The organism is Kocuria aegyptia (assembly GCF_039530085.1).
Taxonomy (GTDB): domain Bacteria; phylum Actinomycetota; class Actinomycetes; order Actinomycetales; family Micrococcaceae; genus Kocuria; species Kocuria aegyptia.
The window spans coordinates 330,293-387,963 of the sequence record NZ_BAAAOA010000046.1; the positions used below are offsets into that span (position 1 = coordinate 330,293).

Here is a 57,671-nt window from a genome sequence, read left to right on the forward strand (position 1 = left end):
GCCGAGGCGGTCAAGCGCGACGTCGGCTCCCTGCTGCTCTACACCCCTGTGGTGCACCCCGCCGAGTTCGACGTGGCCATCGCCTACCTGATCCGCCGGCTGGAGGAGGGGGCGAGCCAGGAGAACTTCATGTCCGCGGTCTTCGAGCTCTCCGCCAACGAGGAGCTCTTCGAGCGGGAGAAGAACCGCTTCCTCGCCTCGCTCGCCGCGCTCGACGACACCGTGCCGCTGCCGAACCGGGTCCAGGACCGCCGTCTGCCGGAGCTGCCGGCCCCGACCGACGGCTTCGCGAACACTCCGGACACCGATCCGGCCGTGGCCGCCAACCGCGACTGGGGCCGGGCGATCCTCGACCGGGTCCCCGGCTCCCGGGCCGGCGTGGAGACCGTCGCCGCCGCGGCGCTGCAGACCGAGGAGCAGCTCGACGGCGTCATCGGCGCGGCCCTCGAGGCCGGCCGCGGCTGGGCCGCGCTGACCGGCGCCCAGCGCGCCGAGGTGCTCCACCGCGCCGGGGAGGCCCTGGCCGCCCGCCGTGCCGAGCTGCTCGAGGTCGCGGCCGCCGAGGCCGGCAAGACCCTCGACCAGTCCGACCCGGAGATCAGCGAGGCGATCGACTTCGCCCACTACTACGCAGAACGCGCCCGTGAGCTGGACGAGGTCGACGGCGCGTCCTTCGTGCCGTCCCGGCTGACCGTGGTCACCCCGCCATGGAACTTCCCGGTGGCCATCCCGGCCGGTTCGGTGCTGGCCGCCCTCGCCGCCGGGTCCCCGGTGGTGTTCAAGCCGGCCGGCCCCACCAAGCGCTGCGGCGCCGTGGTCGCCGAGGCCGTCTGGGAGGCCCTGGACGCGTCCGGGATCTCCCGTGACGTGCTCGCCCTCGTGGACCTCGAGGAGCGTGCCCTCGGCCGTCAGCTGATCTCCCACCCGTCCGTTGACCGGCTCATCCTCACCGGCGCCTACGAGACGGCGGAGCTGTTCCGCTCCTTCCGCTCCGACCTGCCGCTGCTGGCGGAGACCTCGGGGAAGAACGCCCTGATCGTCACGCCCAGCGCCGACTTCGACCTCGCGGCCAAGGACGTCGCCTACTCGGCGTTCGGTCACGCCGGGCAGAAGTGCTCGGCGGCCTCCCTGGTGATCCTCGTCGGGTCCGTGGCGAAGTCCCGCCGGTTCCGCAACCAGCTCGTCGACGCGGTCACCTCCCTCACGGTCGACTACCCGACCAACCCCGCCGCGCAGATGGGCCCGCTCACCGAGCCCGCCGAGGGCAAGCTCCTCCAGGCCCTGACCACCCTCGAGGAGGGCCAGTCCTGGCTGATCGAGCCGCAGCAGCTCGACGAGTCCGGCAAGCTGTGGACCCCGGGTGTGCGCACCGGCGTGCAGCGCGGCTCCGAGTTCCACCTGGTGGAGTACTTCGGGCCCGTGCTCGGGGTGATGACCGCCGAGACCCTGGAGGAGGCCGTCGCCATCCAGAACGAGGTCGAGTACGGCCTCACCGGGGGACTGCACTCCCTGGACCCCGACGAGATCGGCTACTGGCTGGAGAACGTCCAGGCGGGCAACGTCTACGTCAACCGCGGGATCACCGGCGCCATCGTCCAGCGCCAGCCCTTCGGCGGCTGGAAGAAGTCGGCGGTCGGCCCGGGCACCAAGGCCGGCGGCCCGAGCTACCTCATGGGCCTGGGCGAGTGGGAGCCGGCGCCGCTGCGCGGGGCCGGGCGCCCCGTGGCCGACACTGCGGTGGCCGACCTGCTCGCCGCCGCCCGTGCGGGCCGGGCCGGCGTCACGGCGGAGGAGGCCGAGGCACTCGAGCAGGCACTGCGCAGCGACGAGGCCGCCTGGGCCGCGGAGTTCGGGGTCGCCCGGGACGTCTCGCAGCTCTACGCGGAGCGCAACGTCTTCCGCTACCTGCCGCTGCCCGTGACGGTGCGGCTGTCCGAGGGCGAGCCCCTGACCGGTCTGCTCCGTGTGGTCGCCGCCGGCCTGCGCGCCGGTGCCGAGCTCACCGTCTCCTCGGCGCTCGAGCTGCCCGCCGCGGTGCGCTCCGTGCTCGCCGGTCGCGGCGTGCAGGCGCGGGTGGAGGACGACGCCGCCTGGCTGGCCGGCGCCGCCGAGCTCGGCGGCGGTCGGGTCCGCCTCATCGGCGGGGACCGTGCGGCCTTCATCGCCGCGACCGGGTCCCGTCCCGACGTGGCCGTCTACGCCCACCCCGTCACGGGGGCGGGCCGGGTGGAGATGCTGCCGTTCCTGCACGAGCAGGCCGTGAGCATCACCGCGCACCGGTTCGGCACGCCGAACCACCTCACGGACGACCTGATCTGACGACCTGGTCCGACGACCTGATCCGTCGGCGCCCCGCGCCGCGGCCCCGCTCCAGGGCGGGCCGCTGCGCGGGGCGCCGTGCTGTCCGGGCACCTGGGTCCGGTCCGGGAGCCGTGCGGCGGTGCCCCGTGCGGCGGCGGGGCGTTCAGCCCCGGACGAGCGAGGCGTGGACCACGAGGTTCTCGTCGAACGCGCCGGTCGCCGGGTCGTAGCCGTCGCAGGTGATCAGGCGCAGCTCCGGGCCGGCGGTGTTGCCGTAGACGCGCAGCGTGGGGAACGCGTCCTTCGCATAGCGCTCGACGGCGTCCACGGCGAACCGCGCCGCGGAGCCGTCCTGGCGCGTCACGGTGATCCGGTCCCCGGGGGACAGCCGGTGCAGCTCGGCGAACACGCCGGGGCCCCCGCCGGTGGCGTTGACGTGCCCCAGCAGCACGGACGGGCCGGCACTCGCCCGGGGTGGGCGAGTGCCGGTACCAGCCGGCCGGTGCCCCGGGAGCCTCCGGGGGGACCTCCAGGCTCCGGCCGGAGCGCAGTCCCAGCTGCATGAGCTCGCTGTCCAGGCCGATGCGCTCGACCGACAGGCGCGCCGGCTCCGATGCCGGAAGGGCCGCGGGCTCAGGGGCCGGGGGCTGCGCCGGGGCGCTCGGAGGATCGGACGGTGCCGGCGGGGCGCCCCTGGTGAGAGGCACGAGGTGCTCCGCGACCGAGCCGTGCTCCGCGATCGAGCCGTGTTCCGTCGTCGTTCCCGGTGCGGGGCCGTCCCCCGTGCACCACAGGGCCAGGACCACGGCGAGCCCCGCCACCCCCGTGCGGCGGTGGCGGGGCTCGCGGCGGTGCCGGGCCATCCGGTGTCCGCCGGTCAGCGTCCGCCGGCCACCCGGCGGCGCAGGCCCACGGCGGCGCCCAGTGCGAGCAGGCCGAGCACGGCCGCACCGGCGATCCCGTTCGTGGCCGCGGTGGTCCCGGCGGTCTCCACGCCCGTGTCCGCAGGGCCCTCCGGCACCGTCATCTGGGCGGGCGCGAGGACGCCGCAGGCCACCGGGATGTCCGAGGCGAGCGGCAGGTCCGGGGCCATCGGGTTGACCTTGGCCTGCGCCGCGGCCGAGAGGGCCGCCGGGTCCGCGCCGTGGACGTTGACCACGGCGGTGCCGCTCTGCAGGGCCGCGACCATCGCGGCGTCCACCGGGATGGTCCGCTGGTAGGTGTAGGCGTCACCGGCGGGGAACCGGTCGATCGCCACGGCCGAGGCCGGGGACGTGTCGCCGGAGGTGGTCAGGGACGCCCCGATCCCACCTGTCCAGGGCGCGCCCTCCATCGAGCTGACCGCGCCGTCCCCGTCGGCGTCGGCGGTCGGGGGAGCGCACACCCCCTGGCCGCCGATGTGGATGTGCTGGGCGTGCGGATACGGCGCGCCCTGGAACAGGGCGGGGGCGCCGGCGACCTCGACGGTCACCGTAGCCTCCTGGCCCGTGACGTGGACGACCGCGCTGCCCGCCGCGGTGCTGTTGTTGACGGGTGCGAGCTCGGCCTGGAAGGACCAGCTGTCGGCCGCGGCGGCAGGAGCGGCGGGAAGGGCCAACGCTGCGATGGCCAGGGCGGGTGCTGCGAGCAGAGCAGACTTCTTCACGGGGTCGGCCTCTCGGTCAGGGTGATGAGACAGGACGTGACGCAAAGCACAGTCTACTGATGGTTCTCGGCGCGTCGAGGGCAGTACGGGAAGTGCTTTCGTGAATGCGCAGTGCAGGGGCCTTCCGCTGCGGCGGTCCCGGCCCGCGTCGCAGGGTCGGTCACGTCCCCGATCGTCCCGGGACCGGGCCATGGGGTGGCGTCACCGGGTCCGATTCCGGCACCGACGGCGAGGAATGGAGCATGAACGGCATCCGTGCGGCGGCCGGCGGTCAGGCGCGCGCCGCCCGGGGGGTGACTCCGGCCGGTGGCCGGGAGGCGCCGCCCTCGGGGGATCCGATCGAGGGCGGCGCCGGGAGAGCTCGGCCGGCTGTGCTCCGGTGTCCCCCCACGTGCATCGCACATCGGACCCGTGAGCCGGCCTCGGCTCGTCGATGCAAGGGTACTGAGCTTTAAATCAATGTTCATCATTTCGTAAGGCGGCTCACAACCCGGCCTCCGGCCCGTCCGACGTGCGGCAACAGTCCGAGGCGCCCGGTGCCGGCGTCCGGCGTCCGCGCGGTCGGCAAGCGCGCCCTGGAACGTTCAGCAGGCCGTGCGCGCGGCCTTCCTGGTCGGCGGGTCGGCCCCGCAGCACGCACCGGTGCGACGCCTCGGGGCGCTGCTCCGCCGCCTCGGACGCCGGTGGCGGCGTGCGGGCACCGCCGGACCGGTGGGGCCGTGCGCTGACGTCGTCCGGCGCGAGCAGGCCATAGGCTGGTCGGCGGACCTGCCCGCTCGTTCCCCTGAGGAGTGCACCGTGCCCCTGATCCGGCGACACCTGTTCGGCCCCGGCCCGTCCAACCCCTACCCGGAGGCCACGGCGGCGCTGGGCCACCCGCTGCTCGGCCACCTGGACCCCGCCTTCCTCGAGACCATGGACAGCGCCTGCGACGGTCTGCGCGCGGTCTGGGGCACGGACAACCGGCGCACCCTGCCGCTGAGCGCCACGGGCTCCGCCGGGATGGAGGCGGCGTTCGTCAACACGGTGGAGGAGGGGGACGTCGTCGTCGTCGCCGTCAACGGGCTGTTCGGCGAGCGCATGTGCGACGTCGCGGCCCGGTGCGGCGCCGAGGTGGTGCGCGTGGACTTCCCCTACGGGGAGCCGGTCGACTCGCAGCGCGTCGCCGAGGCGCACCCGTCCCCGAAGATCATCGCGGCGGTGCACGCCGAGACCTCCACGGGTGTGCGCTCCGACATCGCCGCGCTGGGCGAGCTCAAGGGCGACGCCCTGCTACTCGTGGACGCGGTCACGTCCATCGGCGGCATCGAGCTGCGCGCGGACGACTGGGGCGTGGACCTCGGCTACGCGGGCACCCAGAAGTGCCTGGGGGTCGCCCCGGGGCTGGCGCCGTTCACGATCTCGGACGCCGCGTTCGAGCGCCGGGTGCAGCACCCGCGTTCCTGGTACCTCGACCTGGGCATGCTCGGCGGCTACGTGGGCGAGGCCCAGGGCCGTGCCCGGACCTACCACCACACCGCGCCCACGGCGATGATCGCGTCCCTGGACGCCGCGCTGCGGCGGATCGCCGAGGAGGGCCTGGAGCACGTCTGGGCCCGTCACCAGGCCGCCGGCGACGCGCTCCAGGCCGGTCTGCAGGACATGGGCCTGGAGCTGTTCGCCGCCGAGGGGCATCGCCTGCCGGAGCTGACCACGGTCAAGGTGCCGGAGGGTGTCGACTCGGCCCGGGTGCGGGCCTACCTGCTGGAGCACTTCTCCGTGGAGATCGGCGCGGGCGTGAAGGAGTACGCGGACACGGTGTGGCGGATCGGCCTGATGGGCCCCAACGCCGACGCCGGGTCGGTGGCCCTCGTCCTGGGCGCCCTGCAGGAGGCGCTGCGGAAGGTCCCCGCGCGGGTGTGAACCACGCCTCCGCCCCGTGGGCCGCGCTCCGTGGCACATGACCCCCGATCCGCGAACCCGCCGGTTCCACCCGGGCCGACAGCACACACCAGGGCGTCCCGGGCGGGACCGGTGGGTTCAACGGATCGGGGCCGGCCGACGGTGCCGCCCCGCGTCGGACGATCCTGCCGACCGCACCCGCAGAAGTGGCCCGGGGTCCGTCAGGTGAGGTCGGTCTCCGAGCGCTCGATGCGCTCCCCGGTGCCGGGGTCCGCCACGGTGCTGCGGGTGGAGCGGCGCCGTGACGGCACGGCGGCGGCGACCAGGACCAGTGCGAGGTAGGCGACGCCCACCCAGAAGATGATCTGGCCGGCCAGGGCGAGGTTCAGCGGCCCCACGACCGACGGCAGCGCCAGCCAGAGGATCAGGCCGATGGCAATGGTGATCAGGGGGCCGGCGGGATTGAGGCGCATGGTGCGGTCCTCTCGGGAGGGCGGACGGAGCATGGATGTGTTAAGTAAAGCAAATACATGTCTGATCATGCGGGACGCGCCGAGAGGGCGGCTGCGGGTGCTCGGCACTGCCCGGGCCCGACGCGGAGGGTCATGTTCGGTCACGACTGCGCCGGTGCCTCGTGACGACCGGGGTGAATTGCGGGTCCCGGCCGGGCGCCGCGCTGTTCGGGCGGACCGGGGAGGCCGCGGGGCGGATCGGGGCGCGTGCTGCCGAAACCGGCGATGGCAAGGAGCGACTCCCCGACCGGCGCCTCGGCGGAAGCCGCACGGGCGGGGTGCGGTCCCTCCGGGCGCGCCGTCCGGCGGCCGGTGCGCCCAGCGCCGGGGACGCGACCACGGGCCGGACCCGCTCGGTGCCGGCCGTGAGGACGACGGGGCCGGTGGCCGGACCCGTCCGGCTCTGCTTCTATTGAGGAACGTGGGGGCCTACCGAGGAGGAACAACCGATGGACACCTGGATTTGGATCGTGCTGGCCGTGGCCGTGCTGGCCCTGGTCGTGCTGGCCGTGCTGGCCGGCAGCCGCAAGAAGAAGGAGCACGAGGTCGCTGAGCGGCGGGAGAACCAGCAGCGCGCCGCCGAGCTGCGCGCCCGCAGCGAGGAGGAGGACCTCGCGGCCCGCGAGCGCAAGGCGGACGCGGACGCCGCCCGCGCCGAGGCCGAGAAGGCCCGGATCGAGGCCGACCGCCTCGAGCAGGACGCCCAGCGGCGTGGCGAGGACGCCGACAAGGTGCGCCAGGAGGCGGAGACCCACCGCCGGGACGCCGCGGCGCTCGTTCCGGACGGGGACGACTCCACCGCCGGTGACACCCCGCGCGGACGCCGTGACGACGCCACCGACCACGGAGCCGGGTCGCACTCCGACGAGGCTCCCTGGCAGGACGGCGACGCCCGGCGCGACGGCGATCCCCGGTACGACGGCGACGGCCGGCCCGGGAGCGACTCCGGGGCCGGGGGCCGGCCGCGGACCTGAGCCCGCGTCGAGGACGCGGCCGTCGCCGGGCGGCCGGGAACGACCGGACCCGCACCCGGGGTGGGCTGAACCGCCCCGGGTGCGGGCCCGGTCGTTCCTGCGGTCACTTCTCCCAGGGAGCCTTGATGGGGTAGTAGCGCTCCAGGAACTCGGTCATCCGCTCCGCTCGCTCGGGAGCGGGCACCTCCGGGAAGCTGCCGTCGTTGAGGCAGAACATGTCCAGGCTGCGCCGGCCGAGCAGCTTCTCCATCTGCCGCAGCCCGGAGCGCGTGGTGGTGTCCACGTACTCCGTCCGGGCCGTCTCCTGGGTCACGGCCCGGCCGGTCAGCAGCGCGTAGTAGTGGTAGAGCGAGTTCGTGACCGAGATGTTGTCCGCCGCGCGGAAGCGGCTGGACGCCGTGCGGGCGAACTCCGCCGGGAACTCCCGCTCCATCTCGGCCACCACGCTGCGCCGCAGGGGCGCGGCGCAGTGCTGTAGGTGGCGGGTGGTGATCCGGCCGAAGCGCTCCCACAGGAGCCGGCGGTTGACGCGGGCGGCGTTCTCGAAACCGGAGCGCTCGGCGGAGTTCTCGCCCAGGCCGATGCGGGTCTCGTTCTCCACGAACTTCGTGATCCCGCCCGGCGAGAAGAACAGCGCCGGGCCGATCGGGCGGCCGAAGAACATGTCGTCGTTGGAGTACAGGTAGTGCTCCGAGAGCCCCTCGATCCGGTGCAGCTGGGCCTCCACCGCCTGGGAGTTGTAGATCGGCAGCGCCGAGGTGTCCTCGAAGAACTCCTCGCTGCGCACGATGTGCACGCGCGGGTGCTCGGCCAGCCACGCCGGGGGCCGGGAGTCGGTGGCGATGTAGATGTTGCGCACCCACGGGGCGAACATGTGCACCGAGCGCAGGGCGTACTTCAGCTCGTCGACCTGCCGGAAGCGGGCCTCGTGCGCGTCGCCCTCGCCCACCACGGCGTCGGCCATGTACGAGGCCCGGACCCTGCGGTACTCCTCGTCGGAGCCGTCCACCCACGAGAAGATCATGTCGATCTCGAAGTCGATGTCGATGGCGTGGTCGGCGAACATGTTCTCGATCGTGGGCCAGGTGAGGCCGAAGCGCTCCACCGTGCCGCGCACCGCCTCGGCCACCGGGACGGTGCGCCGGGTCAGTGAGTTCTCGATCGGCAGCCGGATCTCGTCCTCGCCGAACTCCCAGAGCTCCACCTGCACCCCGGTGCCGGGGCCGTAGTAGAGCTTGGCCTCCGCGGAGTGGTGGGGCCGGAACAGCCGCAGCACCCGGGCGTTGCGGCGCGAGGACAGCTCGCCGTCGGCCAGCAGCTGCACGGTCTTCTTCTTGGTGTCCATCGGCTTGACGTAGTACGGCTCGCCCACGGCCGCGTCCACCAGCGCCTGCCGCAGCCGGGGCCGGTCCTTGAGGTCCACGGCGATGACGGGACGCTCGTCGTTGCCCCGCACCAGCAGGTAGTCGACTCCCGCGGAGTCCAGGACCCCGCGGAGGAAGAGCAGGTTCTGGACCATCACGTCGTGCGGGGTCTGGTCAGTGATCCGCAGGGCGAAGCGGTCCTTGTAGCGGACGACGTCCTCGCGCTGGTCCAGGGCCGCCGCGGAGACCCGGGACGCGGAGCGGAACACCTCGCCGTCCGTGCCGTCCTCGGGTGCCGCGAAATACTCTGCGCCGAACAGGGTCGTGTTGATGGTGCCTCCTCATGATGTCGGACCGCCGGGGCGGAGATCTCATGATAAGCCGGGACGACCGGGCTCATCGGGGTAGGGGCTGGCAGCGGCCGCAGAACCACACCGCCCGGTCCCGCGGCGGTCCGGGGTACGGCTCGCCGGGCACGAGCTCGGCGTCGTCGATCCGCGCCTCCCGGATCGGGGCGCCGCACCGACGGCACGGCTGCCGGCCACGGCCGTAGACCCAGAACTGCTCACCGCGGCGGGCCGGGCCGCCCACCGTGGAGCGCTGCGAGCGGTCCCGGTTGACGTGCAGCAGTCGGTGGGAGAGGTCCACGACCGCGCCCAGGTCTGGGACGTCGGCCACCGGGGTGAGGGGGTGCAGCCGCTGCAGGAACAGCACCTCGTTGCGGTAGACGTTGCCGATCCCGGCGAGGTTGCGCTGGTCCATCAGCGCGGCCCCCACGTGCCGACGGGGATGGCCGGCGAGCCGGGACAGGGCCTCGGCCCGGTCCCAGTCGGGACCCAGCAGGTCCGGGCCGAGGTGGCCCACGAGCTCGTCCTCGTCGGCCGTGGCCACGAGGTCCAGCATGCCGAGGTCGAAGCCGACGGCCTGGACGGCCGTGTTCTCCAGCACCGCCCGCGCCTGGTGGCCGGGGCGCCGCCACCGGGCGCCGCGCGGGTAGACGTGCCACATGCCCTCCATGAGCAGGTGGGAGTGCAGGGTCAGCGGGGGCAGGCGCTCGGGTCCGCCGTCGGTGCGGACGAGCAGGTGCTTGCCCCGCGGCACCACCTCGGTCACGGTGCGCCCCGACAGGTCCGCGGTGGCGATCGACGGGAACCGGAGGTCGCTGCGGGTCAGGACCGTCCCGGCCAGGGCGCGGCGCAGCAGGGCGGCCTGGCGGTAGACGGTGTCACCCTCGGGCACGGCCGCCCCCGGGGATCGGGTCGGCGCTCATCGGCGCATCCTGAGCCCGCGCGGCGTCGAGTAGAACCCGCCGGCCAGCAGGGACTCCCGCACCGCGGTCTCGACGGGACCGTGCCCCAGGACCCCGGCGCCGTTGACCTTCTCGACGGTCAGCTTGTCCACCGCGCCCTGGCGGACGGTCTCGGCGACCGCGGGCCCCGCGGCGGCGAGGGCGGCTGCGTCGTCCGTGAACGCGAGGACGGTCCGGCCGCCGCGCTCGACGTACAGGGTCAGGGCGCCGTCCACGAGCACGACGACGGCGCCCGCCTTCCGCCCGGGCCGGTGCCGCCCCGCCGGCGCGCCGCCGCCGTCCGGGTCGGGCACGGGCACGGGCTCGGGCCACTCGAGCGCCGCCCCGTACGGGTTGGCGGGGTCGGTCGCGGCGAGCGCCAGCGCCACGGGCTCCTCGGCGCGGACCTGGTCGTCGGTGCTGAAGGTGCGGAGGTGGTCCACGGTGGCAGCCTGCGCGAACTGGGCGGCGCCCAGGCCCTCGATGAAGTAGCCGCGGCGGGCCCGGCCCGTGTCCTCGAGCGTGGACAGGACCTTGTACACGGTGGCGAAGCCGCCGGGGAGCTCCTCGACCGCCACCGGGCCCTTGGTCACCACTCCGTAGCGGTCCATGAGCAGCTCCGCGGTGGCCGAGGCCCGCAGCGTGGGGTCGAGCGGCTCGGGGCGCAGCATCGACCAGCGCCCGGCCACGAGCGGGGAGTCGTGGCGCTCCAGGGTCGCCGCCCCGGCCGGGGCGCGCTGCGCCCCGCCGATCCCGGCGCGTCCTCCCGGGCCGGGCCGCAGCCGGGCGGCGCCCCGGCGGGATGTGGAGCGGCCCCGCGGGGTCCGGGGCCTGTGCCGGTGGGCGGCCTGCCCGCCGGAGAGCAGGGAGCGCACGGGCAGGAAGGTGTCGTTGGTGATCAGCCCGGACCAGACGAGGTTCCACAGCGCCGTGGTCAGCTCGGCGGCGGGAACGGGGTCCCCGGCGGCGTCGAGCAGGCCCAGCAGCTGCGGGAAGAACCACGCGCCGCCGGGGGCCAGCACGTCGAGGACCCGCCGCTCCAGCGTGGAGTCGAGGGCCGCCGCCGCGACCGCGAGGGTCTCGGCCGGCGGCAGCGTGAGCTGGGCGGCCTCGCTCAGGTGCAACGACACCCACCCGTCGTCGCCCGCGAGGGAACCGGCCCCGGACCAGAGGATCTCCCCGGTGGCGGTCAGCTCGTCCAGCAGCTCGGGCCGGTAGTCGGCCACCCGGGCCGCGAGCACGAGCGGCTCCCAGGCCGAGGCGGGGACCGCGACGCCCGCGAGCTGGTCCACCACCGTCAGCACCCCGTCCTCGCCGCGCAGCTGGTGGCCCCGGCCGACGTGCTGCCAGGCCGGCAGGAACCGGGCGTAGACCTGCCCGGAGACGGGCTCCACGTCCCGGCGCAGCGCGGCCAGCGAGCGGCGCCGGATCCGGCGCAGCACCTCGGACTCGCACCACTCGGAGGCCGCCGGGCCGGCCCCGCCGCCGTCGGGGCGCACCGGCCGGAACTCGCCCTCGACCACGCGCCGGTCCGCGGCGAGCCGCTCCAGGGTGGTGCGCACCACGGCCGTGCCCAGTCCGAGCCGCGCGGCGGCCTCGTCCACCGTGAAGGGCCCGTGGGTGCGGGCGTAGCGGGAGACGAGGTCGGCCAGCGGGTCCTCGACCGGTTCCACGAAGGCCAGCGGCACCCCCATGGGCAGGGGGACGCCCAGCGCGTCGCGCAGCCGGGAGGCGTCCTCGATCGCGGCCCAGTGCTCGACGCCGCGCAGGTGCACCCGCAGCGCCCGGTTGGCGGACACGAGCTGCTCGAGCCACCCGGCGGCGACGTCCTCGGGGCACGCGGACTCCGGTTCCCCGGGGTCCTGGAGCCGGCGGGCGGCCTCGGCGGTGGTGAGCGGGCCGAGCAGGCGCAGCAGGTCGGCCGCGCCCTCGAACCCGCGCAGCCGCCGGTCCGGGGCCAGGCGCTGCAGCTCCGCCTCCGTGCGCTCGATGACCTCGGGGTCCAGGAGCTCCCGCAGCTCGGCGCGGCCCAGGAGCTCGTTGAGCAGGGCGGCGTCGAGGGACAGGACGGCCGCCCTGCGCTCGGCGAGCGGGGAGTCCCCCTCGTAGAGGAACTGGGCCACGTAGCCGAAGAGCAGGGTGCGGGCGAAGGGGGAGGGCTGCTCCGTGGTGGTCTCGACCACCCGGATCGCGCGCCGCTCGACCGCCCGGTGCAGCTCCTTGAGCGCGGGCAGGTCGTAGACGTCCTGGAGGCACTCGCGGATCGTCTCCAGGATGATCGGGAACTGCGGGTACTTCCGGGCGACGTCCAGCAGCTGCGCCGAGCGCTGGCGCTGCTGCCACAGCGGGGAGCGACGGCCGGGGTCGCGCCGCGGCAGCAGCAGGGCCCGGGCCGCGCACTCCCGGAACCGGGACGCGAACAGCGCCGAGCCGCCCACCTCCTCGGTGACGATCCGGTCGAGCTCGTCGGCGTCGAAGAGGAACAGCTCCGCCCCCGGCGGCTCGTCCTCCATGGCCGGCACGCGCAGCACGATCCCGTCGTCGGCGGCCTGCGCGGAGCCGTCCAGCCCGTACCGCTCGTGCAGCCGGGCCCCCACGGCCAGTGCCCACGGGGCGTGCACGGGCATCCCGAACGGCGAGTGCAGCACCACGCGCCAGTCCCCGAGCTCGTCGTGGAAGCGCTCGACGACGAACAGCCGGTCCGACGGGACCTGCCCCACCGCCTCCTTCTGCTCGCCCACGTAGGCCAGCAGGTTGTCGGCGGCCCACTCGTCGAGGCCGGCCGAGCGCAGCCGGGCGCGGGCGTCCTCCTCGGCGGCCCCGGCGATCTCGCGGTTGAACCGGCCCAGCGCGCGGCCCAGCTCCACGGGCCGGCCGGGGCCGTCGCCGTGCCAGAACGGGAGCTTGCCCGGGACGCCGGGGGCGGGGGAGACGATGACGCGGTCGTGGGTGATCTCCTCGATCCGCCAGCTCGAGGCCCCCAGGGCGATCACGTCCCCCACCCGGGACTCGTAGACCATCTCCTCGTCGAGCTCGCCCACCCGCTTGGAGTTCTTCCCGTCCTGCTCGCCCACGAGGTAGACGGCGAACAGTCCGCGGTCCGGGATCGTGCCGCCGGAGGTCACGGCCAGGCGCTGCGCCCCGGGCCGGCCCTCGATCGTGCCGGTCTCCCGGTCCCACACGATCCGCGGGCGCAGCTCGGCGAACTCGTCGGACGGGTAGCGGCCCGCGAGCAGGTCCAGGGTCGCGTCGTAGGCGGAGCGGGGCAGGCTCAGGAACGGGCAGGACCGGCGGACGGTGTCGAACCACTCCTCGACGTCGATCGGCCCCAGCGCGGTCGCGGCGACGGTCTGCTGGGCCAGGACGTCCAGGGGGTTGAGCGGGACCGCGAGCGGCTCGATCCGCCCCTGCAGCATCCGCTCCACCGTGACGGCGGCGTCCAGCAGGTCCCCGCGGTGCTTCGGGTAGAACCAGCCGCGCGAGACCTCGCCCACCTGGTGGCCGGCGCGGCCCACGCGCTGGAGGCCCGAGGCGGCCGAGGGCGGGGCCTCGATCTGGACCACCAGGTCCACCGCGCCCATGTCGATGCCCAGCTCCAGGGAGGACGTGGCCACGACGCAGCGCAGCCGCCCGGTCTTGAGGTCGTCCTCGATCACCGCCCGCTGGTCCTTCGAGACCGACCCGTGGTGGGCCCGGGCCAGCACCGGTGCGGCGCCCTCGTAGCGGCCGGTCTGCCGGCGAAGGTCCGCGGGCTCGCCCGAGGCCCCGCCGGCCCCCGCCGCGTCCCGCTCGGCCAGGGCGGAGCGCAGCACGTCCCCGACCTGCCGGGGCGCGGAGCGCGCCGGGTGGCCGGTCGCTCCGGCGTCGTCGTGCGGGCCGGTGCCGTCCCGGCCGGTCCCGGGCCCACCGCCCAGGGCGGCGCCGTCCGGGTCGGTGTGCCCAACGCGGAAGGCGTAGATCTCGTTGAGCCGCGCCGTGAGCTTCTCGGCGAGGCCGCGGGAGTTGGCGAACACGATGGTCGAGCGGTTCTCGAGCACCAGGTCCACGACCCGCTCCTCGACGTGCGGCCAGATCGACGCCGTGGTGGTGGGGGCGAGGGCGTCGAGGTCGTCGTCCCCGAAGCCGGAGCCGGCCAGGGACGGCGAGGCGCTCGGCCCGCCCAGCACGGTCATGTCCGGGATGGGCACCGAGACCGTGAGGTCCCACGACTTCTCCGCTCGCGGTGCGACGACGGTGACCGGCTCCCGGCCGCCCAGGAACCGGGCGACCGTCTCGACCGGCTCGACGGTCGCGGACAGCCCGATGCGCTGCACCGGCTGCTCCAGCAGGGCGTCCAGCCGTTCGAGCGTGAGCGCCAGGTGCGCCCCGCGCTTGGTCCCGGCCACGGCGTGCACCTCGTCCACGATGACCGTCTGCACGTCCGTGAGGCTCTCCCGCGCCTTTGAGGTCAGCATCAGGTACAGCGACTCGGGCGTGGTGATGAGGATGTCCGGGGGGTTGGTGAGCAGGGCCCGGCGGAGCGCCTGGGGCGTGTCCCCGGAGCGGACGCCCACGCTGATCTCCGGCGGCTCGACCCCGGCGTGCCGCGCCGTCTGTGAGATGCCGATCAGGGGGGCCCGCAGATTGCGCTCCACGTCCACGCCCAGGGCCTTGAGCGGGGAGATGTAGAGGACGCGGGTCCCGCGCCGCCCGCCCGCGGCGCTCGCGGAGCGGGCCTTGGCCCGCAGGGTCCCCCCACTGCCCGGTGTGCCGCCCGCAGCTCCGGAGGAGCCGTCCGCGGTGGGTCCGGGGGTCCTCGCCTCGCCGGCGGGCACGGCCTCGGCCACGAACCGGTCCAGGGCCCACAGGAACGCGGCCAGGGTCTTGCCGGAGCCGGTGGGCGCCACGATCAGGGCGTGGCGCCGTGCGGCGATCGCCCGCCACGCGCCCTCCTGGGCGGCGGTGGGCGCGGCGAACGCACCCGAGAACCAGGCCCTGGTGTGCTCGGTGAACAGGCTCAGGGCTGGTTCAGGCGCCAAAGCCCTGGATCTCGAGCTGGTGGACCCGCGGATCGCCGCAGGCCTCGACGGGGAAGGGGATCACGACGGACTCCGTGTTCTCGGGCGGGTAGACGCGCAGCCCGGCGGCGGTCCGGGCGTCGCAGGCCGGGTGGTTGCCGGCCTGGCTCATGCGCAGGCCGGCGGTGACGGACTGCCCGGGCGCCACGACCTGTCCGGTGCCGGGGACGGTGGCGTCCCGCAGTGCCGGGGAGCCGATCATGGTGCCGGCGACGTCGACGAAGGACACCCCGGCGTAGCCGGCCAGCATGCACGGGTCGCCGCCCGCGTTGGTGAGGACGACGTCCACGTGCACGGAGCCGGCGGCGCCGCCCACCGGGGCGGCCGCGACCTCGAGCTGGGACGTGGTGCACAGGGGCGAGCCGCCCCCGGTGCGCGTGCCCGCGGTGGTGCCGCCGGCAGCCGTGCCGTCGCCCTCGGCGGCGCGTCCGTCCGCCCGCCCCCCGGTGGTCCCCTCCTCGGCCGTCCCGTCCGCGGCGGCCCCGTCCGTGGCGGGCTCCTCCGCGGGGCCGTCCGTCGCGCGCGGCTCCGCCGGCCCGGCGGTGCCCTGCACGACGGGCCGGTCCTCGGCCTGCTCCCCGGCCGGCTCGGTGGCGTCCTCGGCCTCGGTGGCGGGGCTGCTCTCCGGCGGCGCCGCGGTGGCGGTCGTCCCGCTCTCGGCGGGGGACCCGGACGTGCCGGCCCGGTCCGGCTCCTGGTCCGCGCAGGCGGTGAGGAGCAGAGCGGCGGCGAGGGCGAGGGCGCCCACGACGGGGCGGGAAGCGGGGGAGAGCGAAGACATGGGGGGATATCCTCCTCGAGTGGACGTCGTGGCGTGCCACGTCCCGGGAGGCGAACCCTCCCGGGCATCCCATTCTAGGCAGGGCCACCGACACCGCGGCCGGAGGCGGCGCACGCCCCGGCCGGTGCGCGCTACCGCTCGCCGGGCTGCGCAGGGGGCAGCGCCGCGCGCATCACCTCGGCGAGGTGGACGCCCTGGGCGCCGGTGCCCTGGGCGATCTGGGTGCGACACGAGAAGCCGTCGGCGAGCACGATCGTCCCGTCCGCGGCGGCCCGGATCGCGGGGAACAGCTCCCGCTCGCCGAGGGTCTGCGAGACCTCGTAGTGGCCCGGCTCGAAGCCCCAGTTGCCCGCCAGCCCGCAGCAGCCGCCGCCGACCACGGCGGTGTCCACGCCGAGCTTCGCGAGGACCTCCAGCTCCGGGGCGTAGCCGAGCACGGACTGCTGGTGGCAGTGCACCTGGCACACGGCACCGGTGGGACCCGCCGCGGTGGCCAGCTCCCGGAAGGGCCAGGGGCCGCCGGCGGCCAGGTGCCGGGCCGCGAACGCGCCGATCGTCGTCGTCAGCTCCGCCACCCGCCTCGCCCGCGGGTCGTCGGGGAGCAGCTCGGTGATCTCCTCCTGGAGCATGACCGTGCAGGAGGGCTCCAGCCCGATGATCGGGTACCCGGCCGCCAGCAGGGGCTCCATCACGTCGAGGGTCTGGCGCAGCACCTTCTGCGTCATGTCCAGCTGCCCGGTGGAGTGCCAGGTCAGGCCGCAGCAGACGTTGCCCATGGGCAGCAGGACCCGGTAGCCCATGGCCTCGAGCACCTCCACGGCGGCCTTGCCGGGGGCGTCGGCGGAGAAGTTCGTGAACGTGTCCGGCCACAGCACCACGGTGGGCCGGCCGTCGGCGTCGTCGCCGGGGCGGCGGGCGGCGGCACGGTTGCGGAACCACCGGGTGAGCGGGGTCTCGGCGAAGGAGATCATCCGCCGCTTCGGCTCGATCCCGCCCAGGCGCTTGGTCAGCTCCTCGACGAGCCGGTGCGACTCGAGCAGGTTGATCAGCCGGAAGGAGAAGGGCACCTTCTCCACGACCCGCATCAGCAGCGGCATCCAGCCCATCGTGAACTGCGCCATCGGCCGCCGGTCCCGGCCCAGGAAGGAGGTCAGGCCGTGCCGGTAGTGGTGGTGCAGGAACTCCGCCTTGTAGGTGGCCATGTCCACGTTGACCGGGCACTCGGTGGCGCAGGCCTTGCAGGACAGGCACAGGTCCAGGGCCTCGAGGGTCTCCTTCGACTTCCAGCCGTCCGTGATGGACTCCCCGCGCAGCATCTCGGCCAGGGACCGGGCGCGGCCGCGGGTCGAGTGCACCTCGTCGCGGGTGGCCTGGAAGGACGGGCACATGGCGCCGGCGTCCGAGCGGCAGGACCCCACGCCCACGCAGCGGTTCACGGCGCTGGAGAACGACCCGCCGTCCCGGGAGAACGCGTGTACGGGCGTCAGCTCGAACGTCCGGGCGCCGAGGCCGGGGCGGATGCCCTGGTCGATGGGCTCCGGGTCCACCAGCACGCCGGGGTTGAAGAACCCGTCCGGGTCGAAGGCGGCCTTGAACTCCGCGAAGGCGGCCAGCGCCTCGGGGGAGTAGATCGTGGCCAGCAGCTCGGAGCGGGCCCGGCCGTCGCCGTGCTCCCCGGAGACCGAGCCGCCGTAGCGATGGACCAGCTCCGCGGCGCGCTCGATGAACGTCCGGTAGGTCGCCGTCCCGGCCTCGGTGCCGAAGTCGAAGGAGATGCGGATGTGCACGCAGCCCTCCCCGAAGTGCCCGAACGGGATGCCGGTGAGGCCGAGCTCGTGCAGCAGGTCGTAGAGGTCGCGCAGGTACTCGCCCAGCCGTGCCGGCGGGACCGCGGAGTCCTCCCAGCCCGGCCAGGCCTCCCCGCCCTCGGGCAGGCGGGTCACGATGCCCGCCCCGGCCTCGCGGATCCCCCACAGGGCCCTCGCCAGCGGGGCCTCGGCCACGATGATCGAGTCCACGACGTTCTCGGGCACCAGGCCCGGCAGCTCCCGGGCCCGGGCCTCCGCCTCCTCGAGGGTGTCGGCGCCGACCTCGCAGTAGAGCCAGCCGCCGCCGGCCGGCAGCTCGGAACCGGAGTTCTCCCGGCCCGGGCGCATCTGCAGCGCCTCGACCAGATCGGAACCCATGCCCTCGATCGTGTACACCCCCGGGACCCGCAGCTTCGGCGCCGCGGTGGCGGCCTCGAACGCGTCCTGGAAGCCCAGCACGGCCAGGGCCGTGTGGGCGGGCTTGGCCACCAGGCGGACCGTGAGCTCGGTGATGATCCCGCAGGTGCCCTCCGTCCCGGCGAAGGCCTTGGCGGCGTCGAAGCCCTTCTCCCCGAGCAGGTAGTGCAGCCCGTACCCGGAGACCTGCCGCGGGAACTGGCCGAGCTCGGTCCGCAGCATCGCGAGGTGCCGGTCCCGGATCCCGGTCAGCGCCCGGTCGAGCCCCGGCTCGGAGGTGCCGCCCTCGCGCAGCTCCACCACCCGGCCGTCCGCGAGCATGACCTTCAGCGCAACGAGGTTGTCCGCGGAGGTGCCCCAGGCCACGGAGTGGGAGCCGCAGGCGTTGTTGGCGACCATCCCGCCGATCGTGCACCGCGAGTGCGTCGAGGGGTCGGGGCCGTAGGTGAGACCGAACTCGGAGGCCGCCGCGCGCAGCTGGTCGCAGATCACCCCCGGCTGAATCGTGGCGGTCATCGCCTCGGGGTCGATCGACAGGATCCGGTTGAAGTGCCGGGACGTATCGATGACCAGTCCCTCCCCGATCGCGTTGCCCGCGACCGACGTCCCGCCCCCGCGGGAGACCACCGACCAGCCCCGATCCTTCGCCAGCGCCAGCAGTTCGCGGACCTCCTCGACGCTGCGCGGCTCGGCCACCGCCTCGGGCAGCCGGCGGTAGATCGACGCGTCCGAGACGTAGGCGGCGCGGGTCGTGAGGTCGTCACGGATGTCGGTCATGGTCCACTTCCTGCGCGCCGGCGCGGCCGGTCCGTCCGGGTCTGGTCAGAGCTGGCGGGGGCGTTCCCGCGGGGAGGAGGGGGTCACCACTCGGGGGCGATGGTGACCTCGGCGCCGTCGAGGTCCGCGGACCACTCGACCTGGCAGCTGAGCCGGGAGGTGTCGTGCCGGGTGTCGTCGAGCATGTCGAGGAGGTCCTCCTCCTCGTCGTTGATCTCGTTGGCCTTCGAGAAGGAGGACTGGTCGAGGTAGGAGTGGCAGGTCGAGCAGGACGCGTTGCCGCCGCAGGTCGCGAGGATCGGGTACTTGTGGCGGGTGAGCGCCTCCATGAGGCTCTCGTAGTCCTTCCACTCGACCCCCTCGGTGCGGTTGCCCTCGCGGTCGATCACGGTGATGTTGATGCTGCTCACTTCGGTGGCCTCCTCGGGGCGCGGTCGCCCCTGGTCTCGACGTCGGGAATCCCGCCCCATTGTACGGTCGCGCGGCGGGCGCCCCGGCCCGGGCCCGTGCCCGGCCCGGGCCCGGCTCGTCGGCTCGGCCGGAGGCCGGGAACGGGCGGATCGTGAGGGACTGGGCCACCAGGCCCAGGTAGCCGGCCTCGTCGTGCAGGGCGGACTCGGTGAGTCCCACCCCGGTGTCGCCGAAGGTGACGTGCGTGTCGAGGCCCACCCACGGGGAGACCGGTTCCCGGACCAGGTGCACGCCGAGGTCCACGTTGGGGAAGGCCATCTCGTCGGGGCCCACGCGCACGGCGATGCCGTTGGCGGCGTCCACCGCCGCCAGGAACCGCGCCGTGGTGGAGGACTCCTCCCCGTCGACGACGGCGTGCGGCGCGCGCAGCCACATGGCCGCCCGGCCGGGCCGGTGCTCCCGCACCGCGCGGCCCTCGAGGGACGCGATGTACCCGCCCGGCCACCGCCCGGTCATCGTGGTGGGCAGGGCGCCGGTCACCCGCGGCAGGGCCTCCCGGTGCGTGCCGGCGGTCCCGCCCGTCTCGCCCCGCAGCAGCCGCCACACGCTCAGCCGGATGCAGGGGCGGCCGGCGTGGCTCATCGTGGCCTCGACCAGCTCGATGGTGCGCCCCGGGCGGACCACGCGCGTGGCCACCTCGACCTCGCCGCCGCGGATGAAGCCGAGGATGTCGTAGGAGAAGCGCACGGGCAGGAGGTCCTCGCGGGGGTGGCGGGCCTCCACGGCGTGGGCGAGCAGCCCCGGGGCGGCGCCCATGTGCTGCTCGGCCTCGTTCCACGCGTCCTGTGCGTGCAGCGTCGAGCGGAACCGGGTGCCGTCCAGCCGCACGAAGTACGCGTCCGGGTACTCCTCCCCGTCCGCCCCCAGGTGCCCCAGCGCTCCGGTCATGGTTCCTCGTCGTCGTCCGGTCGTCGGCTCGTTGTTGCCGACGCGGACGACCTTACCCACCGGTCGGGACGCCGCGCGCTCCTGCCCGGCCGGGCGGATCCCGGAACCGGGGTCGTGCCCCTCGCCCGTGACGGCAGCGTCCCGCGTGTAACGCATTGATTTTCCGCTCTGACCAGGAACGATCCCTCCTAGGATGGAAGCGGGGCGGTGGCCCGGCGAGAGGACGTGCCGAGCGGTCCCTGCCGGGCGAGCGCCCGGTGGTGCCTCCCGCACCGACCGTTCCGAGACCACCCGGGGGTGGACGCCATGACGGGCAGGGACGACGTCCCTCACGTGCCGGGCCCGCCCCGTGCCGACGGGCTCGTGCGCGAGCGCCTGGTGCGCCGGCTCGACGGTGTGCTCTCCGCCCGACTCGGCCTCGTGGTGGGTCCCCACGGGGCCGGCAAGACCACGCTGCTGGCCCACTGGGCGGCGCGCCGGCCGGAGCCCCTGGTCTGGTACCCGGTGGGTCCGGCGGACACGCACCCGGAACGACTGCTGGCCGGCCTGGCCCGGCAGGTCGCCATCCTGCTGAGCGGTCCGGAGCCACGCGCCACCGCCGAGCTCGTCGCGCTGGCGGCCCGGGCCGGCCGGCCCCTGGTCGTCGTGCTCGACGACGTGCACCTGATCGCCGACACCCCGGCCGAGACGGAGCTGGAGCGGCTGATCCTCCTCTGCCCGCCCAACGTCCACCTGCTGCTGGCGGGCCGGCGGGCGCCGTCGTTCAACCTCGCCCGGCCGGAGTTCTCCGGGGCGGTGCTCGTCGACGGCGACGACCTGCGGTTCCGGGTCGACGAAGCGCACGCGCTCTTCCGCGACGGCTGGGGCCGTTGCCCGGAACCGGCACAGGTGCTCGACCTCGTGCGGAGCACGGACGGGTGGGCCGCCGGACTGCACCTCTTCCGTCTCCACACGATGAACCGCAGCCCCGTGGAACGGCACCGGGCGGCATCGACAGCCGGAGCCCACTATGCGTGGGACTACCTGAGGCACTACGTGCTGTCGGACCTGTCCGCGCAGGAGTCGGAGCTGCTGCAGCTCGCGTCCATGTTCGACGTCGTGACCCCGCGGCGCTGCGACGGCCTGCTCGGCGCCCAGGGCGCCGCGGCGCCGGTGCTGCACGAGCTCTGCCGCCGGTCCCTCCTGTCCGACGATGCCGTCGTGGGGGGCCTGCGGATGTCCGAGGTGCTGCGCCGCTTCTTCGCGGAGCAGCTCCGGGACGGCACGGCGCACGACCGGTACGCGGTCCTGCGCGGCCGTGCGGTCTCGCTGCTGGAGCGTGACGGCGACCTGGGCAACGCACTCGACCTGCTCGCGGCGGACGGCAGGTGGGCGGAGGCCCACCGGTTGGTGGAGCGCTCCGGTGCAGCAGCTCTCGTGCCGGGGTCCTGCGGCTGGGCCGAGCGGCTGCCCCCCGGCCTGGTCGGCACGAACTCGTGGTTCGGGCTCGCCGAGGCCCGCCGCCTGTTCGACGACGGGCGGTTCGGTGCGGCGCACACGGCGGCGTGCCGGGCGCTGGAGCAGACCGAGGACCCCGTCGGGGCGGCACTCGCCGTGCAACTCCGGGACCGGTCGGCCGCCTGGGGCCTCCTCGACGGACCTTCCTCCCCGGGTGCACCGGCCGGGGAGGAGCCTGCCCTGCGCACGGCGATCCGGTGCGATCCCGCGGCCGTCGCGCGGGCCCTGGGACCGGACCCCCGCGACGAGGACCTGCTCGCGGCGGGCATCGCGTGGCTGCTCGCGGGCGACCGTCGCGCCGCGCTGCCGCTGCTGCGCCGGTGCGCCCAGCGCCTCGACCTGGACCGGCTCTCCGCGCTCGCGGCGCAGCTGGTCCTGGCCCTGTTCGAGGCAGAGGATTCGGGCTCCGCCACCGACGCGTCCTCCGGCGAGATGGAGGCCGTGCACCGGCACGCACGGTGCGACGGGTTCTCCTGGCTGGCCCGGTTGTCGGAGGGCCTGCTGGCCGCCCTGTCCGGCGATCCCGCCGGCGCGGAGCTGGCCGACGCGGTGGTCCGGGAGTGCGAGCGACGCGGCGACGGCTGGGGGGCGGCGCTCCTGCACGCCGCCACGGTCCTCGCCGGAGTGCGCGGCGGAGGGTTCTGCGAGGACGGGGCCGCGGTCCTCGCCGGCAGGTTCCGGGCGCTGCACGCGGACGTGCTGGCCGCATGGGCCATGTCCCTCGCCCCGCGCCCTGCGGCGGTGGGCGACCTGCCGCCCGCGGCACGGGCCCTGACCGGAGGGACGCTTCCCGTTCCCACTGGGCCGGAGGTCCGGGTCACGTGCTTCGGCGGGCTCGCGGTGCGGCTCGGGTCGGGACCGGTGGACCTCGGCGCGGTGCGGCCCCGCGCTCGGACCGTGCTGCGGCTGCTGGCCCTGCACTCCGGCCGGCCCGTGCACCGCGACTGGCTCGCCGGCATCCTCTGGGAGGACCTGGATGGACAGAGGGCACTGCACAACCTCCAGGTGTGCATCTCGGCCCTGCGCTCCGTCCTGCACACGCCCGAGGACCGCGACGGCCGGCGGGCGATCGTGCGCCAGGGGAACTCCTACGTGCTGTTCCCCGATCCGGGGTCGTGGTTCGACCTCGCCGAGTTCGACCGCTTCCTGCACGAGGCCGAGGCCGCGCGCCGACGGGGGGACCCGGCGCAGGCGGAGGCCGCTCTCCAGGGCGCGGTCGAGCTGTACTCCGGTGACGTGCTCCCGGAGGAAGGCCCTGCGGAGTGGCTGCTGGAGACCCGCGACCGCTACCGTCTGCGCGCCGCGCAGGCCGCCGGGGCGCTCGCGCGGACGAGGTCGTCCCTGGGCCGCGGAGAGGCCGCTGTTGCGGCGGCGGCCCGCAGCGTGGAGATCAATCCCTGGAGCGACGACTCGTGGCGGTTGCTCATCGAGCTGCTGCGGGACGCCGGGGAGGTGGCCGAGGCCGAGCGCACCCGGCGGCGCTACCGCGACATGCTCGACTCCCTCGGCATCGTCCCTGGTCCTGGCTGACCGGCCGGCGTGTCCGGCCGTCGCCCCGGCGCCTACCGGCCGATCAGCAACCACAGGACGATCAGGGCCGCCAGGACCGCGAGCACCCAGACGACGGGTGGGCGTCTCGGACGGGGTGGTGGCGGCGGGGGTGGCGGGCTGGGGACATTGCGTCGGAGCTCCAAGGCGCACCGTCGGCAGAAGTGCCGGTCCGGAGAGTTCCCGGCGCCGCACCGGGAACAGACGATCTCTCCCGGAGCAGGGGCGTCGGCCTCCGGGTCCCGCGGGCGCGGCGGCGCGGCCTGGGTGTTCCCGGGCGGCACCGCCTCCGGTTCCCGCGACGGGGGGAGCGAGCCAGGGCCCTGGACCCGAGACGACGTGACCTTCTCCGTGCCGTCGGGGGGACGCATCGTCGACGGGGTCCCCGGTGGCGTGGACGGCGGTGCGGAGGCCGGGGGAGGCGGCGCAGGCGGGGGTGACGGGGGAGACGACGACGGCATCGGGGTCACCCGTTTGCTGGTCCGCACCACCCGTGAGGTGGCCGGGCGTGGAGCGGAGTCCTGCCGAGGCGGTCGGGCGGGCGGCGGTGGGGGGTCCGGAGGCCGTTGCGGGGGCGGGACGGAGCTGCTGGTCCGAGCCGGGGACTGCTCGTCCTCCCAGGCCAGGAACGTGCCGCAGTTGGAACAGAACTGGGCGCCCGCCGCATTGCGGGTGCCGCACTCCGGGCAGGTCTGCATGTCGATCTCCTCAGGTGCCGCTCTCGGTCGTCCGGACCACCTCGAGGGTGTGGGGGACATGGGCCGGTTTCACCGCGCGGACCACGGCGTCGAGCTGCCGCACGTCCACGTCCTCGAGGGACCTCGCGTGCACGCGCACGTGCAGTCCCTGGTGGGGGTTGCCCGGGAGCGCGGTGTGCGGGGTCCGGGACCACACGGTGCCCCCGGTGTCCTCGACGTCGACGTGGACGACGCCCGCGGCCGCGAGCCGCACGGCGTCGGCGATGCCCGCCGCGGTGCCGCGGCGCCGGTGGATGCGGGCCCCGTTGGCGACGATCTCCCGGCGCTGCGCCACCGGCCAGTGCTCGTCGGCGCGCACACCCACCCACTCGGAGAGCCAGTCGAGGAAGTCCTCGGGCGCCAGCCGCGGGTCCACGTAGGACGCCAGCCCGTCGAGGGCGAGGAACACGGGGGCCAGCGACTCGTCGAAGCTCGCGAGGAACCGCTGCAGGAACTCGTCGTCCTGCAGCACGGCGGGCAGCCGGGAGGCCAGGGGGACGGGACTGGCGAGTCCGGGGATCCGTCCGCGCATCTCACTCGCCCTCCGCCACGCGCACCTGGTGGCCGAAGGAGAACACCAGGTCGTGCTTGTCCAGGTCGATCCGCTGCACCCGGTCGCCGCGTTCGCCGTTGCGGGGGTCCACGGCGAAGAGGAACACGTCGTCGACGATCTCGGTGCCGGGCAGGCGCTGGAGCACCGCGTGCACCTCGCCCGCCTGCACGGGCCGGCCGAAGGGCCAGCCGTCGCCGTCGGGTCCGCCCCGGATGGGGTCGAAGTACTCGTAGAGGGCTTTCAACGACTCCCGCTTGAGGGTGTCGGTGGCGACCCTCCGGCGGGCGGTCAGGCGGGCGACGACGGTCACGCCCCGGTACCGGGGCGGCTCCACGACCACCCGGGCCCCGACCGGGCGGCGCTCGTCCAGGTACTCCGCCACGACGGTGAGCGTGTCGTCGTCCGGGACGAGGTCCCCGAACCGCAGCCGGTGCTCGTCGTCGGGCACGGCGGTGGGGACCACGAGCACCCGGACACCGCCCGCGTCCGCGTCCGAGGACGCGGGGATGCACCGTACCCGGGCGATGCCGGGAGCGGCCCGGCGGGACAGCTGCTCGTAGTCCTCGGTGGTCACGGCCCGGTCCCTGGTCCGCAGCGCGAGTGGACCGCGCTGCCGGGCCTGCTCCACGGTCTCCATCGCGACGCCGCCCTGGGCCGCGCGTCGGTTCTCGACCCGCACCACGAAGGGGATCGTGGAGCGCAGGACCGTCACCACGTGCGCGGCGACGTTGCCGCGGGGTCCTCCGCCGGTGCGGTACTCCCGCACCCGGACCGTGCTGCCCACGGGCGGGACGGCGCCGTAGGCGCGCAGGGACCCGTCCGCCTCCCGGACGGCGGGCGGGAACCGGACGACGCCCTCGCCGCGGTCGAGCCGGACCACGCGGTCGTCCGGGGAGGAGTTCGCGAAGGAGTCGACCTCGGCCCAGGTCTGCCACCCGGAGCCGTCGGTGACCTCGACGGCGAAGGGGGGTCCCCCCGGAACCACGGGCCGGCGGGCGAGGGGGAACGACTGGCCCGGGGTGCCCTCGGAGGTGCCCAGGACCTCGTCGTGGACGGTCTCGGCGTGCACCGCCGGGACGGAGCCGCCGATCGTGAAGGCGCTGACCGACCGGATGCGGGGGGAGGCGCTGTAGGGCGGGAAGCCCTCGAGGGGGTGGACCACCCGGCAGCGCACCCAGCCGGCCCGGGTCCCGCCGACCATCGAGGCCGTGTGGGCGTGGGGCAGGTGGAGGACCACGTCGCCCGGGCGGTTGAGCCCGCCCGTCCCGTCCTTGTCCACGTCGCAGCGGGTCCACGCGGCGCCGGTCCAGGCCTCCCAGACCAGCGGCGGGTAGCGGGGGTCGACGCCGACGCCGCGGACCTCGCAGTCGAACCGCAGGGCGAGCGCGCACGAGGGGGCGCTGCCGTCGAGGCCCAGGAGCAGCACGTCGTCGGGCAGGGGAGGGTCGCCGAAGCAGGGGAAGTCCTCGTCCCCGCGGGCACGGACCGGCCGCGCGACGGGCTCGCCCCCGCGGGTGCTCGTCCTCAGGTGGGCGAGGGTGCGCGGCGGGATCACGAGCTCGCGGGCCGTGGCGAAGGAGACGGTGTCGTCCTCGTCGGTGCGCCGCGTGGCGGCCTCCGTCCCCTCCGGGACCACGACCGGGCTGGGCTGGGGCGCGGACAGCCACAGCAGCAGCTCCACGGTGGCGGCCGTGGGCGGGTGCAGGCTCACTCCCAGCAGCTCCAGGAATGCGATGTACAGCCGGTCCGGGACGCGGTTGAGGCGGTAGAACAGCTCGTCCGTCATGAACGCGAACGCCTCGATCAGCGTCACCCCCGGATCGGAGACGTTGTGGTCCGTCCACTCCGGGCAGCGCTGGGCGATCATGCGCTTGGCGTCGTCCACCAGGTCCTGGAAACGGCGGTCGTCGAGATGCGGTGAGGGGAGCATCGGATCACGTCTCCTGATCGTGGCGGGGGATCGTGTAGAAGGGGAACACGAGGTTGCGCGGGTCGTTGGTGCCCCGCACGGTGTACTGCACCTCGATGAGCAGGACCCCGTCCTCGGCGGTGTCGAGATGGACCAGGATGTCCTCCAGATTGATCCGCGGCTCCCAGCGGTCGAGGGCGACCCGCACGGCGAAGGCGATGTCGCCCGCGGTGGACGCGTCCGCCGGGGCGAACACGTGGTCGTGCACGGCGCAGCCGAACTCGGGACGCATGGGCCGCTCGCCGGGGGCCGTGGCCAGGATGAGGTAGATGCTCTCCTCGATCTCCCGCGTCTCGCGGGCCAGCGCGATGCTCCCGGTCCGGTCCGTGCGCAGCGGAAAGGCCCACCCGGAGCCGATGAACTCCTGTCCCATCGTCCTGCCTCCTCCAGCTCTACGACTCCTGCGTCCTGGTGCCTGCGTCCCGGTGTCTGCGTCCCGGTGTCTGCGTTCTGGTACCTGCGTCCCGCGGCGCCACCGCGCGGCCGGCGCCTAGTTGATGCGGACCACACCGCCCTTGACCGTGGTCGTCGCCCCGCCCGAGAGCTCGGCGGCGGCCGTGCCGGCCACCTTGACGCTGGCGGCCTTCAGCTCCGCCGAGGCGCGGCCCTCCGCGGTCACCGTGGCGCCCTTGAGGGCCAGTGCGGCGGTCGCCTCGAGCGTCACGTTCTTGCCCTTGACGGTGACGTCCCCAGTGGACGTGGTGACGTCGATCCGGTCCTTGGCCGTGACGGTCACCGGGCCCTCCGAGAGGATCTCGATGCCGGCGGCGCCCTTCTGGACCAGGGAGACCGTCTGCGCACCGCCGTGGGTGCTCAGCGTCAGCCGCTCCTCGGCCGGGGTCTCCACGAACTCGACGAGCATCCCGGTGCGGGACACGAAGGCCCGCCGCTCGATCGCGCCGTCGGTGGGTCCCACGTGCTCGTCCCACGGCTTGTCCGGCAGGTCCTGACCGTTGTAGAGCCCACCGAGGAGGAAGGGCTGCTGGAAGCTGCCCTGCCCGAACGCGACGAGGACCTCGTCCCCGACCTCGGGCAGGACCACGGCGCCCCGGGCCGCGCCTGCCCCGAGCTGGACCGTGCGCGCCCACGTGCTCTCGAAGGTGTCCGAGAGCAGCGGGAACTTGACCTTGACCCGCCCCTGGCCCTGAGGATCCTGCACGGCCGTGACCACGGCGTTGAGGACCCCGGGGAAGGCCGTGGAGCGGTCGCCGCGCCGCCCGGCCCCGGCGGCCACGCCGTAGAAGGACCGCTCCGAGGCGTGGCTGACGGTGAAGGACGTCCGGTACCCGGTCTCGCGGCTGAACTCGTGGCGCGCGGAGCTGAGCGTGTACCGGCCCTCGAACGGCTTGCCGACGCCCACGAGGGCGACCGCGGCACCGGAGCGCAGCCGGGGGTTGCCACGGGCCACCCCGTCGAGCTCGGCGAAGCCGCCCGCCAGGTGCGCAGCCAGCGCGTTGGCCGCGGCCTCGCACTGTGCGGGCTGGCCGAACACGGTGGCCGGGGCCACGTAGCGCGGGCTCTTGAACGTCCCGGCGAGATCGGCCGGCCGGGTGCCCTCCAGCACCGCGCTGAGGGTCCTCGCCGGGGCGACGGCCACGATCTCCCGCTTGCTGTCGACGTCCCAGCCGCGCACCTCGACGTCGGGCACCTGGTCCGCGGACGTGACCGTCCCGCGCAGCATCAGCAGGTTCACGCCCCGCTCGACGACCAGCTGGTCCTGGCGCGCGCCGCCCTGCCCGGACGGCGCGGTTCCGGCGTCGGTCGCCGTCGTGAAGTGCAGGGCGCCGTCGGTGACGAAGAGCAGGGCGCCCGACTCGTCGGCGAGGCGGCGCAGGAATTCCCAGTCGCTGACGCCGTCCTGGGCCATGTGCTCCAGCACGGGCCCCGGGGCGTCGATGGTCCCCGTCTCGAGGCCGGCGCGGGTGGCGACCGTGCGGGCGATGTCCGCCGCGGTGCTCTGCAGGTAGGCCTCCACCCTTCGGCCGCGGAAGAGCCGGTGCGAGTGGTCCAGGCCCCGCACCACGGTGTAGGCGCCCTCGCTGCCGAGCTCCGTCTCGAGGGCGGTCACCTCGCCGGAGAGCAGGGGGGTGGGGCCGGCGGGCCCGCTCCGCTGGACGGACAGCGTGACGGTATCGCCGATCCGGACGGAGGACTTCTCGAGGAAGGTGGCGTTCTCGTCGCTGTAGCGCAGGACGAACAGGTCCGGGACGTTGGTGCTGTCGTCCACGTACCCGTCCGTCAGCATCGCGGCGAGGTCGGGCGGCAGCGGGCTGCCGTTGATCTGGACCAGCAGCGTGCTGCTGTACTCCTCACCGAAGGTCACGCCGGACCTCCCCTCGTCGCGGATCCGGTTCTTGCGGGCGCAGCAGCTCGTCCACGGTGGGCAGCAGCACCGTGCTGCCCGGCCGCAGCCGCATGGGGTCGTCCAGTCCGTTCAGCGTGGCCACGGCCCGCCACAGCGCGGGGTTGCCGTACTCGGCGTAGGCGATCCCGGCGAGGGTGTCCCCGTCGACCACGGTGCGGGACCTGCGGGGCACCAGGCCGCCCGACGTGGGGTTCTGGCCCGGCGGCTCCCCGGCGAGCTGTTCGAGGGCGACGGTGCAGACGGCTCGGACGGGCAGCCCCTGCGCGGTGAACAGGGTGTACTTCGCCTGCACGCTGGCCACGTAGGCCAGGAACCCCGTCAGGGTGCCCCAGCGGAAGATGACCCAGGGCGGTGAGGCCTTGTTCTGCTGGAGGGAGTCCTTCGTGGGGATGCAGCAGGTGAAGAGCTGGTTCACCCGCTTGACCACACTGTCGTCGCGCTTCTCGGAGGCGTCGAAGAACATCTCCAGCGAGAGCTTGGACGGTTTCGGCCCCTTGTACTGCGGGGGCCCGCTCATCTGGTCCCCCTTGGCGGTCTGCTTCTGCCAGGCGGCGGACTTCTCGAGCGTCAGCTCCTTGGGGTTGAACTGGAACTCGATCGTGTCCAGCTGGGCTCCGGGCTTGTCCAGGGCACCGTCCTTCGAGGGCTCGTGGACGTCGAGGGTGGCGTGCACCAAAGTGGCGGCCGGAGTCTCCCCACCCCCTGCGCCGCCCGTGCTCGTGTGGGTCATGGACGGGCCGGCCGAGGTCATCGGGTCACCCCGTTCTGCTGCGGCGGCTTCCTCGCGCCCGGCTCCACCGAGAAGCCGTGGTGGGCGATCTCCAGGGACTCCACCAGCACCTTCGGCTGGTCCGGGTTGAAGGACGGTCCCTTCCAGCGGACGGGCACCACGTCCCGCAGCTGCCACGAGGCGATCTTCGAGCCGTCCGCGCGCTGGGCCTCGATGGTGCCGGGATGCCGGGAGTACCCCGTGGCGAGCTTGGCGAACCACGCCGCGATCAGCGCGGTATCGGGGCCCAAGGGCCGGGTGAGTGTGATGTTGGGGTACTTCAGGCGGGTCGGCAGCTGCCAGACGAAGTCGTTGTTGCCGCCCTCCTCGCGGGTCTCCATCACCACCTCGCACCCGAGGCCCTCGCAAGTGCTGAACGATCCCAGGCTCTCGTCGTCCAGGACGACGACGTACCGGACGCTGACGGCCGTGTCGACGTCCTCCAGGAAGCTCGTCATGTCCGTCTCCTCAGCTCGCGTCGATCCGGAGGCCGCGGCGTTCGCGGTCCAGCAGCATGTCGGCCTTGATCCGCCGCACGATCGGGCCCACGAGCCGCTTGGCGAGCTCGTCGACCTGTTCCTGGCTCATCTCCTCGTCCGCCGCGGGTGTTGGCGCCGGGACGGATGCCGCGGAGGTCGGGCCGGACTCCGCGGCTGTCGGGACGGGTCCCGTGGCCTCCGGGGCGGAGAAGGTCTCCCCGTCCGCGCGCTGGACCGCCGGCACGCCGGCCGGCGCCCCGGGACCGGGGGCCGCGGCCGGTCCGGCGGCGCGCCCCGGTCGGGACGGATGCGGGGGCGTGGACGCGAGGCGCATGGCCACGGGGTCTGCTCGCGCAGCGGCCGGCGGTCCGCCGGGACCCCGGTGGACGTCCTGGTCAGCTCGTGCGACCTCGCCGGCAACGACGCCGGGGGCCGGGGCCGGCTGCGGGCGCGTCGGCGGGCCCGGGGAAGCCGGAGGCGGCACCGGCGCCGCCGGGTGCAGGGCGGAGCGCTGGAGCGAGCCGACCGCTGCGGGAAGGGTCCCCGACGGTGACGACGACAGGCCGGGCGTTCCGGCCGGGACCGAGGCGGGTCCCGTGTGCGCCGACAGGACCGGGCTCCCTGCCCACGGTGCCTCGTCCGCTCGGCCCCCGCCGGCGGGCCGGGGAGTCCAGCCCTCCGCGCCCAGCACGGGAGCCGTCTCCGGTCCTCGGGGGAGGGACAGCACCGGGTCGAGGAACCCGGGCGCCGCGGGGAGCGACGACGCCGCGGAAGGCGTCGTCGGACCGGGTCCCGGCGTGCGCTGCGCTGTCGGGGTCGGAGAAGCCGGGAGCACCGTCGGAGCGGTCGGCGCGGCGGATCCTCCGGCAAGGAACTCCCGGCTGGAGGACGTCCCGGCCGCCCGCGGATCCGCAGCGTCTCCGACGGAGCGTGACACCACGGGCAGGGACGACGGAGGACGCAGCCCGAGGGGGCGCCCGGGGCCCGACAGCGCCGACGCCCGGAGCCGCTGGGGCGAGGGTGATGGCGATGCGGACCGGGCAGCCTCGGAGGCGGGCCCGACCGCCGGGGGGCCGTGCGACGCGGTCCTCCGTTGCACCGGGGACACCGGTACCGGACGTCCCACAGCGCCGGGCTCCTCGGGCACCACCTCCGCGGACCCGAACGCTGATGTCGTCGACCTCAACAGTGCGGTCGATCCCGACAGCACGGGTGCCGAGGACAGCGGCTCCGGGGCGGATGCCCGTGCCGCGACCGGTCCCGACCCGGTGGACTCCGCCTGCGCGGAGTCCACCGCGGCGGGCTCGGCTCCGGTCTCGCCGGGTCCTGTCGACGTCGAGTCGACGGCTGCGCCGGACGACTCCGGCGCAGCACCGGTCCCGGCGCTGCGCCCACCGGCCACGGCGCCAGCGCCGACGCCGGTCCCTGGCCCCTGCCACGCCGCGGAGCGGGACACCACCGGCGGATCCGCGGGACGGTCCCGTCCCGGTGGGGCGGGAACGGACCGGCGCTCCGGGTGGTCGTCCGAGGAACCGGTGGACGGCAGGTCCGGGGCCGTGGTGTGGAGCAGGGCGTGGGGAACGGCACCGGCCGTGGGCGCCGGAACGTCGCGCGCGGCCGGCGAGCCGAGGTCCGCAGGAGTCTCTTCCGCGGACACGGCCCGCTCCACGGTCCCGGCTGTGCCGTGCCCAGTGCCTCGTTGCACCGTGGCGGGGGCCGGCCCCAGTACGGCCGGCCCCCGATCCGGGCGCGGGTACCCGTTCCTCGGCGCGGCCGCGGCGGGCTCGGCGCCGGCCGCCCGGGGCTGCGCACGGGGGTCGTCCGGCTCCGCCGGAACCGCGCCGAGGACCCTGCCGGCGCCCTCCATGACGGGCGTCGCCACGGCGCTCCCGATGCCGGGCGTCGCCACGGCGCGGGAGACCACGGGCAGCGCCTCTGCCCGGCGGGGGTCGGGCGTCTGCCGACCGGCGAACCGTGGAGGGTCGGCGAACGCTGCCCGGAGGTCGGGCTCCGGCATACCGGTCGACGCGCTGTCGCGGTCCTCTGCCTGCTCGGCCCGGGGGACCTCCGGGGCGCCGGTCGTCCGGGACACCATCGGCTGCGTGAAGACCACCGCCCGGGGACCTGGTGCATCGGGCGAGGACCGCCCCGGGGCGTCGTCGCCCACCGGTGTCTCCTGGGCGGGGGCCGGAGCGCACTCCGGGGACCCGGGCGCTCGCTGGACAGCCGGCGGCCCCGTCCCGTCGGCGGAGGGACCGGCCGGGGAGCCGACGGGATCCGGCCACGGGCGGCCCAGCCCGAGACGGCGCGAGGAGGGTGCGGAGGGCCTCCGGGATGGGGCCGACAGCGGAGCGTCCCCCGTGCCCGTTGCTCCGGTGCTGCGCTGGAGCGGGGGCCCGGCGGGCAGCGGGACGGACGTGGCGGTGCCGTCGAAGGTGCTGCCGGGAGTGCTGCCGAGAGTGTTGCCGAGAGTGTTGCCGAGGACGCTGCGGGAGGGATCCCCGGGTGGCTCCGGCACCCGGCGCTGCAGGGGCAGGGGCGGGGACGTCCGCCCCTGCGGCTCCGTCCCGGATCTCGTGCTTCCCGGGCCCGGAACACCGGCCGGAGCGGACCCCGGTGCCGACGAACCGGCGGGGGCAGCCTCCGGGACGGCGCTCTCGCGGGTGCTCACCGCGACGGGGGCGCCGGTCGGAGGCGGATCGGCGGACGGCACGCCGGCGGGGACGTCACCGGGCTCCGGGCCGGCCTCGGCGTCCTGGCCCTCCTGCGCGGCGCCGGAGCTCTCCGGCGGTGCCGGCGCATCCGGTGCATCCGGAGATGCCGTCGTCCCCGTCCCGTGCACCACGGGCACCTCCAGCACACCGAGGTCGACCTCGGGAGCACTGGTCAGCGACCGCTGAGCGGTGTTCCCGCTGCCCGTGAGGCGCTGCACGGGACGGCTTCCCCAGGCGCCGCGGGGCGCCCGGGGAGGAGGGAGCGGCATGTCGACGGGGCGGGCGGCGGACCCGGAGCCGCCGGTCGCCGGATCAGCGTCGGGGCCGTCCAGGTCGATCACACCGGGCGGGGCCTCCGCACTGATCAGGTGGGACATCGCCGCGGTGAACGACGGGTTCGTCCGGGTCGGGAGCTGGTCGGGGAACCGGTGAGGCGCCGTCGTCGTCGCGAGGTCCCCGACGGTGCGCTGGAGGGGCGGCAGAAAGGCCCACCCGGCGGGGGAGGGGACGGGCTCGGCCGGCTGCCGTGGCGGTGCCGCAGGGGGCCCTGCCGAGGACGCCGCGGAGGACCGCCCCGAGGGCGTCACGGGGGCGGGGTCCTGCTCCTTCCGCTGCCACGGCCAGCGCACGGCTCAGCGCTCCTCGCTCAACCGGCGGTTGATGTCGGCGATCTCCCGGACGTAGCGCAACCGCTGGCCGTGCTCCAGGTCCAGGATGTCGTCGAGCCCCCAGTGGAAGTGGTACGCCACGTACGCGACTTCCTCGTGGATCCGATCGGCCGCGTACGTCATGATTCCCCCAGGCGACCACCCGCGAGGTCCGCGGTGAACCGGTGGGAGCACCCCGGGCAGGTCACCGCGATCCGGGTGTGGCCCTCCGCGTTGATCCGCCGGTAGAAGTCCTGCAGGAACGCCACGTCCGAGGCGAACATGTTCTCCACGACGTTGGACGTGATCGACCCCAGCGTCCCCAGGCTGGTGATGACCCGGCTCAGCAGCACCACCGTGGTGTAGGCGGAGTTCTCCTGCACCCGGGCGTCGTAGAGCGGGAGCAGCTCGTCGCGCGCGGTGGCCAGGCGCATCACCCCGGAGCGGTGGAGCGTCCCGTCCTGGTCCACGTAGCCCCGGGGCAGGTCGAAGGCGAACTCGGTCCGCAGGGCCGGACGCTCCTCCCGGCCGTTCCGGGACGGCTCCGCCTGGGGCGTGGTGCCGGCGCTCTCGGGGGACGGCACCACCCCCGCGCCCCCGTGGCTGCGCTGCATCACTCGACCTTGGACTCGTCGTAGCAGATGACGAACTTCTCGGTGGCCTGCTCCGTGGCGCCGGCCTTGAGCGAGTTGACCTCCACGCTGCGCACCCAGCAGTGGTCGAAGTTGTAGGTCTTGACGGTCTCGCCCTTGTAGTCGAGCAGGGCCACGGAGGCGGTCTTGCGGGCACCGGCCACGTCCCCCTCCATGACGGTCTTCAGCCAGTCCGTGACGGTCTTGCTGTCCGTCAGACCGCGGGTCACGGTGATCTCACCGGCCTTGGGGCGGCCCATGAGCTGCCGGACGACGTACTTGCCGTCCTGCGTCTGCTGCTTGAGCTCGATCTTGTCGACCTCCGACTTCAGTCCGCTCACCTCGATGACGCGCGGCACCTCGATGCCGTCGACGGTGACGGTGAAGCCGTAGGCCGGTGCATTGTCGAAATCCTCGAGTGCCATTGTCGTGGTCCTTTCCGGACGATCATTCGTTCACGAGACTGGTGCCGCCGGAGAACTGCGACAGCTGGAAGATGACGAACTCGGCGGGCTTCACGGGAGCGACCCCCACCTGGCAGACCACCTGGCCGGCGTCGATCCCCTCGGCAGGGTTCGTCTCGGCGTCGCACTTCACGAAGAAGGCCTCGTCCGGGGACGTGCCGAACAGGGCGCCCTTGCGCCACTCGTTCGTCAGGAAGGCACTGATGGTGCGGCGGATGCGCGCCCACAGGGCCGGGTCGTTCGGCTCGAAGACCGCCCACTGCGTGCCCTGCAGGATCGACTCCTCCAGGTAGTTGAACAGCCGCCGGACGTTCACGTAGCGCCACGCGGCGTCGCTGGAGAGCGTCCGGGCGCCCCACACGCGGATGCCGCGGCCGGGGAACGACCGGACGCAGTTGACCCCGATGGGGTTCAGCAGCTCCTGCTCGGTGCTGGTGATGTTCGTCTCGAGGCTGGTGACACCGCGGATCACCTCGTTCGCCGGGGCCTTGTGCACGCCACGGGTGTCGTCGTTGCGGGCCCAGACGCCCGCGATGTGGCCCGAGGGCGGCACGAACCGGTGCACCCCCTCTGACGGGTCGAGGACCTTGAGCCGCGGCCAGTACAGCGTCGCGTACTTGGAGTCGTAGCCGGCGTCGTTGACCCGCCACTCCTTGATCTGCTGGGCATTGAGCCCAGGCGGGGGGTCGATGATGGCCACACGGTCGCCCATCAGCTCGCAGTGGGCGATCAGCGCCAGCTGCACGGCCTTGAGCGTCTCGCCGTCGACCGCGCCCTGCTCGTAGGCGGCGACCAGGTCCGGGATGGCGACCATGGTGACCTCGTCCACGGCCTCGAGGCCGCTGAAGCCGGTGCGGTCCGCGGCGTCACCCACGTAGTCGTCCGCGCTGAGCGTGTCGGCCGACGGCGGCTCCGGTTCGGGCTCGGGAAGCTCCAGGCGAACCGTCCCCTTGTCGGGCTTGGTGAGGGCGCCGCCGCTCAGCACCTCCTCGATCGTGACGAGCTTGGACTCCGCGCTCACCTTCGTGGCCACGTTGTTGGGGCCCTTCTTGGTGGTCACGTTGTCGAAGACCTCGGGCTGCCGGCCCTCCACGGTGATCGTGATCCTGAACTGGTCCTCCGGGGCGTTGTCCCCGCCGGCGGCGTCGAACTCGACAGTGATGGGCTTGGGGTTGGCCGCGGTGGACCTGCCGAGGATGCGGTAGCCGGCCACCTCCACCATCGGCGGCCCGGCCACGGCCTTGACCTGCTTGGCCTTCGGCTTCTGCCCGTCGCCGATGCTCTCGGCGCCGTCTGCCCCGATCCGCACGATGTAGCAGTTGCCGCCGCCGTTGAGGAAGTATCCGTACACGGAGTGGGCGAGGTACGAGCCCGGCACGAAGTCGCCGAAGGTCTCGGAGAACTGGGTCCAGTTGGACACCAGGGTGGGCTCGTTGGCGGGGCCCTTGGCCGCCAGGCCCACGAACGCGGCGACCGCCGTGCCGACGCCCTCGATCGGGCGGGTTCCCGCCTCGACCTCGTGGACGTAGACACCGGGTGAAAGGTAGGTGGGCATCGTGTCTCTCCTCGGCAGAGTCCGGATCGTGGTTCCAGGGTCGTGCCGGGGGAGGGGGTGTCGGGAGGCTGGGGGGCCGCGTGTTGGGGAAGGGCGCAGTGCACCAAAGGGCACCAGGTGGACCTGTGGGCGCCACGTCCTCGGGAGGGACGGACGTCGGAGCGCAGACCACGTCCACATCCCGCGGCCGTGGTGGTGGCCGACCCGAACGGGGCCGAGGGAAGACGGCTGTGCTCCCGGTCCCGGGACCGGGCCCTCCTCACTCCGGCGGAGCAGCTGACCCGGCTAGGAGACCGGGGCCGTGGCTGCACCGCGCCACCACGGGGCGACCGCAGACCATGCCCCGGGGGAAGGTACCGGGAGCCTCAGGAGGGGCCCCGGGAGCGGAGGCCGGAGTCCTGTCGCCGGATCGGGGAACCGCCGGGGAACGAGCCACGGCCCGCCCCTGCCCGCGCATCCGGACTCACCCGGGCTCAGGCCTGCTCCTCTTCCTCTTCGCCCTCGGCCCGCTGCACCACGTCCCGCTGGGCGGTGGCGTCCCCGGTGAAGGACCCTTGCGCGGTCTCCTCCTCCTCTTCGCCCTCCGCCCGCTGGACGGGCAGCGCGGCATCGTCGACGGCCGCGCGCTGGACGGCGGCCGGAGCCGGTGACACCGGGGCCGGCCCGGACATCACCCGCTCGGCGTTGACGGCGGCCTCCCGCTCGAAGCGGTCGGAGGGGTCGCTGACGCGGACGCCGGAGCCCGTCGGGGTGCCGTCCACCGGCCCGGAGCGCTGCTGCACCACGTGGGTGAGCTCGTGGGCGAGCATCGTGCGTCCGGCGGTCGAGGACGGGTCGTACTTCTCCCGCTGGAAGACGACGTTGGAGCCCACGGTGTACGCGTGGGCGTTCACCGACTCGGCGGACCGGGACGCGGCGTCGTCGGTGTGTACCCGCACGTCCGAGAAGTCGTGGCCCAGCCTGGACTCCATGTCCGTGCGGACGGGCTCCTCCAGCGGGTGTCCGCCCGAGGAGACGACGTCGAGCACCGGCGAGCGCTCCTCCTCCGCCAGCCGCTGCACCCCGGCGTTGCCGACCGCCCGTTGCATGGCCAGCATCCCGGCGGGACCGACGACGTCGGTGCGACCGGCCGCCGCGGCCCGCCACAGCTGCGGCGGGACGTTCTCCTCGACGCGGTCCGCCCGCGGTCGCAGGCTCTCGTTCTCGCCCTGGTCGTGATCGTGGATGTGCATGACGAGTCTCTTCCTCTCGGGCCTGCGGCCACCATGCGCCCGCTCGGACGGACCCACAAGCGGCCCCTCGGCCGCCGCCGGGGCAGCAGACCGTGCCCGAAGGGGCACACCGGTCAGAGGTCGAAGTGCATGAAATCCTTGGCGCCCTTCCAGTTCCCGCCCCACCGGAGCCCCGCCCCGGTCATCGCCTCCACGACCTCCTTGGGCAGGTTGAGGAACCCCTGCGCACCGTACGTGCGCAGGGGGTCCCGGTCCCGGGCCGTGCGCTTCTTCCCGAGGTCATTCGTCCTGCGGACGAGTTCGGCCTTCCGCCGCTTCAGCTCCTTCTGCAGCCCGGCCCGCAGCCGGCGCTCCGCGGCGGCCCCGCGGGTGTCGCCCAGGACCCTGCTGTCCTGCTCGCCCTGCTGCGAGCGCGCAATCTGCGCCTCCAGGGCGGCGACGGCTGCCGGGAGGGCGGCGAGCTCGGTCTCGAGCCCGGCGAGAGCGCTGTCCACCGCCTCGTAGCGCGCCAGGTGCTTCTCCAGCAGGGCACGGTCCTGCGCGGCCGACTTCGCCTCGGCGCTCTGCTTCTTCAGCGTCGCGCCCTGCAGCTCCAGCCGCCCGTCGAGGGCCGTGAGGGCGGCGGACCGTTCCTGGACCGCGACGGTCAGCTCCGCGGCCCTGACCTTCTGCTCGGCCGTCGCCCGGCGGCCGCGGGGAAGGGTCCTCAGCTCCTGCCGGGCAGCGGCCCGAGCGGCGGCGACGGCGGCACGCTCGGCGCGCAGCCGGTCCCGCTCGGCCGTCGTCGCGGACACCGCCGCCTTCTCGCGGGTCTCGACAGCGGTCAGCACGAGGATCCGCCAGCGCAGGCCCGCGGGGCGGTAGAGCATCCCGAAGGTATTGCTGGCGTTCTTCATCGTGTCGTAGCCCTGGCTCCCGGCGTCCATGTCGGTGCCGGTGACGAGGCTGATGATGCGCCGCTGGGCCTTGTTGGTCAGGTGCGGATTCGTCCCGGGGTCGATGTCCACCGCGCGGCCGTCGGCGTGGTTGCTCCAGCCGCCGGCGCTGGTGGTGCGCGGGTTCAGCGCCCACACCTTCGTGACCGGCGCCGCGGTGACGCCCGCGGCGCGCAGCGTGGCCTCGGCGGTCCGCAGGGCCGCGGCCAGGTCGACGTGCGCGGGAGTCGAGAACCCGAAGAACCGTGCGGTGGTGATGGAGGTGGCCAGATAGACCATGGGCCGCGGGATGCCGTGCGCCTTGTACAACGGGGCCAGCACGTCGTAGCGCTGTCGTGGGGTGCCGGCAGGGCGCCCGGTGCCCCGGAAGTGGCGCTGCTGGGCCGGGTGGGCCGCCCAGTCCTGGGCCCACTGCTGCGCGTCGGTGACGGCCTGGCGCTGGAGCACCAGTTGCGCGGCCCGGTTGCCGGCCTGTCGCTGCACCTGCCACAGGGAGCGGGCCCGGGTGCCGAGATCCGCCCCGCGCAGCAGCGGGACCAGGCCCGGGGGCAGCAGCGGGTCCTCCGGCCGCGGTGCCGCACCGGCCCGAGGCACGACGCGCCGCCGGCCGTCTCCCCGCCGGGTGGCCGTGCTGTGGGTCGCCGACATGGCCCGCTCCGATCAGGGGCCCGGCCGCGGCGCGCGGGCCGCCGTCAGGGTGCTCCAGTAGGGGCCGAACTCGCTCTCCAGGGTGAGCCGGCCGAGCTTGCGGTACTCCCGCTGCACGGCGGTGACCAGGTGGGCCATGGTCACCGGGGCGCCGTCCTCCGCGGCGAGGTAGGCGGCGGTGACGGCCGCCGAGCGGATCCCGCCGCCCGCGAGCTCGAAGGCCCGTCCCAGGAAGTCGAGGTCCAGGTCCTCGGCGCGGGCCATCAGCCGGCCCAGGCACCGGTCCCACAGCAGCGCGCGGTGCTCCGGGTCGGGCAGGGGGAAGTCCACGATGACGTCGAGGCGGCGGGTGAAGGCCTCGTCGATGTTGGCGCGCAGGTTCGTGGCCAGCACCACGAGACCGTCGAAGGTCTCCATGCGCTGGAGCAGGTAGGCGCTCTCGATGTTCGCGTAGCGGTCGTGGGCGTCCTTGACCTCGGAGCGGCGGCCGAAGACCGCGTCGGCCTCGTCGAAGAGCAGCACTCCGTTGACCCCGGAGGCGGCGGTGAAGATCCGCTCCAGGTTCTTCTCCGTCTCCCCGACGTACTTGTCCACCACGGTGGCCAGGTCCACCACGTACAGGTCGAGTCCCAGCTCCTTGGCCACCACCTCCGCGGACATGGTCTTGCCGGTGCCGGAGTCCCCGGCGAACAGGGCCGCCACGCCGTGGCCGCGGCCCGCGCCGGGGCGCATGGCCCAGTCCCCGAGCACCTGTTCGCGGTGGCGCGCCCGCAGGGCCAGTTCCCGCAGGGACTGCAGCACGGGGTCCGGCAGCACCAGGTCGGCCCAGCCGACGGCGGGGTCCACCCGCCGGGCGAGCCGGTCCAGGGCCGAGCCGTTCTCGGCACGGGCACCGGCCTGCAGGTGCGCGCCGGTGAGGGTCCCTTCGGCACTGAGGGCGGCCTGCGCCCGGGCGGTCCGCGCGGCCCGACCCACCTGCTCCGGGCCGAGCCGGAACTGCGCCGTGGCCCGCAGGATCTCCGGCCCGGGCAGGGACCCCGCCAGCGCCTCCTGCCAGAGCCCGGCCCGTTCGGCGGCGGTGCTGGCGGGGACGTCGACGACGACGGGCGGGCGCTCCGTCCACACCGGGTCCCAGACGGTGTCCCCGAACAGCAGGACGGGCTGCGGGTCGGCCCGCAGGGCCCGCAGCAGGCCGGGGCGATCGGCCACGGCCGGCACAGGACCGGCCACGATGCCGGCGCCGCGCAGCCTCGACTCCCGGACCGCGAGGGCCACCAGCCCGGCCGCGTCGCGCTCCCCGGCCAGCCGCGAAAGGTCCAGGCCCACGACGTCGTGCCCACGGGCCCGGAGGGCCTCCGCGGCCAGGACCCGGGCCGAGCCCGTGGCGGGCTCCCGCAGATAGGCCAGGAGCACCCCGGCACGCAGGGCTCGCACGAGCGGCGCAGGGTCGCCCCACAGCACTTCGGGCGGGGCGGTGAGCACGACGGTCAGGTCGGGGTCGGGGGTGTCGTCGCCGAGCAGGTGCCCCACCACGCGCTCGGGAACCCGCAGCGCCCGCCCGGGCAGGGGCCGGTCCGGATCCTCCAGCGCCAGGAGGTGCCCGGTGACCAGGGGCCCGGAGAGCAACCGGGCACGGGCCCCGGCGTCGGACAGGGCCGCGCCGCTCAGGGCCAGGGCCACCGCGGCGGAGGGGCGACGCCGGGTGACGTCGTCGTTGAGGTAGCCGAAGAGCTGCTCGAAGCGCGGGTCGAGGTCGGCCGACAGGGCCACGAGCAGGAGGTCCACGTCCAGGGCGGTCAACCCCAGGGCGGCGGCCAGCTCCCGCAGGCGCAGGCGGTGCCCGTCCTCCTGCGCGCGGTCCGCCGCCCGTTCGCACTCCACCCAACGGGGGGACGCCTCGACCGGCAGGGGCGCCCTCGGCCCGGTGCCGAGCAGCCGGTCCACGGCCTCCTCGCTGAGGTAGAGGCCGCGGAACGGGTCGTCGGGCTGAGGGTCCTCCGCGCGGCGCTCGGCCACGAGCCGCCGGATGCGCTCCTCGACCACGCCCACCCGGCCCAGCAGGTGGGCCAGGCTCGCCGCACTGGTCATCGCTTCCTCCGGCGCGGGGCCGGACCCCGGGGCTCCTCCGGTGCCGTCCCGGTCCCGGTCCCCGCGGCGTCCCCGGTCCCCGGCCGCGCGGTGGGAAGTGGCGGCCGCGCGCGGCGTCGGCCGATGTCCGCGGCCGTCCCGGTGCGGTCGGCCATGTCCACCACGGTCCCGGCGGAGGCCGGCGGGGCGATCTCGTAGACGACGCCGGTCTCGACCGGGGCGATGACCACGATGTCCAGGGACGGCTTGAGCTCCCCGCCGAGGGCGGACCACACGTCCGCGAACGCCCGGTCCTCCGGTGGGGGGAGCCCCACGGTCATCGGCACGGGCAGCCGGGGTTCGGCGAGCCGGCCCGCGACGAGCTCGTCGGGGAGCGCCTCGTAGTGCAGGAAGCAGCGCAGCAGCTGGTCCAGCAGCAGGTGCTCGTCCTCGGGACGCTGGGTCCACGCGGTCACGAGGTAGGACAGCTTGAAGTGGCGGGGTGCCGGGCGCCGCCGCAGCACCGTCCCGTCCTCGTCCCGCTCGTCGGCGAAACCCCGCTCGCGGCGCCGCAGGTCCTCCCGGATGTCGTACAGGTACAGGTTCACGGTGGGGGCGTTGCGCCGGGCGGCCCAGTCCTTGGTCGGGGCGTCGAAGGCGACCTCCACCTCGGCTCCGGCGAGGGCCTGCGTCCGGACCAGGGTGCGCAGCGCGTCGTCCACCTGGGCAATCACCGATCGGCCCTCCTCACCTTGGGATCCACTGTGGCGGCGGCACCGCGCCGCGGGGGACCGGTGCCGGGCCGTCGTCGGGGAAGCCGTCGTTGCCCTTCCGGGCACCCCTCAGATCAGGCCCTCCCGGAGGGCGTAGGCGACGGCGTGGGAGCGGTTGCGCAGCTGGAGGCGTGTGGTCACGTCGTGCACCACGTTCTTCACGGTCCGTTCCGAGTACGCGAGCCGGCGGGCGATCTCCGCGGTGTCCAGCCCGTCGGCGAGCAGCCGCAGCACGTCCACCTCCCGCGGGGCGAGGCCGGTGAACATGATGCCGCGCGGGCCCAGGACGTGGCGCTGCAGCCGCCCCACCTGCTCCAGCAGCCGTCCCAGCAGGTCCGGGGGGACGCTGCCCTCCCCGGAGGCCGCCGCGGTGATGACGGTGATGAGCCGGTCGGGGGTGGCCTCGCACCGCCGGGCGATGCCCACCACGCCGGTCTCCACGATCTTCACGAGGTCTCCCTCCTCCAGGCGCCCGGCCACGAGCACGGAGCGCGCCGTTCCCTGCCGCTGCACCACCCGCAGCAGCTTCAGCGCCTCGTCGTCCACGGAGTCGGCGACCACCACGACGACGGCGGCCCGGTCCGCGTCCTGGACCCCCACCACACGGACCTCCGGGCGAGGGCGCAGCTCGCTCACCACGCCGGCCGCCGAGATCGGGTCCCACGCGTGGACGTGAACGGTGATCGGTTCCATGACAGCTCCTCGATCCGGCGCCCGGCGGTCCGCGGCGCTCCTCCATCCGATGTTTCGGCATGAATGTAGATCGGGCCGCTCACCGTGCGCTCAACAAGGACTCAACGGGCAGGGGGAATGCCCCGAAGGACGGCCGATCGCCGTGCCGGCGAGGTCACGGACGGTCATAATCTCGAGGCGCAGGGGGATCCCACGGCGGTGCCGCCGCTCCCGCCGCGTGTGAACCCCGAGGAGGAACCATGAGCCCGTCGGCGGCGCTGGAGACGTCCGGGACGACCCTCGAAGCGGGAGGTGCGGCGTCCGTGTCGCTGACCGTGCGCAACGACCGGGACGTCGTCGACGAGTACCGGTTCCGGGTGGTGGGGCGGCTGGACCGGTGGGCCACGGTCGAGCCCGGGAAGGTGTCGGTGTACCCCGGCGACTCCGCCACGGTCACGGTCCTGTTCCGTCCCCCGAGGTCCTGGGAGGTCCCGGCCGGGAACACCCCGTACGGCGTGCAGGTCCTGCCCGCCCAGCACCCGCAGGACTCCGTGGTGGCGGAGGGAGTCCTGGACGTCCAGCCCTTCTGGGAGACCTCCGCCGAGCTGGTGCCCCGGACCTCCGAGGGACGCGGGGGCGGGAAGCACCGGGTGGCCGTGGACAACCGCGGCAACATCCCGATCACCGTGCAGCTCGTGGCCAAGGACCCCGAGGATCGGCTGCACATGGTGCTCGGCGCGCCCGCGCTGACGGTCCAGCCGGGCGCGGTGCAGTCCGCGGACCTCCGGGTGCGCCCACGGCACAGGATCTGGCGTGGCACGCAGACAGCCCACCCCTTCACCGTCGAGCTGCGTCCGGACGGCGGGCCCGGGACGATGCTGACCGGCACGCACCGGCAGGACCCGCTCCTGCCCGGGTGGACACCGAAGATCGTGAAGTGGCTCATCGTGCTCGGCGTCGTCGCGCTGCTGGTGCTGGGGGTGGTCATCGCCACGGGGGTGCTCCAGAACCTGGTCGCGCGGGTCGTGCCGTGCGTCCAGGGGGCCGTCGTCGGCCGGTTCGAGGCGTGCCAGCGACTCGTGGGCGCCGACCCGCCGCAGGAGCAGGACGGCGCCGGACAGGACCAGGGCGGTGGAGGGGAGGACGGCGAGCTGGAGGAGATCGCCCTGGAGCTCACGGCCGACGCGGAGCCCGGCGGGGAGCTCGGCCAGGACGTGCGCGAGGTCGAGCAGGACGGGGCCGTCTTCACCAGCGTGGTCCTGCGCACCTCGTCCGGGGACGAAGGCGTGTTCCTCCTCAGCATCAGCGGCACCCCGATCACCCAGCAGCTGTCCATGAGCCAGATCCAGGACGGCGAACAGGAGTTCTCGCTGGGACAGCCGGGGATCCCGGCGAACGCCGGCCAGGAGGTCCAGCTGGATCTGCGCTGCGACAGTGCCGACGACGAGCTGCTGTCGCTGACGGACTCCTGCGAGGTGACCGCGGAGCTCCAGGGCGTCGTCCCTCAGGGCTGACGACTCCCGCTCCGGAGGCCCTCGTGCCCGTCGGGGCACCGGGGGATGCCCCGACGGGCAGGCAGGATGCCTGCAAACCCGGCCCTGTGCCGAGCCCGGCACCCGGCCGCCCCGCCGTACGCTCGTCAGGAGCACGCCGCTCTGGGAGGACCTGATGGAAACGACGGCCGGCCTGGAACCGCCCCGCACCACTCTCGACGCCGGCCAGGAGAGCAGGGTCACCCTGTCGGTGCGCAACGACTCGGAGATCGTCGAGGACTACACCTTCCACGTGGTGGGGGACCTGGCGGAGTGGTCCTCCGTGGAGCCGGCGCACGTCTCCGTGTACCCGGGACAGACGTCCACCGCCGTGGTCGCCCTCCGTCCCCCGCGGACCTCCGCCGTGTCCGCGGGCGAGCACCCGTACGGGGTGCACGTCCGGCCTGCCAAGCGGCCCGAGAACGCCGCGGTGCCCGAAGGCGTCGTGGAGCTGCTGCCCTTCTACGACACCGTCGCGGAGCTGTCCCCGCAGTCCACGAAGGGCAGGAGGGGCGGGACGTACCGGGTGTCCGTGGACAACCGCGGCAACGCCCCCGTGGCCGTGGCGCTCGCCGCCAAGGGCGCCTCCGACGGGCTGAACCTCGCCCTGAGCGAGTCGAGCCTGACCATGGAACCGGGCACCACGTGGTCCTCCGAGGTCCGTGCGGAGCCCGTCAAGCGGCTCTGGCGGGGCGCGCCCATCGCGTACCCGTTCACGGTCGTGGTCACGCCGGAGGAGGGACCGGAGTTCCCCCTCGCCGGGACGCAGTACCAGGACCCCGTCCTGCCTGGGTGGTCCCTCAAGGCGCTGGTCACGGCGGTCGTCCTGGGCCTCCTGGTCGTCCTCGGGCTTCTCCTGCGACCCGTTGCCGGCACCCTGTGGGCGAGATTGGTGGACCCGCCGTCCGAAGTTCCCGGCGTCACGACCACGGCACCGGGCGAAGGGAGCGGTGGGGGCGCAACCGGGGAGACCGGTGGGGGCGCGGCCGGGGAGGCCGGTGAGGCCGGTGGGGGTGCGGGCGGTGACGCCGGTGAGGCCGAGGAGGCCGGTGGGACAAGTGCGGAAGAGGCCGGAGGCACCGGTGCGGGCGAGGACGGAGACACCGGTGCGGGCGAAGCCGGGGACACCGGCGCCGGCGAGGACGCGAGCCCGATACCGTCTCCAGCAACGACGGAACCGCCGGTGACGGAAACGCCACCTCCCTTCCCGGTCTTCCCGCAGCCGGCCTCCTTCTCGAGTGCACCAGGAGCGCTTTCGGAGGTGTTCGGCCCGTGGCCCGGAGAACCGGCGACCGGGTCGTTCACCGTCACCAGCCTGACCCTGGGCGTGACCACAGGGGACGCGGGCATGTTCAACCTGGTGGTGCTCGATCCCAACGGAGAGATCGTCTTCTGGTTGCAGGAACCGCTCGCGGAGGTGGTCCCGGGGGTGAGCCTGGTGATGGAGGGCGCGGAGGGACAGCCGGACGTCGGAGGGGGCGGGGCGGAAGTCCTCCAGGAGGATCCGGCTCTGCAGGACGCCGTCGAGCGGATGGCGGGCGACGGCGGCGCCCCCGCACCCGGGGTGGAGCCACTGCCGGTTCCCACCTCCGCACCCGCACCGCCGTTCATCGTCCAACCGGATCAGAAAATGCTGTTGTCCGTGAAGTGCGAGACGGCCGGCAACCCGGTGACGGGACGCTGCTACGAATCCGTGACCATCTACGGCGAGCACGAGGAGGCGGGAGCCGGCGAATAACAGTCATGCACACCGGATCTCCAGGCCCACCATTGGACGTCAGGAAGCTCTCATGCCCACAGGACCAGCTCTGCGCGCGGGGGACAGCTCCCTGTGCCCGCTCACCGACGGGCCCAAACCGCACGTCGGCGGGCCGATCACCCCCGTGGCGGCCGTCATGAACGTGCTGATCGGCGGCATGCCGGCCGCCGTGGCGAACGGCATGCCCGGGGGCATCGTCTGCGTCTCGCCGGCGCCCAACGGCATCGCGATGGGCAGCATGACGGTGCTCATCGGAGGGTTCCCCGCTGCGCGACTGGGTGACCCGACGCTGCACGGGGTTCCGATCGCACCGGGGCCGGGAATGCCGACGGTCGTCATCGGCGGGTGAGGACGTGCTGTCGAGTTCCGCTCCGAGAACGTTCGGATCCCCGTGCGGGTCGGCTCGCGGGTGTTCTTCTGAGGCAGACGGCCGGACCTTCTGGCCACGAGGTGCGCGGTGGACCTGTCGCAACCATTGGTGTTCGCCATTCCTGTCTCGACGAGGTGATCTCGACGTGGAGCTGAACAACACTGAAAGCGCCGTCTCACACGACTCGGGCGGCGGGCTCCCGCGTCGGCGCTCCCGGAGGTCCGAGGACGGGATCCGGAGCCGTTCGCACCGGCTGTTGCTGTCAGCCCTGCTGGCCGCGACGGGCCTGGCGTTGACACAGTGCACTCCCGACGCGAACGAAGAGCCCTCCTCGAACCGGGACGCGCGTTCCTCCGCGACCCGATCCGCCGATGGAGGAGGTGATCGGTCAGTATCTCGGAGGACTGTGTCGTCCGCGGACGAGGGCACGACAGGAGATGAAGCCGGACGAAGCGCGTCCCCGGACGGGGCGGACTTCGCCCCGACGTCTCCTGAAGCCGAACGCGATCCCGGCCCGACCGAGGAGCCGACTGTACCGCCCGGCGGTGGGGGGTACGGCGATCCACCGGCCCGCACCGATGACCCGACCACCTTGTTGGGGGTCAACGTGCTGCGGGACGAGGAGTTCCTGCAGTACTCCAATGCCCACGGTTGTTACGTGGGCATGTACGGACACTGGCTGTGCGACGGCGGAGCGGTGGAGATCGCCACGGACACGGGGTCCGACGTCACCAGCGTGACCGTGAAGAACGACCATCCCATCATGGAGCCGCCGCTGGGTGTTTCCTGGGGCGATTCGCCCCAGGACCTGGTGGCAGAGCTCGGTGAGCCGAGCACCTTCCACGAGAACTACTTCTACGTCTGGGATCAGCCGGACGGCACCCGCTTCTCCGTCACGTACACCATGCAGGGAAGCGATCCGAGCGTCGACTACCTGCCCTTCGAGATCGCCCACTTCCAGGTGGACCACAAGCCCGACTGGGTCACCTACTGATTGTTTCCGATGCCAGGAGGACCACGTCGCCGGTGCTGGTCCGCGCCTCCGGCGAGCACCGGTCCCGGACATGACGAGAGGCCCGGCCCCACGATCCGTGGGGCCGGGCCTCTCCGATGTCAGGAGACATCACTGGCGGTGACGGAGGGATTTGAACCCTCGTTGGCTCTTAAACCAAACATCATTTCGAGTGATGCACCTTCGGCCGCTCGGACACGTCACCAGCTCGCAGTACTGTACCGGCTGGCGTGCTCAACCGCCAAAACCCGCCGGGCCGCCCGGCCCGGGTCCGGGCGGCCCGGCGTCGTCGTCCCCGCCGCGCCGGTGCGCCGCGAAGAAGTCGAGGAGCAGCCGGGAGCACTCCCCCTGCAGGACTCCTCCGGTGACCTCCACCCAGTGGTTGAGCCGCCGCTCCCGGAGCACGTCGAGGACGGAGCCGGCCGCCCCGGCCTTGTCGTCCCACGCGCCCAGCACCACCCGGGGCACGCGGGCCAGGACGATCCCGCCCGCGCACATCGCGCAGGGCTCGAGGGTCACCACCAGCGTGCAGCCGTCCAGCCGCCACGAGCCGAGGGCGCGGGCGGCGTCGCGCAGGGCCAGGATCTCGGCGTGGGCCGTGGGGTCGCCGTCGGCCTCCCGGCGGTTGCGGCCACGTCCGACCACGGTCCCGTCCGGGCCGACGACGACGGCGCCGATCGGCACGTCCTGCGTCTCGAGCGCCGCCCGGGCCTCGGCGAGGGCCAGCCGCATCCACTCCTCCGCCCGGGTCTCGGTGCGGGTGCGCGGGGGCAGTGCCATTCAGGTCTCCTCCTGGGCGGACCCCCGGGCCGGACAGTGCCCGGGGAGGGGCGGGGAGGGGGCGGGGCGCCCCGGTGGTAATTTTGGTCCATGCGAGTGACCGTTCTCGACCACCCTCTGGTGGCACACAAACTGACCGTGCTCCGGGACAAGAACACCACGTCCCCGGTGTTCCGCCTGCTCGTCGAGGAGCTCGTGACGCTGCTCGCGTACGAGGCCACCCGGGGCGTGCGCGTGGAAGCGGTGGCGGTCGACACACCGGTCACGCGCACCACGGGCGTGGGGCTGTCGAAGCCGCGGCCGCTCGTCGTGCCGATCCTCCGTGCCGGCCTGGGCATGCTCGAGGGCATGACCCGGCTCGTGCCCACGGCAGAGGTGGGCTTCCTGGGCATGGCCCGCAACGAGGACACCCTCGACATCATCACCTACGCCGAGCGTCTGCCCGAGGACCTCACCGGGCGCCAGGTGTTCGTCCTCGACCCGATGCTGGCCACGGGCGGGACCCTGCGGGAGGCGATCAAGTTCCTCTACCGCCGCGGAGCGGAGCAGATCACGTGCGTGTGCCTCCTGGCCGCCCCCGAGGGCCTGGCAGCCCTCGAGGAGGAACTGGGAGACGCCGAGGTCAACATCGTCCTGGCTGCCCGGGACGAACGCCTCGACGAGAACTCCTACATCGTCCCGGGGCTCGGGGACGCCGGGGACCGGCTCTACGGTGTGGTCGACTGACCGCCGCTCCCGAGAATCAGCAGATCACGTGCTGATAAAGGCCCGCCGACCTCGTCGGCGGGCCTTTATGCGCTTCGCAGCCAATGTCCACATTCTGAGACGAAGTGTTCCCCATCATGGGCACATTGACAAGCAGGTCCAAATCTGCGTAGGAGGCACGGAGCCGAGGAGCGCGTCCCAGACGTCTGATATTGCGGGGAACAGTGCTGGAGGGGACTGCCGTCTCCAGGTGAAGGGGGTTCATTTTGGCGGAGGGCCTGGACAGCCGTCGTTCGAATCTCACATCCTGAGATAGTGCCTCGAATATTACTTGCAGGATCAGGAGGGCTGGTGGACGATGAGAGCAACGCCACTGTCAGGAATCTGCCAGCTTCGCGGGGACCTTCCCCGACCAGCACGGAGCCGGGGATTCGGGAGCTGACGGTAGTGGGGCCGTTCCGAGGGGCGGATCGACCCAGGTGGACGGAGCCTCGTCCGCCGCTCGACGGAAAGACAAGGGGCAGCAGATGCCAGGAACACCGGGATACGTGCACATTTCCCAGCGCAACCGCGCGAGCGAAGCTCGCCCTGCCCGCGGTCCGGCCGCGGCCCCCGAGCGGGGGCAGACGGCCCCCGCCGACTACCGCAGCCTCCGGAGCACGATGGGTCCCATGCCGGCCGCGCCGGGTGAGGCCCCGCTCCCCACCCGCCTGCAGCGGGACGCCGCGCCGCGTCCGCAGGTGCAGGAGAACGAGGCGCGCGGATTCGTCATCTACGTGGGCCTCGACGAGGAGACCGCGGCGGCCAGCGGCACCTCGCTGGTCAAGATGGTCCAGAGCATCCGGGCCTACGCCCAGCAGCTGGTCCCGCAGGCGGACTCCTACGCCGCCGTGGCGCTGGCTCCCGCCAACACCGCCGGCACCGACCTCGAGGTGGTCCGCAACGCCCTGGGCGATCCCACCTCGGGAACCGTGCGGCCCGCGGCGCCCGCCGCGCCCGCGCCGGCGCCCGAGACGAAGACCAGCCAGTCCACCGGGGTGCTCATCGACCTCTCCCGCCGGGAGGTCTTCCTCGACGGCGGCCTGCTGAACCTCACGTTCAAGGAGTTCGAGCTGCTGAACTACCTCGTGGAGAACGGCAGCCGCACCGTCGGCCGTCACGAGCTCCTGCACAGCCTGTGGCGCGACTCCGAGGAGGTGCCCAACGAGCGGACCATCGACGTGCACATCCGGCGTCTGCGCTCGAAGCTCGGCCGGTTGGCGAACACCGTGCGCACCGTCCGCGGCCAGGGTTACCGCTTCTACGAGCACCCAGAGGTCGTCGTGTGGGCGGCCCCCGAGTACTCCATCTGAGCGGCTGACCGTGCAGGCCCCGGTTCCCTCCTGCGGCGCGGAGGAGCCGGGGCCACTCCGTGCCCGGCGGGCGCGTGGCATCATGAACCGATGACCCGCCACGACCGGAAGAAGCTCGTCCTCATGCGCCACGCGGAGGCCGAGCACCCGTGGGGCGTGGCCGACCACGACCGCCCCCTGGACCGTGGCGGGGCGGCGGACGCCGCCGCCGCGGGGCGCTGGCTGCTGGCGAACGGGCACGTGCCGGACATGATCCTGTGCTCGAGCGCCCTGCGCGCGCGGCAGACCTGCACGTGGGTGTGCAGCGAGCTCGGCGAGCTCGCGCCGACCGCCCGGCTCGACGAGTCCCTCTACGCGGCCCAGGACAGCCGGATCATCGCAGCGGTCAACCACGTGCCCGAGACCGTCCGGTCGCTGCTGCTCATCGGCCACCTGCCCGGACTGCGCGACGCCGCCCTCCGCCTGGCCACCCCGGACTCCGACTACGACGCCGTCATGGCCCTCGCCGACGGCTGCCCCACCTCCGGGCTGTCGGTCCTGGAGGTCCCCGGCGCCTGGGCCGGACTGGACGGCGCCGACGCCCGCCTGGTGGATTTCACGGTGCCGCGACCGTCCGCGGGGGGCCCCTGACCGGCGGCGCGCCGGGCGCCCGCGCGGCGCCCGGGCCGACGACCCGGTGGGCCGCGGCTACCTCACCGGCGCCCTCGCGGACCGGGAGTTCTCCGGCCACGACTTCCGCTCGCGCAACCCCCGGTTCACGCCGGAGGCCATGGCCGCCAACGAGGGCGCCGTGCTCGCGCCCCTCCGCGGGGTCGCCCGCCGACACGGGACCTCCCTCGCGGCGGTCGCGATCGCCTGGACCACGGTGCGGGGCGAGCACGTGCTGCCGATCCCCGGCACCACCGACCCCGGCCACCTGCGGGAGGACGCGGCGGCCGCGGACCTGCGCCTGACGGCCGGGGACCTCGCCCTGCTGGACGGCGTCGTGGCCGTCGGCGACCGGTACTGAGCGGCGCAAGCCGTGCGGGCGGTCGTCTGCGGGGCGGGCGTCACGGGACTCGCCCTGGCCGGGTGCCTGGGCCGGCAGGGCTGGGACGTCGTCGTCCTGGAACGGGCGCCCGACCCGCGGGAGCAGGGCTGCATGTTGGACTTCTTCGGCCCGGGCTGGGACGCCGCCGAGGCGATGGGCGTGCTGCCGGCGGTCCTCGAGCTCGGCTGCACGGTGGAGCGGCTCAGCTCCGTGGACGACCGCGGCCGCGACCGGGCCGGGCTGCCGTTCGCACGGTTCGCCCGCGCCCTCGACGGACGGCTCGTGAGCGTGCTGCGCCCCGACCTGGAGCGGGTGCTGCGCGAGCACGCCCGGGACGTCGCGGAGCTCCGCTTCGGGCAGCGCGTCGTGGGGGTCCGGCAGCGGCCCGGCGGGGCGGACGCGGTGCTCGACGACGGCACCGTGCTCGGCGCCGACCTGGTGGTCGGCGCCGACTCGGCCCAGGCGGTGTCACTGCTGGGCGGCCAGGGCGCCTCGCCGGGGATCGCCGGGGCGTGGCTGCTCGCCGAGCGGCTCGCCCGCGCCGCGTCCGTCGAGGATGCGGTGGCGGGTTGCGAGCGGGTCTGGCGGCCGGTGGTGACCGAGAAGCAGCGCCTCGCCCGCGGCGGGGCGCAGTGGTTCCTGCCGTCCTCCCGGGCGCGCCGGCCTGCGCGGCGCCTGGCCGCCCTGCCGGGACTCGACGGCGTGGTGACCCGCGGCCTCGTGGGTGCGCCGGGGGAGACGTCCACGCCCTCGCCGCCGCCTGAGCCGTCCGGTGCGCCGGAGCCGGCCCGGGTGGCGGGGTCCGGGCACGAGAAAGCCCCTCACCGGCGTTTCCGCTGGTGAGGGGCTTTCTCGATGGTGTGCGCCCGAAGGGATTCGAACCCCCAACCTTCTGATCCGTAGTCAGATGCTCTATCCGTTGAGCTACAGGCGCATCGGCGTTCCGGCGTCACCGCCGTCCAAGCCGGATATAACTCTACATGTGGCCCCCGGCTGCGCAAAATCCGCCGGCGCCCCGCTCGACACCCGGCGTGACGGGCAGCGGCGCGCGTAACCCTGCTGGGGCGGCCGGGGCCGGGGCGATACGATGGGGCCACATCACAGTAGAGACCGGCCGCCCACCTCCACGCCGCTCACTGTGGGCCCGGTGACACCGGGTCGAGTGTTCGACGACGAGCACCACCACGAGAGCCCCGGGCGGCCGGCGGACGGCCTCAACGAGGAGACATGTCAATGGCTGACAACCCCACTGCAACGACGGAGACCACCGGGCTGAACGAGGCTGTGAAGGACGCGCTGGACAACGCGCCCACCACCCACGCGCACCTCCTCGCATGGGTGCGGGAGATGGCGGAGCTGACCCAGCCGGACCGCATCCACTGGGTCGACGGCTCGGAGGCCGAGTGGACGCAGCTCACCGACGAGCTCGTGGACGCCGGCACCTTCGTCCGCCTGGACGAGGAGAAGTTCCCCAACTCCTTCGCGGCGTTCTCGGACCCGGAGGACGTGGCCCGCGTCGAGGAGCGGACCTTCATCTGCACCAGGACCGAGAAGGGCGCGGGTCCCACCAACAACTGGGAGGACCCGGAGGTGATGAGGGGCACGCTGCGCAAGAAGTTCCGCGGAGCCATGCGCGGGCGCACGATGTACGTCATCCCCTTCGTCATGGGCCACCTGGAGGCCTCGAGGCCGAGCTACGGCGTGGAGATCACGGACTCCGCCTACGTGGTGTGCTCCATGCGCATCATGGCCACCATCGGCGCTCCCGTGCTGGAGAAGATGACCGAGCAGAACGGCTTCTTCGTCGAGTGCCTGCACTCGCTGGGCGCCCCGCTGGCCCCGGGCGAGGAGGACGTGCCCTGGCCGTGCAATCCGTCCAAGTACATTGTGCACTTCCCCGAGGACCGGGCCATCTGGTCCTTCGGGTCCGGCTACGGCGGCAACGCCCTGCTCGGCAAGAAGTGCTACGCCCTACGCATCGCCTCGGCCATCGCCCACGACGAGGGCTGGCTCGCGGAGCACATGCTCATCCTCAAGGTCACGAACCCCGAGGGAAAGAGCAGGTTCATCGCCGGGGCCTTCCCGTCCGCGTGCGGCAAGACCAACTTCGCGATGCTCGAGCCCACGATCGAGGGCTGGAAGGCGGAGATGGTCGGCGACGACATCGCCTGGATCCGCTTCGGCAAGGACGGCCAGGCCCGCGTGACCAACCCGGAGGCCGGCCTGTTCGGCGTGGCCCCGGGCACCGGGTGGCCCACCAACCCCAACGCCATGCGCGCCATCGCCCGCGGCAACACCATCTTCACCAACGTGGCGCTCACCGACGACGGCGGCGTCTGGTGGGAGGGCATGACGGAGGAGACGCCCGAGCACCTGACCGACTGGAAGGGCCGTGACTGGACCCCGGAGTCGGGGCGCCCCGCGGCGCACCCGAACTCGCGGTTCTGCACCCCGATCAAGCAGGTCGACATCCTGGCCCCCGAGTACGACGACCCCGAGGGCGTGCCGCTGTCGGCGATCGTCTTCGGCGGCCGCCGCAAGACCACCGTCCCGCTCGTGTCCCAGTCCTTCGGCTGGGAGCACGGGGTCTTCCAGGGCGCCACGCTGTCCTCCGAGACCACGGCCGCCGCGAAGGGGGCCGTGGGGGTCGTCCGGCGCGACCCCATGGCCATGCTCCCGTTCATCGGCTACAACGCCAACGACTACCTCGAGCACTGGGTCGAGGTCGGCGAGCGCATCGGCGAGGACGAGATGCCGAAGGTCTTCTACGTCAACTGGTTCCGGCGCACCCCGAGCGGCGGCTTCGCCTGGCCGGGCTTCGGCGAGAACTCCCGCGTGGTCAAGTGGATCTTCGACCGCCTGGAGGGCACCGCCGGTGGCCGGGAGGCCCCGATCGGCACCGTGCCCACCAGGGAGGACCTCGACCTCACAGGACTGGACGTCTCCGACGAGGAGCTCGAGGCCGCCCTCAAGGTCGACGTCGAGGAGTGGCGGGCCGAGCTGCCCAGCATCGACGAGTGGTTCCACCGGCTGGGCCACGTGCCCGAGCCCATCCTCGAGCAGCGCGCCGGCCTGGAGGACCGCCTGAACCAGGCGTGAGGTCCGGCCCGGGACGCTGTGCCCGGGCCCGGCGGACGGACGAGGGGTCTCCGGTGCGGGGCCCCTCGTCCGCGCCCGGGAGGCGCGTGGGACAATGGGGGCGTTCCCGGGGCCGGCCGGGGCGCGCGAGTCCCGGAAGGAGCCGCCATGAGCGACCGGAGGACCCCGCCGTGCGGCTGACCGCCTTCTCGGACATCGCCCTGCGCGTCCTGCTGCTGACGGCAGCCGTCCCCGAGGGGGAGAAGCTCACCACGCGCGCCATCGCCGAGGGCGTGGGCGCCCCCTATCACCACGTGACCAAGACCGTGGGCCGGCTGAGCGGGCTCGGCCTGCTCGCCTCGAGCCGCGGCCGCACCGGAGGGGTGTCGATCACCCCCGCCGGCCTGGACGCCACCGTGGGCTCGCTCCTGCGCGAGCTGGAGGCGGGCTCCGCGATGGTCGAGTGCGAGTCGGCCGGCGGGGACTGCCCGCTGGACCGCGGGTGCCGACTGCGCCGCGCCCTCGCGGACGCCCGGGAGGCCTTCTACGCGGCGCTCGACGACGTGCGGGTGCGGGACCTGGTGAGCGAGCGTCAGCTCGGCCCGGTGCTGGTGTCCATCGGGCTGCGCCCGCCCGAGCCTCCGGGGAGCACCGCGGTGGGGGCGCCGCCACCGATCACGTAATACAGCATTTCAGATGCTACTTTTGGGAGGTCATCCACCGGCACCCCAGGAGGCCACCGTGCTGTCCGACCAGTCCCGCCCCGTCATCGAGCAGACCATCGGCGTCGTCGCCGAGCGCATCCCGTTCATCACCCCCGAGTTCTACCGGTCCATGTTCGAGGCGCGCCCCGACCTGCTGGACGGCCTGTTCAGCCGCGCCAACCAGCGGAACGGGACCCAGGCGCAGGCCCTCGCCGGCTCCATCGCGATGTTCGCCTCCTGGCTGCTGTCCCACCCCGAGGGCTACCCGGAGGAGCTGCTCTCCCGCGTGGCGCACAAGCACGCGTCGCTGGGCGTGCTGCCCGAGCACTACCCGGTCGTCCACGAGCACCTGTTCGGCGCGATCGCCCGGGACCTCGGCGACGCCGCCACGCCGGAGGTCGTCGCCGCGTGGGACGAGGTGTACTGGCTGATGGCCGATGCCCTGATCAGGATCGAGGAGGGCCTCTACGCGGGGCAGGCGAACACCGTGGTGTTCGCCCCGTTCCGGGTCGCGGCCAAGGAGCGGGCCGGGTCCACCACCACGGCCATCACCCTGGAACCCGCCGACGGCACCCCGATGACCCCCGCCGTGGCCGGCCAGTACGTGACCGTCGAGGTGCGGATGCCCGACGGCGTGGAGCAGCCGCGGCAGTTCACGCTGGTCCCGGGTCCCGAGGGGACCCGCCGGATCGCCGTCCGCCTCGACGCGCGCGGCGAGGCCACCCCGGTGCTCCACCACGACGTGCAGGTGGGCGACGTCCTGCGGATCTCCAACCCCTACGGCGACGTGATGCTCCCGGACGGGGACGGGCCGCTCGTGCTGGCCTCCGCCGGCATCGGCGTCACTCCCATGCTGGCGTTCCTGGACCGGCTCGTGCGCCAGGAGTCGCAGCGGCAGGTCCTCGTCCTGCACGCCGACCGCTCGGCCGAGGAGTGGGCGCTGCGCGAGCTGCACGAGATGCTGGTCGCCGAGCTGCCCCACGCCCGCCTGGAGACCTGGATGGAGATCCCGGGCGAGGGCGACCACGACGGGTTCATGGACCTCGGCGCCGTGCCGATCCCGGCCGGCGCCCAGGTGGTGCTGTGCGGTCCGCTGCCCTTCATGCAGGCCGTCCGCTCCGCCGTGATCGCCCAGGGCGTCCCGGGACGCGACGTGGCCTACGAGATCCTGGGCCCGGACCAGTGGATGCTCCACGACGAGGCGCGCGAGACCGCCGCGGTCTGAGCGCCCGCAGCGCGAGGGGCCCCGCCGGACGGCTCGTCCGGCGGGGCCCCTCGCGTGCCGGGGTCCTCAGGCGCGCACGATCCCCAGCACCCGGTCCCGGACCCGCTCCATCGTGGCCCGGTCCTTCGCCTCGACGTTGAGGCGCAGGAACGGCTCGGTGTTGGAGGGGCGCAGGTTGAACCACCAGCCCTCGCCCGGGCAGCTGAGCGTGGTGCCGTCCAGCTCCTCCACGACCACGTCGCGGCCCGCCAGGGCGTCGACGACCCGCCGGACCGCCCCGGCCTTGTCCGCCACCGTGGAGTTGATCTCGCCGGACGCCGCGTACGGGTCGTACTGGTGCATCAGCTCGCTCAGCGGCCGGTCCTGCTCGCCGAGCGCGGCCAGGAGGTGCATCGCGGCGAGCATGCCCGTGTCCGCGTTGAAGAAGTCCTTGAAGTAGTAGTGCGCCGAGTGCTCGCCCCCGAACACGGCGCCCTCCTCGGCCATGACCGCCTTGATGAACGAGTGGCCCACGCGGGTGCGCACGGGACGGCCGCCGCGGGCGGTGACCAGCTCGGGCACGGCGCGGGAGGTGATGAGGTTGTGGATGATCACCGGGTGCTCGACGCCCGCCGCCCGGGCGCGCTCGATCTCCCGCTCGGCGACCAGCGCGGTGACGGCCGACGGCGAGACGGCCCCGCCCTGCTCGTCGACCACGAAGCAGCGGTCGGCGTCGCCGTCGAACGCGATGCCGAGGTCCGCGCCATGCTCGCGCACGGCGCGCTGGAGGTCCACGAGGTTCGCCGGCTCGAGCGGGTTGGCGGGGTGGTTGGGGAACGTGCCGTCCAGCTCGAAGTACAGGGGCACGATCTCCAGCGGCAGCGCCTCCAGCACGGCGTCGCCCAGCACGGCGGGAGTGGTCAGCCCCGCCATCCCGTTGCCGGCGTCGACCACCACCTTGAGCGGGCGGGTCCCGGACAGGTCCACCAGCGAGCGCAGGTACTCCGCGTAGCCGACCAGCACGTCCCGCTCGGTGACCGTGCCGGGGGCGGGGGCCTCCGGCGCCCCGCCCTCGTCGAGATAGCGCTGGGCGAGGTCGCGAATGTCGTAGAGCCCCGTCTCGGAGGAGACCGGGACGGCCCCGGCCTTCGACATCTTCATGCCGTTGTACTCGGCGGGGTTGTGGCTCGCCGTGAAGGTCACCCCGGCGGCGTCGAAGGTCCCGGACGCGTAGTACAGCTCATCGGTGGAGATCAGCCCGATCTTCACGACGTCCGCCCCGCGCCGGACCGCGCCCTCGGCGAAGGCGTCGACGAACTCCGGGGAGGAGGGACGCATGTCCCCGCCCACCAGGACGGTCAGGCCGGCGAGACCCAGGACGTCCACGAACGCGGCGCCGGTGGCCCGGACCGTCTCCGCGGTGATGGACTCGCCCACGATGCCGCGGACGTCGTAGGCCTTGAATGAAGCTGAGAGATCGATAGTCACAAGGGGTGATCTTAGGCCACGGCCGTTGCCGGGCGCCGCCGGGCGCGGGTGGTCCTGTGATTGGATGACGAGCATGGTCGAGTTCCTCCGCATGCGCAATCCCGTCCAGCACTATGCGTGGGGTTCCCGCGAGGTGCTGGCCCGTCTGCAGGGCAGGCCCGTGCCGAGCCCCGAGCCCGAGGCCGAGCTGTGGGTCGGTGCGCACCCCGCCGCGCCCTCCGTCGTCGTCCGGGACGG

Annotated in this window: 44 protein-coding genes, 2 tRNA genes and 1 pseudogene (2 of these 47 running past the window's edge); 17 read left to right on the top strand and 30 right to left on the bottom strand. The window is 74.0% G+C overall.

Features of this window, described 5'->3' with window-relative positions:
- Positions 1 to 2,319, top strand: partial view of a bifunctional proline dehydrogenase/L-glutamate gamma-semialdehyde dehydrogenase gene (locus tag ABD220_RS15870; protein ID WP_344124211.1) — the 3' portion only. The gene continues 1,188 nt to the left of window position 1, outside the view; the window shows 2,319 of its 3,507 coding nt (coding positions 1,189-3,507); its start codon lies beyond the left edge, outside the window; it ends in the stop codon at positions 2,317 to 2,319.
- 145 nt (positions 2,320 to 2,464) lie between these two features.
- Here ABD220_RS15870 and ABD220_RS15875 read toward each other — a convergent pair whose 3' ends face one another.
- Complete coding sequence (locus ABD220_RS15875; RefSeq protein WP_344124213.1) at positions 2,465 to 2,752, bottom strand: sortase domain-containing protein; 288 nt, start codon at positions 2,750 to 2,752, stop codon at positions 2,465 to 2,467.
- A 426-nt stretch (positions 2,753 to 3,178) separates the two neighbouring features.
- Positions 3,179 to 3,946, bottom strand: a complete 768-nt coding sequence (locus ABD220_RS15880; protein WP_344124215.1) for a hypothetical protein — start codon at positions 3,944 to 3,946, stop codon at positions 3,179 to 3,181.
- A 798-nt stretch (positions 3,947 to 4,744) separates the two neighbouring features.
- Here ABD220_RS15880 and ABD220_RS15885 point away from each other — a divergent pair.
- Complete coding sequence (locus ABD220_RS15885; protein ID WP_344124218.1) at positions 4,745 to 5,848, top strand: pyridoxal-phosphate-dependent aminotransferase family protein; 1,104 nt, start codon at positions 4,745 to 4,747, stop codon at positions 5,846 to 5,848.
- A gap of 200 nt (positions 5,849 to 6,048) precedes the next feature.
- Here the strand turns inward: ABD220_RS15885 and ABD220_RS15890 are convergent, their stop codons facing one another.
- Positions 6,049 to 6,300, bottom strand: coding sequence for a DUF6458 family protein (locus tag ABD220_RS15890; RefSeq protein ID WP_344124220.1), 252 nt, complete (start codon positions 6,298 to 6,300; stop codon positions 6,049 to 6,051).
- 488 nt (positions 6,301 to 6,788) lie between these two features.
- On the opposite strand from ABD220_RS15890, the gene ABD220_RS15895 reads away from it, so the two are divergent.
- Entirely contained in the window at positions 6,789 to 7,313 is a 525-nt protein-coding gene (locus ABD220_RS15895) for a hypothetical protein (protein ID WP_344124222.1), read from the top strand.
- Positions 7,314 to 7,416: 103 nt separating this feature from the next.
- On the opposite strand, the gene ABD220_RS15900 is transcribed toward ABD220_RS15895, so the two are convergent.
- The 7 genes and pseudogenes from ABD220_RS15900 to ABD220_RS15930 all read right to left on the bottom strand — a co-directional run.
- The gene (locus ABD220_RS15900; protein ID WP_344124224.1) at positions 7,417 to 8,946 is read right to left on the bottom strand and encodes a stealth conserved region 3 domain-containing protein; all 1,530 of its coding nucleotides are present in this window, start codon (positions 8,944 to 8,946) and stop codon (positions 7,417 to 7,419) included.
- A 127-nt stretch (positions 8,947 to 9,073) separates the two neighbouring features.
- Complete coding sequence (locus ABD220_RS15905) at positions 9,074 to 9,916, bottom strand: DNA-formamidopyrimidine glycosylase family protein (RefSeq protein WP_344124227.1); 843 nt, start codon at positions 9,914 to 9,916, stop codon at positions 9,074 to 9,076.
- A gap of 27 nt (positions 9,917 to 9,943) precedes the next feature.
- Positions 9,944 to 14,983, bottom strand: a complete 5,040-nt coding sequence (locus ABD220_RS15910) for an Lhr family ATP-dependent helicase (protein ID WP_344124229.1) — start codon at positions 14,981 to 14,983, stop codon at positions 9,944 to 9,946.
- The gene (locus ABD220_RS15915; protein ID WP_344124231.1) at positions 14,973 to 15,803 is read right to left on the bottom strand and encodes a DUF4232 domain-containing protein; all 831 of its coding nucleotides are present in this window, start codon (positions 15,801 to 15,803) and stop codon (positions 14,973 to 14,975) included. Before ABD220_RS15915 ends, ABD220_RS15910 begins: the two co-directional genes overlap by 11 nt.
- Before the next feature lie 131 nt (positions 15,804 to 15,934).
- Complete coding sequence (locus ABD220_RS15920; protein ID WP_344124233.1) at positions 15,935 to 18,805, bottom strand: FAD-binding and (Fe-S)-binding domain-containing protein; 2,871 nt, start codon at positions 18,803 to 18,805, stop codon at positions 15,935 to 15,937.
- 83 nt (positions 18,806 to 18,888) lie between these two features.
- On the bottom strand, positions 18,889 to 19,215 hold the full coding sequence (locus tag ABD220_RS15925) for a 2Fe-2S iron-sulfur cluster-binding protein (protein ID WP_344124235.1): 327 nt from the start codon (positions 19,213 to 19,215) through the stop codon (positions 18,889 to 18,891).
- Positions 19,216 to 19,426: 211 nt separating this feature from the next.
- Positions 19,427 to 20,320 (bottom strand): annotated as a pseudogene (locus tag ABD220_RS15930) (thioesterase family protein); the annotation flags it as partial.
- 150 nt (positions 20,321 to 20,470) lie between these two features.
- On the opposite strand from ABD220_RS15930, the gene ABD220_RS15935 reads away from it, so the two are divergent.
- Positions 20,471 to 23,191: an AfsR/SARP family transcriptional regulator gene (locus tag ABD220_RS15935; RefSeq protein ID WP_344124237.1), complete on the top strand. Its 2,721-nt coding sequence runs from the start codon at positions 20,471 to 20,473 to the stop codon at positions 23,189 to 23,191.
- 32 nt (positions 23,192 to 23,223) lie between these two features.
- On the opposite strand, the gene ABD220_RS18130 is transcribed toward ABD220_RS15935, so the two are convergent.
- The 16 genes from ABD220_RS18130 to ABD220_RS16010 all read right to left on the bottom strand — a co-directional run bounded on the left by ABD220_RS18130 (position 23,224) and on the right by ABD220_RS16010 (position 42,441).
- On the bottom strand, positions 23,224 to 23,967 hold the full coding sequence (locus tag ABD220_RS18130; RefSeq protein WP_425552574.1) for a zinc-ribbon domain-containing protein: 744 nt from the start codon (positions 23,965 to 23,967) through the stop codon (positions 23,224 to 23,226).
- Positions 23,918 to 24,478: a phage tail protein gene (locus ABD220_RS15940; RefSeq protein WP_344124239.1), complete on the bottom strand. Its 561-nt coding sequence runs from the start codon at positions 24,476 to 24,478 to the stop codon at positions 23,918 to 23,920. Before ABD220_RS15940 ends, ABD220_RS18130 begins: the two co-directional genes overlap by 50 nt.
- 1 nt (position 24,479) lies before the next feature.
- On the bottom strand, positions 24,480 to 26,429 hold the full coding sequence (locus ABD220_RS15945) for a putative baseplate assembly protein (protein ID WP_344124241.1): 1,950 nt from the start codon (positions 26,427 to 26,429) through the stop codon (positions 24,480 to 24,482).
- A 4-nt stretch (positions 26,430 to 26,433) separates the two neighbouring features.
- Positions 26,434 to 26,841, bottom strand: coding sequence for a GPW/gp25 family protein (locus ABD220_RS15950; protein ID WP_344124243.1), 408 nt, complete (start codon positions 26,839 to 26,841; stop codon positions 26,434 to 26,436).
- A gap of 117 nt (positions 26,842 to 26,958) precedes the next feature.
- Positions 26,959 to 28,791: a VgrG-related protein gene (locus ABD220_RS15955; protein ID WP_344124245.1), complete on the bottom strand. Its 1,833-nt coding sequence runs from the start codon at positions 28,789 to 28,791 to the stop codon at positions 26,959 to 26,961.
- Positions 28,778 to 29,584 (bottom strand): CIS tube protein, encoded by an 807-nt coding sequence (locus ABD220_RS15960; RefSeq protein ID WP_344124247.1) that lies wholly within the window; start codon positions 29,582 to 29,584, stop codon positions 28,778 to 28,780. Before ABD220_RS15960 ends, ABD220_RS15955 begins: the two co-directional genes overlap by 14 nt.
- Positions 29,581 to 30,060 (bottom strand): phage tail protein, encoded by a 480-nt coding sequence (locus ABD220_RS15965; protein ID WP_344124249.1) that lies wholly within the window; start codon positions 30,058 to 30,060, stop codon positions 29,581 to 29,583. The genes ABD220_RS15960 and ABD220_RS15965 overlap by 4 nt, the downstream gene beginning before the upstream one ends.
- 3,367 nt (positions 30,061 to 33,427) lie before the next feature.
- Positions 33,428 to 33,586 (bottom strand): DUF6760 family protein, encoded by a 159-nt coding sequence (locus ABD220_RS15970; RefSeq protein ID WP_344124251.1) that lies wholly within the window; start codon positions 33,584 to 33,586, stop codon positions 33,428 to 33,430.
- A complete protein-coding gene (locus ABD220_RS15975; protein WP_344124253.1) occupies positions 33,583 to 34,056 on the bottom strand; it encodes a hypothetical protein in 474 nt (157 codons plus the stop codon). The genes ABD220_RS15970 and ABD220_RS15975 overlap by 4 nt, the downstream gene beginning before the upstream one ends.
- On the bottom strand, positions 34,056 to 34,499 hold the full coding sequence (locus tag ABD220_RS15980) for a phage tail protein (protein ID WP_344124255.1): 444 nt from the start codon (positions 34,497 to 34,499) through the stop codon (positions 34,056 to 34,058). The genes ABD220_RS15975 and ABD220_RS15980 overlap by 1 nt, the downstream gene beginning before the upstream one ends.
- Positions 34,500 to 34,521: 22 nt before the next feature.
- A complete protein-coding gene (locus ABD220_RS15985) occupies positions 34,522 to 36,093 on the bottom strand; it encodes a phage tail sheath family protein (protein ID WP_344124257.1) in 1,572 nt (523 codons plus the stop codon).
- A 473-nt stretch (positions 36,094 to 36,566) separates the two neighbouring features.
- On the bottom strand, positions 36,567 to 37,325 hold the full coding sequence (locus tag ABD220_RS15990; RefSeq protein ID WP_344124259.1) for an eCIS core domain-containing protein: 759 nt from the start codon (positions 37,323 to 37,325) through the stop codon (positions 36,567 to 36,569).
- Positions 37,326 to 37,438: 113 nt separating this feature from the next.
- Positions 37,439 to 38,908: a M15 family metallopeptidase gene (locus ABD220_RS15995; RefSeq protein ID WP_344124261.1), complete on the bottom strand. Its 1,470-nt coding sequence runs from the start codon at positions 38,906 to 38,908 to the stop codon at positions 37,439 to 37,441.
- A 12-nt stretch (positions 38,909 to 38,920) separates the two neighbouring features.
- The gene (locus tag ABD220_RS16000; RefSeq protein WP_344124263.1) at positions 38,921 to 40,996 is read right to left on the bottom strand and encodes an AAA family ATPase; all 2,076 of its coding nucleotides are present in this window, start codon (positions 40,994 to 40,996) and stop codon (positions 38,921 to 38,923) included.
- On the bottom strand, positions 40,993 to 41,709 hold the full coding sequence (locus tag ABD220_RS16005) for a Pvc16 family protein (RefSeq protein ID WP_344124265.1): 717 nt from the start codon (positions 41,707 to 41,709) through the stop codon (positions 40,993 to 40,995). The genes ABD220_RS16000 and ABD220_RS16005 overlap by 4 nt, the downstream gene beginning before the upstream one ends.
- Before the next feature lie 108 nt (positions 41,710 to 41,817).
- Positions 41,818 to 42,441 carry a response regulator transcription factor gene (locus tag ABD220_RS16010; RefSeq protein ID WP_344124267.1) on the bottom strand — a complete coding sequence of 208 codons (624 nt, stop codon included), beginning with the start codon at positions 42,439 to 42,441 and terminating at the stop codon, positions 41,818 to 41,820.
- Positions 42,442 to 42,680: 239 nt separating this feature from the next.
- Here ABD220_RS16010 and ABD220_RS16015 point away from each other — a divergent pair, with 239 nt between their 5' ends.
- From ABD220_RS16015 to ABD220_RS16030, 4 genes are all read left to right on the top strand, one after another.
- Positions 42,681 to 43,934 carry a COG1470 family protein gene (locus ABD220_RS16015; RefSeq protein WP_344124269.1) on the top strand — a complete coding sequence of 418 codons (1,254 nt, stop codon included), beginning with the start codon at positions 42,681 to 42,683 and terminating at the stop codon, positions 43,932 to 43,934.
- A 154-nt stretch (positions 43,935 to 44,088) separates the two neighbouring features.
- On the top strand, positions 44,089 to 45,690 hold the full coding sequence (locus tag ABD220_RS16020) for a COG1470 family protein (protein ID WP_344124271.1): 1,602 nt from the start codon (positions 44,089 to 44,091) through the stop codon (positions 45,688 to 45,690).
- Between the two features lie 52 nt (positions 45,691 to 45,742).
- On the top strand, positions 45,743 to 46,060 hold the full coding sequence (locus tag ABD220_RS16025; RefSeq protein WP_344124273.1) for a PAAR domain-containing protein: 318 nt from the start codon (positions 45,743 to 45,745) through the stop codon (positions 46,058 to 46,060).
- Positions 46,061 to 46,673: 613 nt separating this feature from the next.
- Positions 46,674 to 47,075 (top strand): hypothetical protein, encoded by a 402-nt coding sequence (locus tag ABD220_RS16030; RefSeq protein ID WP_344124275.1) that lies wholly within the window; start codon positions 46,674 to 46,676, stop codon positions 47,073 to 47,075.
- Positions 47,076 to 47,208: 133 nt separating this feature from the next.
- Here ABD220_RS16030 and ABD220_RS16035 read toward each other — a convergent pair.
- Together ABD220_RS16035 and tadA are read right to left on the bottom strand one after the other, a co-directional pair.
- A tRNA-Ser gene (locus ABD220_RS16035) sits at positions 47,209 to 47,298 on the bottom strand.
- A gap of 29 nt (positions 47,299 to 47,327) precedes the next feature.
- Positions 47,328 to 47,873 (bottom strand): tRNA adenosine(34) deaminase TadA, encoded by a 546-nt coding sequence (tadA, locus tag ABD220_RS16040; protein ID WP_344124277.1) that lies wholly within the window; start codon positions 47,871 to 47,873, stop codon positions 47,328 to 47,330.
- A 90-nt stretch (positions 47,874 to 47,963) separates the two neighbouring features.
- Here tadA and upp point away from each other — a divergent pair, with 90 nt between their 5' ends.
- From upp to ABD220_RS16065, 5 genes are all read left to right on the top strand, one after another.
- On the top strand, positions 47,964 to 48,599 hold the full coding sequence (gene upp / locus ABD220_RS16045) for a uracil phosphoribosyltransferase (RefSeq protein ID WP_344124279.1): 636 nt from the start codon (positions 47,964 to 47,966) through the stop codon (positions 48,597 to 48,599).
- 506 nt (positions 48,600 to 49,105) lie between these two features.
- Positions 49,106 to 49,930, top strand: coding sequence for a winged helix-turn-helix domain-containing protein (locus ABD220_RS16050; RefSeq protein WP_344124281.1), 825 nt, complete (start codon positions 49,106 to 49,108; stop codon positions 49,928 to 49,930).
- A 90-nt stretch (positions 49,931 to 50,020) separates the two neighbouring features.
- The gene (locus tag ABD220_RS16055; protein ID WP_344124283.1) at positions 50,021 to 50,560 is read left to right on the top strand and encodes a SixA phosphatase family protein; all 540 of its coding nucleotides are present in this window, start codon (positions 50,021 to 50,023) and stop codon (positions 50,558 to 50,560) included.
- A 46-nt stretch (positions 50,561 to 50,606) separates the two neighbouring features.
- The gene (locus ABD220_RS16060; protein ID WP_344124285.1) at positions 50,607 to 50,939 is read left to right on the top strand and encodes an aldo/keto reductase; all 333 of its coding nucleotides are present in this window, start codon (positions 50,607 to 50,609) and stop codon (positions 50,937 to 50,939) included.
- A gap of 12 nt (positions 50,940 to 50,951) precedes the next feature.
- On the top strand, positions 50,952 to 51,803 hold the full coding sequence (locus ABD220_RS16065; protein WP_344124287.1) for an FAD-dependent oxidoreductase: 852 nt from the start codon (positions 50,952 to 50,954) through the stop codon (positions 51,801 to 51,803).
- Positions 51,804 to 51,821: 18 nt separating this feature from the next.
- On the opposite strand, the gene ABD220_RS16070 is transcribed toward ABD220_RS16065, so the two are convergent.
- Positions 51,822 to 51,894, bottom strand: a tRNA-Arg gene (locus ABD220_RS16070).
- A 299-nt stretch (positions 51,895 to 52,193) separates the two neighbouring features.
- Here ABD220_RS16070 and ABD220_RS16075 point away from each other — a divergent pair.
- The 3 genes from ABD220_RS16075 (at position 52,194) to ABD220_RS16085 (ending at position 55,967) form a co-directional block, all read left to right on the top strand.
- Positions 52,194 to 54,059, top strand: a complete 1,866-nt coding sequence (locus ABD220_RS16075) for a phosphoenolpyruvate carboxykinase (GTP) (RefSeq protein ID WP_344124289.1) — start codon at positions 52,194 to 52,196, stop codon at positions 54,057 to 54,059.
- 170 nt (positions 54,060 to 54,229) lie between these two features.
- Positions 54,230 to 54,721, top strand: coding sequence for an RrF2 family transcriptional regulator (locus tag ABD220_RS16080; protein ID WP_344124291.1), 492 nt, complete (start codon positions 54,230 to 54,232; stop codon positions 54,719 to 54,721).
- A 58-nt stretch (positions 54,722 to 54,779) separates the two neighbouring features.
- Positions 54,780 to 55,967, top strand: coding sequence for a globin domain-containing protein (locus tag ABD220_RS16085; protein WP_344124293.1), 1,188 nt, complete (start codon positions 54,780 to 54,782; stop codon positions 55,965 to 55,967).
- 66 nt (positions 55,968 to 56,033) lie between these two features.
- Here the strand turns inward: ABD220_RS16085 and ABD220_RS16090 are convergent, their stop codons facing one another.
- Positions 56,034 to 57,434: a phosphomannomutase/phosphoglucomutase gene (locus tag ABD220_RS16090; protein ID WP_344124295.1), complete on the bottom strand. Its 1,401-nt coding sequence runs from the start codon at positions 57,432 to 57,434 to the stop codon at positions 56,034 to 56,036.
- Between the two features lie 73 nt (positions 57,435 to 57,507).
- Between ABD220_RS16090 and manA the strand changes: the two genes are divergently transcribed.
- Positions 57,508 to 57,671: the 5' portion of a mannose-6-phosphate isomerase, class I gene (gene manA, locus ABD220_RS16095; protein WP_344124297.1), read on the top strand. It continues 940 nt past the right edge of the window; 164 of the gene's 1,104 nt are visible here — the first part of the coding sequence; it begins with the start codon at positions 57,508 to 57,510; the stop codon falls past the right edge of the window.

Bases quoted from the DNA above. Each gene is read 5' to 3' on its own strand.
- ABD220_RS16020 (WP_344124271.1), top strand. From the start codon at position 44,089: ATGGAAACGACGGCCGGCCTGGAACCGCCCCGCACCACTCTCGACGCC.
- tadA (WP_344124277.1), bottom strand. From the start codon at position 47,873: ATGGCACTGCCCCCGCGCACCCGCACCGAGACCCGGGCGGAGGAGTGG.
- ABD220_RS15935 (WP_344124237.1), top strand. From the start codon at position 20,471: ATGACGGGCAGGGACGACGTCCCTCACGTGCCGGGCCCGCCCCGTGCC.
- ABD220_RS15980 (WP_344124255.1), bottom strand. From the start codon at position 34,499: ATGGCACTCGAGGATTTCGACAATGCACCGGCCTACGGCTTCACCGTC.
- upp (WP_344124279.1), top strand. From the start codon at position 47,964: ATGCGAGTGACCGTTCTCGACCACCCTCTGGTGGCACACAAACTGACC.
- ABD220_RS15995 (WP_344124261.1), bottom strand. From the start codon at position 38,908: ATGTCGGCGACCCACAGCACGGCCACCCGGCGGGGAGACGGCCGGCGG.
- ABD220_RS16015 (WP_344124269.1), top strand. From the start codon at position 42,681: ATGAGCCCGTCGGCGGCGCTGGAGACGTCCGGGACGACCCTCGAAGCG.
- ABD220_RS16000 (WP_344124263.1), bottom strand. From the start codon at position 40,996: ATGACCAGTGCGGCGAGCCTGGCCCACCTGCTGGGCCGGGTGGGCGTG.
- ABD220_RS16010 (WP_344124267.1), bottom strand. From the start codon at position 42,441: ATGGAACCGATCACCGTTCACGTCCACGCGTGGGACCCGATCTCGGCG.
- ABD220_RS16055 (WP_344124283.1), top strand. From the start codon at position 50,021: ATGACCCGCCACGACCGGAAGAAGCTCGTCCTCATGCGCCACGCGGAG.
- ABD220_RS15960 (WP_344124247.1), bottom strand. From the start codon at position 29,584: ATGACCTCGGCCGGCCCGTCCATGACCCACACGAGCACGGGCGGCGCA.
- ABD220_RS15950 (WP_344124243.1), bottom strand. From the start codon at position 26,841: ATGGGACAGGAGTTCATCGGCTCCGGGTGGGCCTTTCCGCTGCGCACG.
- ABD220_RS16050 (WP_344124281.1), top strand. From the start codon at position 49,106: ATGCCAGGAACACCGGGATACGTGCACATTTCCCAGCGCAACCGCGCG.
- ABD220_RS15975 (WP_344124253.1), bottom strand. From the start codon at position 34,056: ATGCAGCGCAGCCACGGGGGCGCGGGGGTGGTGCCGTCCCCCGAGAGC.
- ABD220_RS15890 (WP_344124220.1), bottom strand. From the start codon at position 6,300: ATGCGCCTCAATCCCGCCGGCCCCCTGATCACCATTGCCATCGGCCTG.
- ABD220_RS15945 (WP_344124241.1), bottom strand. From the start codon at position 26,429: ATGCTCCCCTCACCGCATCTCGACGACCGCCGTTTCCAGGACCTGGTG.
- ABD220_RS15920 (WP_344124233.1), bottom strand. From the start codon at position 18,805: ATGACCGACATCCGTGACGACCTCACGACCCGCGCCGCCTACGTCTCG.
- ABD220_RS16075 (WP_344124289.1), top strand. From the start codon at position 52,194: ATGGCTGACAACCCCACTGCAACGACGGAGACCACCGGGCTGAACGAG.
- ABD220_RS15940 (WP_344124239.1), bottom strand. From the start codon at position 24,478: ATGCGCGGACGGATCCCCGGACTCGCCAGTCCCGTCCCCCTGGCCTCC.
- ABD220_RS15990 (WP_344124259.1), bottom strand. From the start codon at position 37,325: ATGCACATCCACGATCACGACCAGGGCGAGAACGAGAGCCTGCGACCG.
- ABD220_RS15985 (WP_344124257.1), bottom strand. From the start codon at position 36,093: ATGCCCACCTACCTTTCACCCGGTGTCTACGTCCACGAGGTCGAGGCG.
- ABD220_RS15970 (WP_344124251.1), bottom strand. From the start codon at position 33,586: ATGACGTACGCGGCCGATCGGATCCACGAGGAAGTCGCGTACGTGGCG.
- ABD220_RS16025 (WP_344124273.1), top strand. From the start codon at position 45,743: ATGCCCACAGGACCAGCTCTGCGCGCGGGGGACAGCTCCCTGTGCCCG.
- ABD220_RS15895 (WP_344124222.1), top strand. From the start codon at position 6,789: ATGGACACCTGGATTTGGATCGTGCTGGCCGTGGCCGTGCTGGCCCTG.
- ABD220_RS15965 (WP_344124249.1), bottom strand. From the start codon at position 30,060: ATGACGAGCTTCCTGGAGGACGTCGACACGGCCGTCAGCGTCCGGTAC.
- ABD220_RS18130 (WP_425552574.1), bottom strand. From the start codon at position 23,967: ATGTCCCCCACACCCTCGAGGTGGTCCGGACGACCGAGAGCGGCACCT.
- ABD220_RS15915 (WP_344124231.1), bottom strand. From the start codon at position 15,803: ATGTCTTCGCTCTCCCCCGCTTCCCGCCCCGTCGTGGGCGCCCTCGCC.